Origin of the sequence: Nocardia terpenica, from assembly GCF_013186535.1 — a bacterium.
GTDB lineage: Bacteria > Actinomycetota > Actinomycetes > Mycobacteriales > Mycobacteriaceae > Nocardia > Nocardia terpenica.
In genome coordinates this window covers 1,530,779-1,586,365 of the sequence record NZ_JABMCZ010000003.1, presented here as the reverse complement: position 1 = coordinate 1,586,365, position 55,587 = coordinate 1,530,779, and the positions used below count along the sequence as shown (strand labels likewise).

Here is a 55,587-nt window from a genome sequence, read left to right as displayed (position 1 = left end):
GAGGGCCAGTTCGAAGCCGCCGCCGAGCGCGTAGCCCGACACCTTCGCGAGAATCGGTGTGGGGAAGGAGAATCGCTCGGTAATGCGCGGATAGCCGAGCCTGCCCGCGCTGCCGAACGACGACCGCCCGGCGCCCCTGCCGTCGCGTTCCGCGAGTTCCTTCAGGTCCTGGCCGACCGAGAAGGCCCGTCCCCCACGGCCGCTCAGCACCACCAGCCGGATGCCGTTGTCGGCCTCGACGTCGTCCCAGATCTGCCCGAGTTCGGCGTGCATGCGCAGATTCATGGCGTTGAGCACCTCGGGCCGGGCCAGCTCGACGTGCGCGACATGCCCGTCCCGCCGGTAGGCGACGGTGGTGAACTCGGTCATCGGCTCGCCCCGTCGCTGAAGCGGTGCACCTTCGCCAGGACGTCCGCGCCGTACAGCCGCTCCGCCTGCACGCGGGCGAATTCGGCCAGATAGCAACGGAATACGTCCTGCGGCTCCTCGGCGGCGACCAGCATGCGCTTGTTGGCCACCACCGCGGGCGAGTCGAGCCGGGCGGCGGCGTCCTCGACGGCCTCGTCCATCGAGGCGGGCTCGACCACGGTGTCGATCACGTAGCGGGCGTCGGGCTCGGTGGCCCGAATCCGCCTGCCCCACAGGATGACATCGCGGGAGAGCCGGTGGTGGGCGGCGCGCCCGAGGCGCAGGTTCGCCACGCCCGGGACGATGCCCTCCTGCGCGGCGGGCAGGCTGAGATAGCTGTCGGACGCGGCGATCACGCGATCGAAGACCAACAGCAGCTGCATCCCGCCGCCGATGGCGAAGCTGTCGACCGCCGCGACCCACGGCTTGAGCACCGGTCCCGCGGGCCCGGATGCCGTGCCGCGCAGGATCTTCGCGATGTATCCGGTCTCGCGGCCGAGGATGAAGTCGACGAACGAGATCCGGCCCGCGTGCAGGTCCACCAGGTTGATGCCCGCGCTGAACACCCGCCGCCCGCGGTAGCGGGGATGGTCCATCACCCCGCCGCGGACCACGCCGACGTGCGACTGCTCGTCCAGCAGCACCAGATCCACCGCCGTCTCCATGTCGGCGACGTGCCCGTTGTCCTCGGCGTTGAGGCAGTGGGTATTGGTGATGGTGAGCGTCGCGGTGTGGCCGATCCGGGTCACGGTGACCGCGGGCAGCATCACCGTGCCGGTGGCCTCGAACCGCGCCAGCAGCCCGGCGGCCCGATCGGTCGGCGCGCGCATGGCGTCCAGAAGATGGTTGCCCGCAACGGGATCGGCGAGCATCGCGTGGAAGAACAGGCCCTGGTCGAGCTCCCAGCCCTCCTTGTGCGCCTGCGGCAGGTCCGCGTCGGCGGCGAGCTGGTCGGCGTCGGGCAGCAGCCCGGGGAACCGCAGGGTGGCGGCCTCGGCGAGGGCGGCCAGCCGCAGCGGCCGCCGGAAGTCCTCGGTCGCCGCCCGGTACACCGTGCGCGCGTGCCGTTCCAGGAATCCGCGGCGGCGCTCCCGCAGCGCCCGATGCGCCCGCGCCGCCCGGTCGCGGCTCGCCTCGCTGCGGTCGCGCACCGGCCCCAGCGATCGCAGCAGCATGGCGTGTGCGGCTGCCGCACTGCGCAATTCGATGCGATCGCGGTCCAGGTCGCCGGGGGCGGCGACGGTGGCCGTCCCGGCGGTCACGACGCCGCTCGATCCCGGCGCAGCGCGCGGTCCGAGGCGGCCAGGTGCGCGCCCAGCGCGTCCTCGAATCGCGTTGTCGCCGCGTCCAGCAGCAGGCGGCGGCGGATCGCGAGCTCGGTGCCGACGGCCGAGTCGAACAGCGCCGCTCCGGCGCGCAGGGCGTCGGTCTCGGCGGCCGAATCGGTGACCACCATGTCGACGAGGCCGCGTTCCAGCGCCTGCCGCGCGGACAGGGCCCGGCCCTGGATCACCAGATCGCGGGCGCGGGCGACCCCGACCTCGGCCACCAGCCGGTACACCGCCATGGCGGGCCACACCCCGGCTTCGGTGCTGGCGAACCGGAATTCGGCGGCCACCCGCAGGATGCGGTAGTCGGCGACGAGCAGCAGTTCGGCGGCGGGGCCGTAGGCGTCGCCGTCGACGGCGGCGACGATCGGCAGGGGCACCTGCTCGAGGCGGCGCAGCGCCCCTTCCCACTTGCTCACCTCGCCCACGGTCGCCTCGCCGGGCCACGCGCGATACTCCCCGGATCGCGCGCCCTGGATGCGGAGCACGACGCAGTGCGACCCGTCCGCCGCGTCCTCCGCGCGGCGGGCGACGGCGGTCACCGCGTCGATCAGTTCGGCCCGCAGCGGGCCGTGCGCGGGCACGGCCGCGGCGATGATGTCGGTCCCGGAACCGTCGACGACGGCATGCGGGCGTGAAATGTGTTCGGTATTCATCGAATCAACCTCGTCGGCTTTCTTCGCACGGTGAATTCAGAATTCGAGGAGGGCGGTTTCGATCTGCGAACCGGGCCCCATCGTCATGAAGACGCCGTAATCGCCGGGCCGGGTCGTGCCCTCGGCGAGCAATCGCCGATAGGAGAACAGGAACGATCCGCTCGACATATTTCCGTAGTCGCGCATGACCCCGACGGTGTGCCGGAGATCGTGTGTGGTCAGCCCGAGGTTGACCTTCACCGCGTCGATCACCTTCTTGCCGCCGGAATGCACGACCCAGTGCGCGATGTCCTTGCGCCGCAGGCCGTTTTCCGACAGCAGCCGGTCGACCACGATCTCCACGTGGGCGCCGACCTCGTACGGGACTTCCCGGTCCAGATAGAAATTGAACTTTCCGGCGTCGGAATCCCAGTCGTAGCGCATGGCGTCGACGGCGTGCCGAATCATGTAGCTGCGCTGGGCGATCACCTCCGGAGTCCGGCCCGGCTCGCAGCCCAGGGTGGCGGGCGCGCCCGCCCCGACGGCCAGGGCGGCCGCGCCGTCGCCGAACAGGCTGTTGACCACCGCCGTGCGCATGGTGCCGTCGAAAACATAGGCGGCCGAGCACGCCTCCGAGCAGACCAGCATGGCCAGCTCGCCCGGATGCGCCGTCGACCAGGCGGCCGCCGCGGTCAGGCCGTTGAGCCCGGCGTTGCAGCCCATGCCGACCACGTCCAGCCGGGCGGTGTGCGGCGACATGCCCAGCTCGTTGATCAGCAGCGCGCTGAATCCCGGCGTCAGGAAACCGGTGGTGGTGACGGCGACCAGGTAGGCGATATCGTCGGGCTCCCGGCCGATCTCGCGCAGGCAGGCGCGAATGGCCTCGGCCCCGGTGCGCACGCCGTGGCGGCGATGCTTGGCCAGCAGCTCGCCCTGGGTCTCGCTGCGGAAACCGCCGTCGGCGGCGCGCGGCGGCAGGGTCAGGAATCGGTGTTCGATTCCGCCGTTGAGGAATACGCCCCGAATTTTGGGGTCGGTGATCCCGAGCAGATCGACGAGTTCGCGCTGACGGTATCGCGTCGGCGGGTTGGCGGTGGCCACGCCCAGCAACCGGGATCGCAGCGGCCCGCGCGCGTATTCCGTTGTCCGCGTGCTCGATTCGAGTTCCGGCGCGGAAAGGTGCGGTGAAAGTGTCATGATCGGAATCCGTTTCGTCGCTCGTTCCACGAGACGAAACGCCCCCCGTTCCGTATCCACATGTGGTCTTCCTTTTGAAAATCGCTGATTTCAAACATCGCCGCCCATCGGCGTGACGCGCTCCCCCGAGCAGATTTTCGTTTTCTCGGACGCGAGACTAGCAGCGCCCCCCACCCCCGGCAACCATGATTCACCGGGCCCCGGACCCCCTCATTCGGTCGTACGTCCGGAATGCAATGCGCCGCATGATATGTCACCGAAATGATCGCGCTGGACAGTACCGGTGCCGCCCCCGTAATTCGGGGCATATCTTTTCGCGGCTCGAATGTCGTTTCACCGCACCGCGGTAACTCCGCACGACGGCGAAAACGCCGATGCGATCTTCGTCACAGCATGGTCAGTGCGCGACGGGCTCGACCCAGCGCAGCGCCCAGCGATTGAGCGCGAGCAGCACCTTGCTCAGGGCGGCCCCCTTCTCGGTGAGCCGGTAGTCGACGCGCACCGGCGGGCCCGGATCGACCCGGCGCTCGACCATCCCCTCGACCTCGAGGTCCTTGAGTCGCTGCGACAGCAACTTGTCGGTCATGCCCGGAATCGCGGCCGCGATATCGCTGAACCGCGCCGGGCCGACGACCAGGACCCGCAGCACGGTGGCCGCCCACCGCCGCCCCAGCATCCGCGTGGCCGCGTCGAAGTACGGGCAGTACGGCAGGATCGCGCCGGCATCCGGCTCGCGCTGTGTCATGGCTCACTCTCCGCTAACTTTTCTCTCGATAGTAACTATCTTCTAGATAGTAATCCGTTTCCCGGAAAGGACGAGGATATGACGACCGAGACGACCGCGGCGCCGCCCACCTGGGGCGCCCCGCGCAACAAGACCGTCACCTGGTACGACCCGGTGGCTACCGCCCGGATCGGGGCGACCATGTCCGGGCTGGAGTATCTGCGGGCGGTGGCCGAGGGCGAACTGCCGAACCCGCCCATCGCCGCCACGCTCGGCGGCATGACGGCGTTCACCGTGTCCGAGGGCGAGGTCGCGTTCACCTGCGTGCCGGACGAATCGGTGTACAACCCGATCGGGACGGTGCACGGCGGGGTGGTGTGCACGCTGCTGGACTCGGCGGTCGGCTGCGCGGTGCACACCCTGTTACCGCCGGGCATCGGCTACAGCTCGGTGGAGTTGAAGGTCAGCTATCTGCGGCCGATCCACGCGAGCACCGGGCCGGTCCACGCCCGCGGCTGGGTGACCAAGCCCGGGCGGCGAATCGCCTTCGCGGAGGGCGACATTCGCGACTCCGGGGGCAAACTGCTTGCCACGGCGTCGAGTTCGCTGCTGGTCTTCCCGTACTCCGAGTGAAAAGGCGCTGTTCACCAGAACATTGCCATTGCGTCCATCCTCGGACGATAACAATTCCGACTGGAAGAGGTTGCCGCGCGGGCGGATCTGTGTAAGAGTGCCGTTGCTCCACACTTTCTTGCGGTTTCGGGCAGGCGATCACGGCGGGAAGTGACCGCACCACGCCACGGCGTGGCCCGATGCTGTAGCTTTGCCGGACCCCTTGTGAGAGCTGACAATGACGCGGATCTTCCAGACCCAATCCGAGATCATCATCGCCGCCGCCCCGGACGCCATCTTCGACGCGGCCACCGACCCCTGCCTGTGGCGGCACACCTATCCGGCGTGTGTCGCCGTCGAGCGCGGCACGGCCGGACCGGCGCGGGTCAACGACACCTTCACCGAGGTGGTCGCGGTCGAGCGGGACACGATCCGGGTCGGGTGGCGGGTGGACACCTGCCGCCGCCCGACCCGGTGGATCATCAGCTCCCGCACCGTCATCGCGCCGCCGATCGCCGACTTCGCCGCGACCATGACGGTGAGCTACTGCGTCGCCCCGGCGGAATCGGGCGCGCCGCGGCTGCGCCGCTCCATGCTCACCGCCGTCGCCACCGACGGCCGCATACCCCGCGCCCTGACCGACCTCTTCGGCGAAACGGCTTGCCACGACGCCCATTTGGCCGAGATCAAGCGCCGCCTCGAGCGCGCCTAGTTCGCTGCCGCGGGCACGTTCACCGCGGCGATGTACTCGATCGCCGCGTGCAGGTCCGGCAGCACCCGGTGGGCGAGCCCGCGGGTTTCCGGCGTCGGGGACACCAGGTCCGGGATCAGCAGGCACCGCAGCCCGGCGGCGTGCGCGGCGCGCAGGCCGTTCGGCGAATCCTCCAGCGCCAGCGTGTATTCCGGGTCGGCGCCGAGCGCGGCCATGGCCGTCAGGTACGGCTCGGGGTGCGGCTTGCCGCGCTCGACGTCCTGGCGGGTCACGATCGCGTCGAAGCGGTCGGCGATGCCCGCGGCCCGCAGGTGGTGCTCGGTGCGGGCGCGGCCGGAGGAGGTGGCGATGGCCTTGGGAATCGCGTTGCTCTCCAGCCAGTCCAGCAGCTCGGCCACGCCGGTCTTGGTCACCAGCCGTCCGCCCGCGACGAGTTCGCTCAGGTGCGTCTCGTGCAGGGCGAAGAAGTCCTCGAGCGGGAATTCGGCGCCGAAGGACTCGACGGCCAGTTCGCGGCAGCGATCGGCCGGCATGCCGATCATGGAGCGGCGGAACTCCAGGGTCAGGTCGTAGCCCAGCGCGGTACCGGCGCTGGCCAGGGACTCCAGGGCCAGCCGCTCGGAGTCGAGCAGCAACCCGTCCATGTCGAACACCACCGCGGCCACGGGTTTGACGACAGTCATCCGTTGCTCCTTTCGAATTCCGGCAGCAGGCGTCGTCGCACCGCCGCCCCGACGCCGTCGCGGGCCAGTTCGGCCAGCGCGTCGCCCACCTCGCGATGCACGCGCTCGGGCTCCGGCAGGGTGCCGAAGATGTCGGTGCGGTGCAGGAACGCACCGGCCCGCCGGTGCGGATCCGCGATGGCGGACAACTCGTCCAGCGTATCGGCCTTCGGGTCGACCAGTTCCATGACCGCGCCGGGGGCGCGGCTGGCGTCGAACCAGCGGATCCAGGCCGCGATCAGCAGCGCCGCGCCCGGGGTGGGGCGCCCGGCGCGGATGTTCTCGGCCATGGCGTCGACCACGCGCGGGATCATCTTGTCCGAGCCGTTGCGGCCCACCCGCGTCATGTCGTGGCGGATGGCCGGGTTGCGGAACCGGACCATCAGATCGTCGACGGTGCGGTGCAATTCGGTGTCCGGCAGCGTCAGGGTGGTGCCCTGCTCGCGCAGCATGAACTGGCGGGCGAGCGCGCCCAGCGCCGGATCCGCGCTGGCCTCGGCGATGGTGCCGTGCCCGTCGAGCGCGCCCAGGTAGGCCAGCAGCATGTGGGTTCCGTTGAGCAGCCGCAGTTTTGCCAGCTCGTAGTCGGTCACGTCGGCCACGAACCGGGCGCCGCCCAGCTCCCAGCGCGGGCGCTCGCCCTCGAAATCCTCGATGGTCCAGGTCAGGAACGGCTCGGCCGAGACCGGGCTCAGATCCTCGATGCCGCCCAGCCAGTTGCGTGCCACCGCGGAATCGGCGGCGGTGGCGGGCTGCACGATCCGGTCGACCACGCTGGACGGGAACTGGACGTTGCGGTCGATCCAGTCGGCCAGCCGCTGATCCCGCAGGGACGCGAAATCGATGACGGCCCTGCGCAATTGGCGGCCGTTGGCGGTCATGTTGTCGCAGCTGATCACCACCGGCGGGGCGCCGCCGCGGCGGCGGACCACATCCAGGCCGCCGACAAGCATGCCGATCGAAGTGGACGGCCTGGTGCGGCAGTGCAGATCGTGCTGCACCGGATCGCAGTCGGCATCGAGGCGGCCGGTGGCGGGCGAGATGCAATATCCGCTCGCCGTGACGGTCAGCGTCACGATGCGGACCCCCGGATCGGCGATGCGGCGGGCGACGCCGACGCGGTCCGACGGCGCGTGCACGGCCTCGGTGATGGTACCCACCACCTCGGCGTTCACCTTGCCGCCGTCGTGCAGCAGCGTGGTGTACAGGTTGTCCTGCGCACGCAGCGCGTTCACCACCGACGGGCGGGACATGGCGACGGCGGCGATGCCCCAGCGGGGATCGCGGTCGGCGTCGATGGCGTGCTGGGTCACCAGCGCCTGATGGGCTCGGTGAAACGATCCGCAGCCCAGATGAACGATCCCGGTGGCCAGGCTGCGCGGCAAAAACCGGGGTCGGGCAACCGATTCGGGCAGGCGGGGAAGAATGTCCGCGGAAAGCCGGGGAACAATGCGATTCCGGGGAATTATCGGAGATTCGGCTGCCTGCTCGGCAACCGCGGTGTTCGTTGGCACACGCATGCGCGGGGCCTCCAGGGTGTTCGGGAAAACTGCCGATCAGCGACGACTCCGCGTTGAACCTGTCGCGTTTCAGACGCTAGGTCGGGTTCGGCGATTTTTCGAGCGAGCCCCCGGCGAAACGGTAGCTATTGATGGGTTGACTACGGTCTGACGGTGCTCGTAAACGAGCGGTAAATCCCCAGTTCGACATGCTTCCATTCGGAAAAACGGGGCCGGGAATTCGCCGTCCCGAGTTATTTCCGTGACCTTGCTCACCGACGTCCGATTTCACCCTTTGGCGCGGTTCGGCAAATATGAGGAAGCCTCGGATTCGGCCGGTCAGCCCGCGGAACCGGCGGGCTCGGGTTCGCGGGCAGCGCGAGCGCGGACGGTCCCCACGATCGACCCGGCGATCACCAGCGGGAAGCCGATCGCCATGCCGGCGGTCAGCGGTTCGCCGAGCAGGCTCACGCCGATCAGCAGGGCCACCACCGGGTTGATGTAGGTGATGACCGTGGCCCGGGCCGGGCCGACCTCGCCGATCAGCGCGAAGAACACCAGGAACGCCGTCGCCGTGCAGATCACCGCCAGGCCCAGCACCGACCAGCTCGCGGGCGCGGTGAACCGCTCCGGCCAGCGCCAGGCCGCGAAGGGCGCGTAGATGATCGTGGCGAACACCAGCGACCCGGTGACCACGCCCATCGAGGGCAGGTCGGCCAGCTTGCGGTTGATGATGATCGGGCCGGTGGCGTAGCCGATCACCGTGAGGCCGACCGCGCCCAGCGCGCCGAGATCGGACACATCGATGTCCAGGCCGACCAGCGTGCCGACGCCGATCAGCCCGACGACCAGGCCGAGCACCCGGCGCGCGTCGAACCGGTCGTGCCCGAGCGCGGTCACCAGCACCAGGGCCACCAGCGGGACCGCGGCCAGCAGCAGACCGGTGGTGGAGCTGTTCAGCCTGGTCTCGGCGTGCCCGAGCAGCAGCCACGGCCCGGAGATCTCGACGAGCGTGTAGGCCAGCAGCCACCACCACCGCCGCAGCACCGGCAGCAGGGCCCGGGTGAACAGCGCGACCGGCAACAGCAGCAGCGAGCCGATCGCCGTGCGCCCGAACGCCACCACCACGGGATCGAAGTCGCGCACCGCGATCCGGATCATGGCGTACGGCACCCCCCAGATGACGCCCATCGCCAGAAACAGCACCCAACCCCGCCGCGTCATCTGTCCTCCGAACCCGCACTGCCTGCCACCGAAACAATGACAGACGGGGGCGACATCCCCGCGCCACCGAATTTCGGGGCATGCGCGCGACGACCGGCTATGACCCCGCACACGGTGAGTTATTACCTGTGACACCGCTCACCGAGATAGTTAGCGCAGCTATCTATCTACTACCCTGGGCCTGGTGAACTCGTCCACGACCGAAACGAGGAAGCGGACGATCGGGTTGGTCTGGTCGCAGACATCCGATCGTGTGATCGCCGCGCACGGCCGGATCCCCTGGCGAGTACCGGAGGACCTGGCGCATTTCGATACCGTCACCGGCGGCCACACCGTGGTGATGGGCCGCGGCACCTGGGACGCGCTCGACGAGCAGGCGCGGGCGCTGCCCGGCCGCCGCACCGTCGTCGTCACCCACGATCCGGAGTGGTTCGCGCCGGGCGCCGAGCGCGCGGGCTCGGTCGCCGAGGCCCTGTCGATCACCGACCCCGACGAGGTGTGGGTCATCGGCGGCGCCGAGATCTTCCGCGAGGCAATGGAATTCGCGACGGTGATCGCGACGACCGAGATCGGCCCGCCCACCGACGGCGACGTCTACGCGCCCGAGATCTCCGGCGATTTCGTGATGGCCTTCACCACCGGCGTCAAACAGTCCGACAACGGCGAGAACACCTACCTGTTCCGCAGCTACGCCCGCGTCTGAGCGCCGGACCCCCGGCGCGCCCGGAGCCAGCCGAAGCTCAATTGCACCGCCCGCGACCAGTTCTCGTACTCGTCGGCGCGATACCCCGGATCCATCCGCGGTAACCACTGCGCCGCCACGCGCCAATTGCGGCGCAGCCCTTCCAGATCCGGCCAGTAACCGACCGCCAGCCCGGCCGCGTAGGCGGCGCCGAGGGAGACGGTCTCGGAGACGAACGGCCGCAGCACCGGGATGTCGAGCACGTCGGACACGATCTGCATCAGCAGGTTGTCCGAGGTCATCCCGCCGTCGACGCGCAGCGAGCGGGCCTGCAGGCCGGAGTCCGCGTTCATCGCGTCGACCACGTCGCGGGTCTGCCACGCGGTGGCCTCGAGCACGGCGCGGGCCAGATGCCCCTTGGTGATGTAGGAGGTCAGCCCGACCACCACGCCACGCGCGTCGCTGCGCCAGTGCGGCGCGTACAAGCCGGAGAAGGCCGGAACGATATAGCAGCCGCCGTTGTCTTCCACTGTGCGCGCGAGGGTTTCGATCTCGGGGGCGCTGGCCACCAGGCCGATGTTGTCCCGGATCCACTGCACCAGCGAGCCGGTGACCGCGATCGGCCCCTCCAGCGCGTAGACCGGCTCCCGGTCGATCTGATAGCCGATGGTGGTCAGCAGGCCGTGCTCGGACTGCACCAGCTCACTCCCGGTGTTCATCATGAGGAAGCCGCCGGTGCCGTAGGTGCACTTGGTTTCCCCGCGCGCGAAACAGGTCTGGCCGAACAGCGCGGCGTGCTGATCGCCGAGGGCGGCGGCGATCCGCATCCCCGGCACCACCCGGGTGGTGGCGCCGTAGGAGGCGGTGGAGGGCTGGATGCGGGGCAGCATGGCCGCGGGAATTCCGAAGAACCGCAACAGTTCCCCGTCCCAGGACAGCGTCGCCAGGTTCATCAGCAGCGTGCGGCTGGCATTGGTGACGTCGGTGACGTGCAGGCCGCCGTCGACGCCGCCGGTGAGGTTCCAGATCAGCCAGGTCTCCATGGTGCCGAACAGCACCTCGCCGCGTTCGGCGCGCTCGCGCAGCCCGGGGTTGGCGTCGAGCAGCCAGCGCAGCCGCGGGGCGGCGAAGTAGGTGGCCAGCGGCAGGCCGCACAGCTGCCGGATGCGGTCCGCGCCCGGGGCGGACTCGAACTCGCGCACCAGATCCTCGGTGCGGGTGTCCTGCCAGACGATCGCCCGCCCGATCGGCACGCCGGTGCGCCGGTCCCACACCACGGTGGTCTCGCGCTGATTCGCGATGCCCAGGGCCGCGACCTCGTCCGCGGTGATCCCCGATTCGTTGAGCGCCCGCGGCAGGATCCGTTCCAGATTGCGCCAGATCTCGGCGGCGTCCTGTTCGACCCAGCCGGGCCGCGGGTAGTACTGGTGGTGTTCGCGCTGGGCCACACCGGCCAGGCGGGCCCGCTGATCGAACAGGATGCACCGCGTCGACGTGGTGCCCTGATCGATGGCCAACACGTAGCGTTGCGTCATCCCCGATCGCTTTCTGTCCAGTGGCCGGTCGAAAGCCGCTGCCCGGCACCGAGATCCCGCGATACCGCGCGGGCGGCGTCGCGCACCCGGCCGACCAGCACGGGCCGCGGCCGCAGCTGGGTGTCGCAGAGCCGGTCGAGCGGGCCGGTGATGCCGAGGGCGCCGACGACCAGGCCGCCGTGCGCGCGGATCGGCGCCGCGATCCCGGCCTCGCCGGGCCGGAATTCGCCCGCGTCCCCGGCCCATCCGTGCTGGCGCACCTCGGCCAGGACCCGGCCGAGCACGGCCCGGTCGGTGATGGTGCGGCGGGTCAGCGGGGCCGGTTCGCGGGCGCGCACCCGGGCCGCCAGATCGGTGTCGTAGGCGAGCAGCACCTTGCCCAGCGCCGTCGCGTGCGGCGGCAGCTGCTCGCCCACCGCGAGTTCCTGTTCGCTGTTGTCGGGCCGGAACACGTGGTGGATCACCACCACATGCTCGTCCACCCGGGCCGCGATCCGCACCGATTCCCCGGTTCGCGCGGCGAGCGCGTCGGCCCAGTTGATCGCCCGCGACCGCAGCTCGTTGGTGTCGACGTAGCCCGCGCCCAGGTCCAGCAGCGCGGTGCCGAGCCGGTACTTGCCGGTGGCCGGGTCCTGGTCCACGAAGCCGACCCCGTGCAGCGTCCGCAGGATGCCGTGCACGGTGGGTTTGGGCAGGCCGAGCGCACCGGCGATCTCGGCGACGCCGAGGCGACCCGGGCCGCGGGCGAGCAGCCGCAGCACCGCCGCCGCGCGTTCGATGGATTGGATCGGGCCCGGCATGGGAAACAACCTACCGGCCATTCATTCGACAATGTCGAACTTCGGGCGACCACCCGGCAACACGCTATGACGCACATCACACTACCTTCTCGGACATGGGACAGTAGCGGTGCGCGCGGTCCCGCTCCACTCCGTACGTTCGACAATGTCGAACGCGTCCTATGTCCGGTTGTGCATCCTGCTCGTAACGTCGGCGGGAGGACGACTGGTTCGATGGTCGTCAAAGGTAGACGGAGGCTCAACGGTGAACTTCGGCTCGATCTTCGTGAGCGAGGCATTCGGCACGGGAGTGCTGATCCTGCTCGGCGTCGGCGTGGTCGCTAACGTGTTGCTGGCTAAGACCAAGGGTTTCGACGGCGGCTGGCTCCTGATCAATTTCGGATGGGGCATCGGCGTGATGTCCGGTGTGTATGTCGCCTACAAGACCGGCGGCCACCTCAATCCCGCGGTCACGATCGGCATCTGGACCAGCGGCGCGCACGAGTACGCGCCCGGCATCCCGGTCACATTCGGCAACACGGTGGCCTATATCGGCGGCCAGATGGTCGGCGCGATCCTCGGCGCGGCGATCGCCTTCCTCGCCTATCGGCAGCACTTCGCCGCGGAGAGCGATGCCGGAAAGAAGCTGGGGGTCTTCTCCACCGGCCCCGAGATCCGTTCCTACGGTTGGAATTTCCTGACCGAGGTGGCCGCGACGTTCGTGCTGGTGTTCGTGATCGTGAGCTTCGGCCACACCCCGACCGGGCTGGGCCCGGTCGCCGCGGCGCTGCTGGTGCTCGGCATCGGCGCCTCGCTGGGCGGGCCGACCGGCTATGCCATCAACCCCGCCCGCGACCTGGGTCCGCGCATCGCGCACGCGCTGCTGCCGATGGGCGCCGGTAAGAACTCCGACTGGTCCTATTCCTGGGTGCCCGTGCTCGGTCCGCTGGCCGGCGGCGCGCTGGCCGGTCTGGTCTCCCAGTTCGTCTTCTGAATTACTTTTTCCCCCAATAATTTTCAGAACTCCGAAAGGATGTCCGATGACTCGCTACGTCGGAGCCATCGACCAGGGCACCACCAGCACGCGCTTCATGGTGTTCGACCACAACGGCGCCGAGATCGCCCGCCACCAGCTCGAGCACGAGCAGATCCTGCCGCGCGCGGGCTGGGTGGAGCACAACCCGACCGAGATCTGGGAGCGCACCCGCTCGGTCGTGCAGACCACCCTCACCAAGGCGAATCTGAGCGCCGAGGATCTGGTCGCGGTCGGCGTCACCAACCAGCGCGAGACCACCGTGGTGTGGAACCGCCACACCGGGCGGCCGTACTGCAACGCCATCGTCTGGCAGGACACCCGCACCGACCGCATCGCCGCGGAGCTGGAGCGCGCCGGGCACGGTGAGATCATCCGGCGCAAGGCCGGTCTGCCCCCGGCCACCTACTTCTCCGGCGGCAAGCTGCGCTGGATCCTGGACAACGTGCCCGGTGTCGCCGAGGACGCCGCGCGCGGCGATGCCATCTTCGGTACCACCGACACCTGGCTGCTGTGGAATCTGACCGGCGGGGCGGACGGCGGCGTGCACGTCACCGATCCGACCAACGCCAGCCGCACCATGCTGATGAACCTGGAGACCTGCGACTGGGACGACGAGCTGCTGTCGCTGTTCGGGATTCCGCGCGCGATGCTGCCCACCATCGCACCCTCGTCGAATCCGGGACTGTTCGGCACGACCCGCGTCGACGGACCGTTCGGCGGCGAGGTGCCGCTGGCCGGTGTGCTGGGCGATCAGCAGGCCGCGACGGTCGGCCAGGTGTGCTTCCGGCCCGGCGCGGCCAAGAACACCTACGGCACCGGAAACTTCCTGCTGCTCAACACCGGTACCGAGATCGTGCGCTCACAGCACGGCCTGCTGACCACCGTCGCCTACAAGTTCGGCGACGACGCGCCGGTGTACGCGCTGGAGGGTTCCATCGCGGTGACCGGGTCGGCCGTGCAGTGGCTGCGCGACCAGCTCGGCATCATTTCCGGTGCGGCACAGAGCGAGTCGCTGGCACGGCAGGCTTCCGACAACGGCGGGGTGTACTTCGTGCCCGCGTTCTCGGGATTGTTCGCGCCGTACTGGCGTTCGGATGCGCGCGGGGTGATCGTGGGCCTGTCGCGCTACAGCACCAACGCGCATCTGGCGCGGGCCACCCTCGAATCGATCTGCTACCAGACCCGCGACGTGGTCGAGGCCATGCAGGCCGATTCGGGCGTGAAGCTCGACGTGCTGCGCGTGGACGGCGGGGTGACCGCCAACGAGCTGTGTATGCAGCTGCAGGCCGATTTCCTCGGCGTTCCGGTGTCGCGGCCGGTGGTCTCGGAGACCACCGCGCTCGGCGCCGCCTACGCCGCGGGCCTGGCCGTCGGGTTCTGGGCGAGTACCGATGAACTCGAGGCGAACTGGGCCGAGGACAAGCGCTGGGAGCCGGCTCTGGCCGAGCGGCAGCGCGAGCGCGGCTACGCCCGCTGGAAGAAGGCGGTCGCGCGCACCCTCGACTGGATCGATGAAGACGACGACTGAGTTTCACTGATATCAAGGAGAATTCGCTGTGACCGCACGTCTGGATGCCGCCTACCGGGCGGCTGCACTGAACTCGTTGGGTGACACCGAGATCGATGTTCTGGTCATCGGTGGCGGCGTGGTCGGCGCGGGATCCGCGCTCGACGCCGCCGCCCGCGGCCTGTCGGTAACCCTGGTCGAGGCACGGGATTTCGCGGCCGGCACCTCGAGCCGCTCCAGCAAGCTGATCCACGGCGGGCTGCGCTACCTCGAGCAGCTCGACTTCTGGCTGGTGCGCGAGGCGCTCAAGGAGCGAAAGCTGCTGCTGCGCAAGCTGGCCCCGCATCTGGTGCACCCCATCTCGTTCCTGTTCCCGCTGCAGCACCGCTGGGAGCGCCCCTACATCGGCGCCGGCGTCGCCCTCTACGACACCATGGGCGGCGCGGGCGCGGTGCCGATGCACCGGCACCTGTCCCGCACGCGCGCACTGGAATTGGCGCCCGCGCTGCGTCCGGACGCGATGACCGGCGCCATCCGCCTGTTCGACGGGCAGGTCGACGACGCCCGCCACACCATGACGATCGCCCGCACCGCCGCCCAGCACGGCGCCACCGTGCTGACCCGGACCAAGGTGACCGGGCTGCTGCGCGCGGGACAGCGCGTGATCGGCGCCTACGTCACCGATCTGGAGACCGGCCGCGAGTACACCGTGCGCGCCCGCCGGGTGATCAGCGCGACCGGCGTGTGGACCGACGAGATGAACAAGCTGACCGGCGTCGAATTCCCGTTCCACGTGCGGACTTCCAAGGGCGTGCACATCCTGGTGCCGCGCGAGCGGCTGGACCTGGACACCGGTCTGATGATGCGCACCGAGAAGAGTGTGCTGTTCGTGATCCCGTGGGGGCGGCACTGGATCATCGGCACCACCGACACCGACTGGTCGCTGGACAAGGATCACCCGTCGGCCAGCGCCGCCGATATCCGCTACATCCTCGATCACGTGAACGCGCTGCTGCGCGAGCCGCTCACCGAGGCCGACATCGTCGGCACCTACGCGGGCCTGCGGCCGCTGCTGTCGGGCGCGTCCTCGAGCGACACCACCAAGCTGTCGCGCGAACACGCCGTGGCCGAACCGGTTCCGGGCCTGTTCGTGATCGCGGGCGGTAAGTACACCACCTACCGCGTGATGGCGGCGGACGTGGTGGACGCCGCGGTGCAGGGGCTGGGCCGCGCGGTCGCCCCGTCGGTGACCGAGCACCTGCCGCTGCTGGGCGCGGTCGGCTACCACGAGCTGCTGGCCGATGCGGCCGCGGTGGCCAAGGACGCCGATCTGCCGGTCGCGACGGTGCAGCGCCTGCTGGGCCGCTACGGCTCGGCCATCCACGACCTGTTCGAGCTGATCGCGCGCAACCCGGAGCTGCGGGCCGCGCTGCCGGGCGCGGCGGACACCCTCGCCGCCGAGGTCGTCTACGCGGTCACCCACGAGGGCGCGCTGCACCTCGACGACATCCTGACCCGCCGCACCCGGATGTCCATCGAACTGGCCGACCGCGGCGTGGCGGCGGCCCCGGAGATCGCCCGCCTGATCGCGCCGCATCTGGGCTGGGACGAGGCCACCACCGAGCGCGAGGTCACCCGCTACCGCGACCGTGTGGCGGCCGAGCTGGCCGCCAACGAGGCGCTCGACGACGAGACCGCGAACGCGGCCCGGCTGGTCGCCTCGGCCTGACCCGCCACGGCGTAAATGCGAACGGGGGCAATCTCTTCCGAGGTTGCCCCCGCTCTGTCGTTCATTCGCCGGCGGGGAACTCCAGCCGGAACACCGCACCCCTGCCGGGCACGGATTCGACCGTGACGCGGGCGTGGTGCAGCGCCGCCACCTGGGCGACGATGGCGAGGCCCAGCCCGTGGCCGGGCTTGCCGCGGGCGGTGGTGGCGCGGTAGAAGCGGTCGAAGACGTGCGGGAGGTCGGCGGGGGCGATGCCGGGGCCGTGGTCGCGGACGGTCAGGACGCGGTTGTGCAGGTCGACGCGGACGATCGCGCCGGGCGGGCTGAATTTGGCGGCGTTGTCGAGGAGGTTGGTGACGGCCCGGGACAGGCGGCCGGGCGCCCCGGATACGGTGGTGGCCTCCAGGTTGGTCACGAATGCTGCTGCGGGCCAATGCTTTCGGGCGACGGCCACCCGGTCGGTCACCACCGCGTCCAGGCGCACGTCCTCGAACGGTTCGCCCGTGGCCTGCGGATCGTCGGCCCGGGCCAGCTCGATCAGGTCCGAGACCAGGCCGGACAGCTCCTCGACCGGGACCTTCAGGGCGTCGGAGGTGGCGGCCAGCTGCTCGGGGGTGAGGCGATCGGCGCGGCCCAGCAGATCGAGATTGGTGCGCAGCACGGTGAGCGGCGTGCGCAGCTCGTGGGAGGCGTCGGCGACCAGGCGCTGTTGCGCCGCACGGGAATCGCGCTCGGCCGTGAGCGCCTGGTCGAGCTCGTCGAGCATGGCGTTGAAGCTGCGGGCCAGTCCCGCCAGTTCGGCCGAGCCGGTCACCGCGATGTGGCGGCGCGGATCACGGGTGCCCGCAACCTGTTCGGCGGCGCGGGTCAGGGCGGTGACGGGGGCGAGCGCGCGGCGCGCCACCAGCAGCCCGACGCCGACGGCCAGCGCGGTGCCCGCGATGGCGGCGGCCAGCAGCGCGAAACCCGTTCGCCGGATACCGGTGTCGACCTGATCGGCGCGCTGCCCGACCTGCACCGCGGCGCCCGGCCGCAGCTGGGTGGTGTAGATCCGCATCCGGAGGCCGTCGAGGCTGGCGTCGCTGAAGTAGGAGGCGTGCGATCCCGTTGCCACCGCGCGGGTTTCGGCGTCCACCGGCAGGGTGTCGCGCGGATCGCGCTCGGATTCGATGCGGCCGTCGGTGTCGACCACCTGCACGCAGCTGGGCGCGGCCAGGTAGCGGCAGGGGCCGGAAATCGTTGCCACGTCGGGCTGTACGTCGAACTGGCGGGCTATTCGGGTCGCCTCCCGGCGCAGGCCGGTATCGAGGGCGCTGCTCAGCTGATGCGACACCACGACGTAGGCGGCCAGGCCCATTCCGGCCAGCGCCAGCACCATGGCGGCGATGAAGGCGAGGGCGATCCGGGCGCGCAGCGTGCGCGGCCTCACGACGGCCCGAGCCGGTAGCCGACGCCGCGCACGGTGTGGATCAGCCGTGGCTCGTCGCCGGTTTCCAGTTTGCGGCGCAGGTAGCGGACGTAGACCTCCAGCGAATTCGACGACGGCCCGAGCTCACGGCCCCACACCCGTTCGATCAGCAGTTCGCGCGGCAGGGCCTGGCCGCCGTTGCGCAGCAGGATCTCGAGGAGCGCGAATTCCGTTCGGGTGAGCTCGATCTCGCGATCGCCGCGGTACACCCGGTGGGCGGCGGTGTCCATGGTCAGGTCCGCGCTGGACAGCGGCGCCCCGTCGTCGGGATAGGTGCGGCGCACCAGGGCGCGCACCCGGGCGAGCAGTTCGTCCAGGTCGAACGGCTTGACCAGATAGTCGTCGGCGCCCGCGTCGAGCCCGTCCACCCGGTCGGCGACGGCGTCTCGGGCGGTGAGCATGAGGATGGGGGTGCGGTCGCCGCGGGCACGGAGGTGGCGGCAGGCCGTGAGGCCGTCCATGAACGGCATGAGCACGTCCAGCACCACCACCTCGGGCTGCCAGCGCCCGATCTCGGCCAGCGCGGCGGCCCCGTCGCCGACCGCGCGGGTCTGGTATCCCTCGCTGTCCATGGCGCGCACCAGCGCATCGCGGACCGCGGCTTCGTCGTCGACCACCAATACCCGCACGATCGCCGATGATACGTTTTTCATCCGATTCTCATCGGCGGCCGCAAATCTGTGGCGTATGAGATTTCGCCGCATCGGTCCCGTGGTCGTGGCGCTCGTGGTGTGTCTGGCCGTGGGCGTGTCCGCGATACTGAGCACGCATCGGAGCCGGGCCGCCGCCGTCCGGGTCACGGGCAATCGGGTGGCGATCCCGATCGATGGCGGCACGGCCGAGGTGGACGCCACGACCCTGCGGGTGACCGCGGCCGGATCGGAGCTGTCGGCCCCGGCGGCGACCGCGCTGGGTCCGGCCGGGCCGATCCGGGTCGAGGGCGGGGCGGCGACCTGGAGCTATCCCGACCGGCAGTGGACCGTGACGGCGGCGCAGGTGCGCGGGCGGCTACAAATCGAGGTGCGCAGCCTGCGGGACGGCTCGATGGTGTGGCCGGTGACCGGTGGCGATCCGGCGGCGCGGGCGCTGGAGCTCCCCCGCGGCGAGGGCCTGTCGCTTCCGGTGACCGATCCGTTCTGGAACTCCGCCGATGCCGCGCTGGTGGACAACCCGATGGGGCTGACCTCCGGGCTGACCATGCCGCTGTGGGGTTATCAACTCGGCGATCGGGGCGTGAGCTACCTGGTGCCGACCGATATCGGCGGCACGCTGACGGTGTCGTCCGCGGCGGGCAGGCTGCGGGCGCGGGCGGAACATCGCTTCGACGCCCGGGCGGGCACCCGGCTGTACACGGTGCTGTTCGCGCTCACCGACGCCTCGCCGGTGGCGCCCGCCCGGGACTACCGCCGGTGGCTGCTCGAGCACGGCGCGCTGCGGTCGCTGGCGGACAAGATTCGGGAGAATCCGCGAATCGGGACGCTGCTCGGGGCTTTTCACGCCTATCTGTTCGGCGACGGGCGGTCGGAGCAGGCCGTGCGGCAGCTGCGCGAGTCGGGGGTGAGCCGGATGTGGCTGGGCTACGACTCCGACGACCACCCCATGTCCGCGGCGGCGGTCTCGGCCGCGCACGATGCCGGTTACCTTGTGGGACCGTATGATTCGTACGACAACGCGCAGGATCCGGCCACGGCCGACAATCCGTCCTCGCGCTGGCCGGGCGATGTGTGGCCGCGGGGGTGCGTGCAGCGGCAGGACGGCTCGCCGGAGTCCGGATTCCACGGGCGCGGCTGCTACCTGAGTTCGCAAGTGCTGGCACGGAATCCGGCGCTGTATCGGGATCGGCTGGCGGCCGTGACCGCGAACGGGGCCGACAGCTATTTCCTCGATGTCGATGCGGCGGGCGAATTCTTCGACGACTACAGCCCGGCCCACCCCATGAACCAGGAGCAGGACCGGCGGAACCGGCTCGACCGCATGCGGTGGATCGCGCAGGACCGGCGCCTGGTGCTCGGATCGGAATCGGCCGGGGCGTGGGCGGCTTCGGTGCTGGCGTTCAGTCACGGGTCGCAGACGCCGGTGAGCGGCGCGCTGTGGCCGCTGGAGCGCGACAAGGCCGCCTGGGGCGGGTACGCGCCGCAGGCGGCGCCGAAGATATTCTTCCAGCCGGTGCGGCTCCCGGCGAACCTCGCCCGGGCGATGTTCGATCCTGCGTATCGAATTCCGCTGCTGGAGACGGCATTACACGATTCGATGATCTCGGCGGACCGCTGGGAGCTGTCCTACGGCAAGCTGCCCGAGCAGCAGACCATGCGGGCGCTCACCGCGATCCTGAACAATACGCCGCTGAATTTCGTGCTCGATCGCGCCACCATTGCCGAGCGGGGCGGCGAGATCGCCCGGCTGCAACGGTTCTTCGCGCCGCTGCACCAGGCGGCGGGCACGCTGCCGATGACCGGATTCGAGTGGCTCACCGACGATCATCTGGTGCAGCGCACCGTCTTCGGCGATCATACGCTCACCGTGACGGCGAATTTCGGCTCCCGGCCCTATGGGGATCTGCCCGCGGGGTGCGTGGATGCCACGCTGCCGGGCGACCATGCGCCTCGCCGCCTGTGCCCCGGGGCGGCCCGGTGATCGTGCGTACCCGCCGCGCGACCGGCGCGGATCTGGCGCTGCCGGGCGCGGCGCTGCTGCTCACGCTGCTGCTGCTCGAGCATGACCGGGTGCCCGATATCCTCGGCTTGGGCACCGTACTCGACTGCGCGGCACCCTGGTTGGGCGTCGGGATACCCGTGCTGGTCCTGGCGGCGTTCGCCTGCCGCTCCCGTATCGGTGCCGTCGCGGCCGTGATTCCGCTGCTGGCGTGGGCGTATCTGTTCGGGTCCTGGTGGGCCGGAACGGGTTCGAATGTCGCGGCGGCCGACCGGCTCACGGTGGTGACGCAGAACATGTACGCGGGCAACGACTCACCCTCCGCCGCCGTCCGCTCGCTGGTCGCTACCGGGGCCGATCTCATTGCGCTCCAGGAATGTTCGTCGGGCAACCGGGAGTCGGCCGCCGAAATTATGTCCGTCACGCATCCGTACCACGCCGCCGAGGGCACCGTCGCGCTGTGGAGCCGCTATCCGCTCTCCGGCACCAGCGTCGCCGATGTCGGTGCCGGGTGGCGGCGCGGCCTGCGCACCCATGTCGCCACTCCCACCGGCGATCTGGTCGTCTACGTGGTGCATCTGCCATCGATTCGCCTCGGCGACACCGCCGACCGTAACGGTGGCCTGCGTACCCTGTCTCGCGAACTCGCGTCCGATCCGGCCCGCCGCATTGTCGTTCTCGGCGACTTCAATACCACCGGCACCGACCGCCACTGGGCCGGATTCGCCCCGGGTTATCGGGACATTCGCACCTCGGGAGCGCAATTCACCTGGCCCGCAGCCCTTCCCGTGGTGGGACCCGATCACATCCTGACCCGCGGTCTCGCTCCCGTCTCCTCCGCGACGATCCGCACCCCCGGGGCCGACCATCGCGGGCTCGTGGCGGTTCTCGCGGTGCCCGCTCAGGACAGTCCGGCGCGCAGGGCGGTGATGCGGTCGACGGCGGTGGAGAATGCGGCTCGGTCGAGTCGGCCGTCGGTGTAGGCGGCGGCGAGGGCCGCGGTGGCGTCGTCACCCTGGGTGGTGTCGCGCGCGGAACACAGGATGAGGTCCATGCCCGCGGCCGCCGCGGCAACGGCGCGCTGGCCCGTGGTGCCGAAGGCGTCGAGTGATCCGGCCTCGAGGGCGTCGGTGATGGTGACGCCCTGGAAACCGTTGTGGCCCCGCAGTTCCTGTCCGACGATCGTGGGTGACAGGCCCGCGGGATGGTCCGGGTCGAGCGCGGGATAGGTGGCCCAGGAGACCATGATCAGCTTCACCCCGGCGGTCACGGCCGCCGGGTAGGGCAGCTCGTCGACCGCGCGCAGGGTCGGGAGGCTCACCGGGAGGGTGACCGGGCCCAGGTCGGTGTTCTGACCGGCGGGCGCCTTGCCCAGTCCCGGAAAGTGTTTGGCGGTGGCGGCGACGCCGGTGGTCTGCTGGGCGACGATGAACGACGCGCCCAGCGCGGCGGCCTCGGCGGGGTCGCTGCTGTAGGAGCGCTGCGGGCCGTCGATGAAGTTCCCGGGTGTGTCGAAAACGTCCAGTACCGGAGCGAGATTCACGTTCATCCCCACCCCGCGCAGGTTGTTGCCCGCGCCGACGCCCGCGGCGACCGCCGCGGCCACCGGATCGGGCGCGCTGCCGACCTGTTTCTCCGACAGCGTCGGCTCCCCCGGCAGCCGCCGCACCAGCCCGCCCTCCTGGTCGGTCATCAGCAGCAGCGGCTGGCGAATCGGGCTCTGCGCCTGCGCTTCTCGCAGCTGCGCGACCACCCCGGCGATCTGCTCGGGGTCGGAGATGTTCTCCCCGAAGAAGATCACCCCGGCGGCCCGCCCGCCCCGGATGGCGTCCAGCAGCGACGGCGGCGGCGTCAGTCCCCTGTACGAGTACACCACCCGCTGCCCCGCCAGCTGCTCCGGCGTCCACTCCGCGCGAGCCCGCGGGGCCGTCATCGACACGGCGGCCACCAGCAGCCCGGCCAGGACGACCGCCAATCCTCCACGCCTGTACCGAGATTCGCTCGAACCACCGCTCTGCGGCATAACGGACTCCTTCCCACCCGCTCGAGCCGACGACTCGCGCGACGGTGCGACACGCGGTAGCCCCACCCACCTCAGCATCGCACGCGCCGACCCCCGCCATGGCCGACTCCGCCGAAAAGTCCCGAACCGCATCGCATGTCGGCGCGAGCTAGGGCCGCCAGAGATCGACGGCGAGCAGCGGATTGTCGGCGTCAGCGCTGACGCCGTACTCGCGGCCGAAGGTGCCGAACCAGCCTGCGCTGTATGGTCATTACTATTGTTCGGGTCGACGGGGTGGATGTTGTGGGTGCAGGTGATGAGAAGCCGGAGGCGCAGGACGCCGGTACGGGGCGGGGGGCGTCGCGGGTGGGCGGCGGGTGGACCGTCGGGTTGATCTGTGTGGCGATTGTGGCGGCCGGGGTGCTCGGCGCCTGGTTTGTGCACAAATCGGAGCCGGAGCCGTCTTCCGGCTACGCCTATGTCGAACCGCCGGTGAGCTACCCCGTGGCGATTCCGGGGTGTGCCACGGTCGAACCGCCTCGCAAGGGGGGATTGACCGGCGTGGTCACTCTTCGTTCGTTCTCCTACGACAATCCGGCCTATCCCTGGTTTTCCGGCGCCAAAGCCGGGGCGATGACACAGGCACTGCGGGATGCCCTACCGGGCGGCGTCGAGATCGGCTTCGCCTCGGTAGAGCAATCCTTGGTGTTCCAGCCCATACCGAAGACGGATCCGGGCAAGCCGACCCCGCTCGACGGTCTTACCACTGCGGAAGGAACCGTGATCCGCGGCGATCGTTCGGGTTCGCTACGGGTCACCGTGCGGCAGTCGAGCGACCCCGTTCCACCGTGTGTGGCCGGAGCGCTGGACGAACGTCGACACCTCGCCGACGGCGGTCTCGCCGACACCCGGGACAGCTGGTACGAATTCCACAAGGTGCGTACCCGTACCCGCAGCGTCCGCGCGTACCTGCCCGACGGCACCGTCGTCGATGTCGACGCCAATGACGCCGTGGATCGCGGCCACAGCAGCGCGGTGCCGTTCACCATCGATGAGCTGGTCACCATGGCTACCGCGACACCGGGGCTGCGGGTCACCACGCCGGTTCCGCCCATGACGCCGGAGCCACCCGAATCCTGCCTGTTCGCGACGCTCGAATTCGGCAAGAAGAAGAGCAAGAACCACGACCAGGACACGGCCGCCCGGCTGAACGCGGTACTGGCGCAGGTCCCGCTCGACGGACTCACGCTCGACCGATCACTCGGCAGCCTGCGCCCCGGCGGCAGCGGTGGTGGTGGGCTGTGTGAGGTGGTCCGGGCGACCGGTGCGCAGGGTCGCTCACGTCTGGCGATCACGGTCGGCACGAACGAGCCGGGCGCGGACGACGATTCGGAGTGGCAACACGGACCCACCCGGCAACTGCCGGGTGGGGTATCCGTCCGGGAAAAGGAGTCCACGACCACGGAGACCGAACGGGAAGTGACGGTTACCCACGCCTCGGGTTCGTGGATCCGGATCAGTTCCACCGGCGAGGCCGTAGCGCTGTCGTTCGCCCAACTCGAGGCGATCGCATTGACTCCGGGCCTCGAGGTGGCCTGATTCGCCGAATTCCCGTGCCGGACAGGCGCTCAGGCGATCCGGCGGCTGCGGAAGGTGAGGGCGACCAGGAAGGCGAGCAGTGCGATGCCTGCGGCCGCCGCCAGCGCGCTGGTGATGCCGGAGACCAGGACGTGCTGGGCGGAACCGACCGCCGAGCGGGTGGCCGTGCCGAAGATCGTCATCAGGACGGCCAGGCCCAGGGCCCCGCCGGTCTGCTGCACGGTCTGCAGCGCGCCGCCCGCCGCGCCCGCCTCGCTCGCCTCCACGTTCTGCATGATGATCACGTTGAGGGGCGAGAACGCCAGCCCGATACCGAAGCCCATGAGCACCATGGCCACGAACAGCAGCGGGAAATAGCCGCTGTCGGTGGACAATCGGGTCAGCAGCGTCAGCCCCGCGACCATCGCCAGCGTGCCGGTGACCGTCACCGGCTTGGGCCCCAGGCGCGGCAGCAGCCGGGGAATCAGCCGCACCATGGCGAACATCAGCACGGCGGTCGGCAGGAAGGCGAAACCCGTTGCCAGTGCGCTCATTCCGCGCACCTCCTGTAGGTACAGGGTGAGGAAGAAGAACATCGACATGCCTGCCATCGGGCCCAGGAACATATTGGCGTAGGCGGCGGCGCGATTGCGGTCGGTGAACAGGTGCAGCGGCAACAGGGGCTGATCGGCGCGCAGCTCGATCGCCAGAAAGCCCGCCAGCAGCAGGACTCCCGCGGCCAGCGAGAGCACCGTCGTCTCGGTGCCCCAGCCGTTCGCGCCGGCGCTGATGAAGCCGTACACCAGGCTGGCGACGGCGGCCGTCGCGGTCACCGCGCCCGGCAGATCCAGCCGCGCCGGGCGCCGCTCGGGATTCGGCAGGTACCGCAGCGCCAGCGTGGCCGCCACGACGCCGAACGGCACATTGATCCACAGCACCGAGCGCCAGCTCAGCCACTGGGTGAGCAGCCCGCCGACGATCAGGCCGATCGCGAAACCGGCGCTGGACATGCCGGAGAACAGCGCCAGCACCCGCAACCGGGCCTTGGGGTCGCCGAACGTCGTGGTCAGCAGGGCCAGGGTGTTCGGACCGGCCATGGCGCCGCCGATACCCTGCAGCACCCGCGCGGCGAGCAGCCAGGCCGCCGAGGTGGCGAGGCCACCGGCCAGCGAGGCCAGCGTGAACAGGGCAATGCCCGCGATGAACATCCGCCGCCGACCGAACAGGTCACCGGCACGCCCGCCGAGCAGCAGCAATCCGCCGAACACCAGGGTGTAGGCGTTCATCACCCAGGACAGGCCGGTGGCGCTGAAGTGCAGGTCGGTGCGGATGTGCGGCAGCGCCACATTCATCACCGTGACGTCGAGGATGATCATCAACTGGCAGGTCAGCAGGGTCGTCAGGACGACGCCGGGCCGAAAGGGACGCGAGCCCGTGCCGACCCGCGGTGGTGCGGTAAGCGTGGTGGTAGTCAAGAACGCTCCATCGAATCGGAACCAAACGGAGACACTCTCCGCTTCGATGGGAGCTAGCATATGGAGAAGATCTCCGTTTACGCAAGAGTAATCGGAGAGTCCATCCGTTTTCCAGTGGAGGGTTCGTGGACGCACCGCCTACGGGACGGCCGATGCGCGCCGACGCGCGCCGAAACTACGAGCGCATCATCGAGTGCGCCCGGGAGGCGTTCGCCGAGCACGGCCCGGGCGCGCCGTTGGACGACATCGCGCGCCGCGCCTGCGTCGGCCCCGGCACGCTGTACCGACACTTCCCGCAGCGCGACGCGCTGATCGAGGCGGTGTACCGCGCCAATCTCGAGAAGCTGGCACAGCACGCCTACGATCTCCTCGAAACCCTGCCTCCCGGTGCGGCATTGGAGCAGTGGTTCCGCGCGCAGGTCGACTACGCCATGGACAAGCGAAGTCTCGCGATCACCCTGAAGGCCGTGATCGATCGCGAGTCCGAGACCTTCACGCTGTGCTCGAAGCTGATCGGCGATGCCGTCACCGCGCTGGTCACGGCGGCCCAGGAGGCCGGGGAGATCCGCGCCGACCTGGTGCCGCGCGATGTGCTGCGGATGGGGCACGGCATCGGCGTCGCCTGCGAGACCGCGCCCGACGCCGCCGAACGCCTGATCGCGGTGGCGCTGGCCGGATTACGCGCCCCGGCCGCGGCCGATGGCGAAGGCGGCCACGAGCTGGAGAACCGCGATGGCGAGCAGCGCGCCCAGCGGTAGCGCCCATCCGGCGCCGAGGTGCCGGAACAGGCCGATCGCATACGGGCCGACGGCGGCGACGAGGTAGCCGACGCCCTGGACCGAACTCGACAGTCCCGCAGCCTGTTCCGCCGTGCTCGCCCGCACCGTGAGCACGGTGAGCACCAGCGAGAACACCGACAGGCCGACGCCGAGGACGAGCACCCACAGCAGCGGCGCGGCCCGGGGCGCCACCAGGAGGGCGAGCACGCCGAGCACGGTGCACGCGCTGAAACCCGCCAGCCAGCGCGCCGGGTGAGCCGAGCGTGCCACGAACGGCGGCACGATCAGGCTGATCGGGACGCCCAGGCAGGTCATGAGGCCGAGATAGCCGCCCGCGGACTGCGGGCCGACACCGGCGTCGTCCACGAGGATCGAGGGCAGCCAGCCGATCACCACGAAGGCGACCAGTGCCTGCAGTCCGAAAAACACTGCGAGCCAGATGGTTCGGGTGCGGCGCAGGATGGTGAAGGGGTTGACGGTCGCGCGTTCGGGCAGGGCCGATGGCGACTGCGCGGTCGCTGCCCCCGGAGCCGCCCATAGCGCGAACATCCCGATCGGCGCAAGGAGAGCCCAGAACGTCAGCCCCCACTGCCAGCTGTGCACGGCATTCGACAGCGGGACGATCGCGGCGAATCCCAGTGCGGCCCCGGCCTGTAGGGCCGTGGTGAAGGTGGTGACCAGCACCCCGGTACTACCGGAGGAGCGGACCACCACCGGCAGCAGCGCCGACAGCAGTCCGATGCCGATCGCGGAGACGAAGGTGGCGAGCACGAACAGCGGCAGGCCACCCCACGGCCGCACCGCCAGGCTCACCGCGATGATCGCCAGCGCGGCATACAACCCCGCGCGCACCGAGATTCGCGCCAGCAGCGCCGGTGTCGCCAGACTCACCACGGCGAAGGCGATCACCGGCAGCGCGGTGATGACCCCACCCGCCGCCGAACCCGCACCGAAATGCCGTGTGACCGTGTCGAGTTCGGGGCCGACGGTGGTGATGCCGGGGCGCAGGTTCACCGCGACGGCCGCGGTGGCGACCACCAGCACGACGTTGCGGGCCTTCATGCCCGGCCGGGACCCCGCGGCGGTGGCGTTCGGCATTCGGACCAACTCCCCCTGTCTGTTCCAGGACCGTGGCTCAGCTCCGGTGCAACCACGTATCGAAGAACTGTAGCCTCGCCGATGCCTCGAACTTGATGTCCGACACCGTCGGGGCCACACCGATGGCCTGTGACAGCTCGATGGTCGGGATCCACAGGCCGTTGTCGAGGACCAGGCGCTGGGCGCGGTCGAGGAGCCGCGCGCGGGCCGCCGGGTCGACGGTGCGCAGCTCACCGGCCAGGGCCTCGTCCAGGTCCGGGATCGGGCCGCGGACATTGCCGTTGCGGCCCTCGAGGCCGAAGGTGGTGCGGAGGATGTCGCCGTCGGCGCGGGTGATGTTGTAGTAGAGGGCGTCGTAGTCGTGGCTGTTCTCCCGGGCGGTGTATTCGGCGTCGGGGACCGGGTCCAGCCGCAGGTCGACGCCGACCTTGCGCAGCTGCTGCTGCACCAGCTCCAGGATGGCCTGATTACCCGCGAAGGCGTGGTTGAAGGTCAGGCCGAACGACAGCCGGGCGCCGTCCTTCACCCGGATGCCGTCGCCGCCGGGCACCCAGCCCGCCCGGTCGAGCTGTCGGCGCGCGGCATCGGCGTCGTAGCCCAGACTCGCCGAAAGATCCACGTAGGCAGGTGTTTTCGAGGCAAGTGAGCCGGTGGCGGCCCGGAACTGCGGGCCGAGCACGGTATCCACGAGCTCCCTGCGGTCGATAGCGGGCAGCAGTGCGGCCCGCACCGCCGGATCGCGCAGCGGACCCCGGGTCAGATTCGGCTGAATCCCGAACGGCACACCGGGATTCGAGGTGGTCGCGACCTTGCCGCCCGCGGCCTCGATCTGCGGAATGTCCTGCGGCAGCGCATCACTGACGGCATCCAGCTGGCCCGAGCCGAGGCTGCCCGCCCGCACGCCCGACTCGGGCACCACCCGGAAGTCGATGCGGTCCAGATACGCCTCGCCGTGATGGCCGAAAGCCGCGGAGCCCCAGGCATATCCGGGCCGCTTGGCGAGCGTGACCGAGGCCCCCTGCCGGTACTCGGCGTAGGTGAACGGGCCGCTGCCGATGTCGTCGCCGAGGCAGCGCCGATCGGCCGGTTTCGCGGTGGTCGCATCCGCCAGCAGACCCAGCTGCGGCGTCGAAACGGCCTGCAGGAACTGGGCATTGGGCCGATCGAAGTCCACCCGCGCGGTGAGCGGGTCCAGCACGGTGGTGCCGGTGTACCCGGCCAGGTAGCTGGCCGCCAGCGGCGCCTTCGCCCCGGTGAGGGTGTGCACGATGGCGTCGAAGTTCTTCTGCACCGAGGTCGCGGTGAGCGGGGTGCCGTCGCTGAAGCTCACGCCCGGCCGCAGCCGGAAGGTGAAGGTCTTCGCGTCCGGGCTCACCTGCCAGCTCTGCGCCAGCCACGGCACGATCGCGCCCGTCGCCGGGTCCTGATCGGTCAGCGAATCGACGATCTGCCGTGTGACGTACAGGGTTTGGTTGGTGCCCGCCTGGGCCGGATCCGAACAGGTGGGGGCGATCGAGAGCCCGTAGCGCAGCGTGCCGCCCGGGCGCGGCGGCCCGGCGGCGTCGCCGGAACCGGCATCGGCGCCGCAGGCCGCGAGGGTCAGGGCGGCGGTCACCGCACCGAACAGGGCCACGGATCGTTTCATGCTCACGCCTGCTTCGGCAGACCGGGCGGGTTGATCCGCGATCGCTCGACGGCCTCGCTCTGTAATCCCCAGCGCTCCAGTACCTTTCGATAGGTGCCGTGCTCGATGGTGTATTGCAGCGCGTCGTGCAGCGGGCCGACGAGCCCGTTGTCCTTGCGGGTCAGCACCGCGATCTCGGCCTGCAACGCGTCGCCCGCGCCGGAGAAGGTGGCGACGATCTTCGACTGGCCCGCGGTGGCGACGTGGTAGACGGCCACCGGATTCGGGCCGAGGAAGCCGTCGATGCGGTGCGCGGCCAGCGCCAGGTAGTAGTCGGTGGTCTGCTGGTAGTAGGCGATATCGATCTTCGGCAGGCCCTCGGCCGCGTTCTGCTCGTTCCAGCGCACCAGCAGCTGCTCCTGGTTGGTGCCGCTGCCGACGCCGATTCGCTTACCCGCCAGCGACTTTCGATCGGTGTAGGTCCAGGTCGAATCCTTCGGGACCTCCAGCGCGATGGTGTCGAGCCGGTAGGTGGCGAAGTCGTACTTCTGCTTGCGCTCCTCGGTCACGGTCACATTGGAGATGAACGCGTCCACCGCGCCGGAGTCCACGGACACGAAGTTTTGCGCCCAATCCGCCGCGCGCAGTTCGAGTTTCAGGCCGAGGGTGTCGGCGATCAACGAGGCGAAATCGACGTCGGAGCCGATGGAGGTGCGGTCGTCGCTGGCGTAGAAGCGCAGCGGCGGACTGGCATTCCCGGTGCCGGTGACAATGAGCGTGCCCCGGTCGCGGATGGCCTGCGGCACTTCGGCCGCGATCGCGTCGACCTTCTCGCCGCGCACCCGGCCCGGCTGCTGCGGCGACAGATCGAAGCTCTGCCCGTTCACGGTGCGGACCTCGTCGCCGGGATCGGAACCGCCGCAGGCGCTCGCCAGCAACGCACACGTGAGCAGGGCGGCCGACACCAGGGATCGTCGGCGACGGACGTTGCGGGCGAACAACATCGGGAATCCTTTACATCCGAGAAAGCAGCCTCGGTGACGCTAGGCCGCGGTGTCGGGTTTGTCTGTACTCCGGATCGGCCTGAATCCAATCCTTGTCGACCCGAATCCAATCCTTGCCCCGCCTTCCCAGGGGCAGTTTTACTCACGCTGATCGTGGCCGATTGCAACCGGACCGCGGTGACGGACAATGCGGAGTGCGCCGCCTCGCGGCCGCCGGACGCACCCGCCCGCACCACGGAGTCCAGGAGCAGAGCTTGACCACATCGCTGCCGATGAATCTGAAGCACGCCAAGGATATTCATCCCGCGCTGGACGTGCCGCTGTTACACGAGGTGGTCCGCGCCGAGCGAACGCTGTGGTCCCCCACCGAACTCCACGAACTGACCGGCGCGGTGGCGGCGGAGCTGGCGACGCCGCTGCTGGACATCGTGCGCTTCGACACCCGCCAGCGGTGGTGGACCCGGATCGCGCTGACCATGGGCGTGGAGGTGTGGCTGCTGTCGTGGGCGCCCGGCCAGGGCACCGAACCGCACGACCACGGCGGCGCCTGCGGCGCGTTCACCGTCTCCATCGGCGAACTCGACGAGCAGTACACGCACGCCGGCGGCCCCCTCCGCACCGCCCACTGGAAAACCGGCGACACCGTCGCCTTCGGCCCCGAACGCGCCCACCAACTCACCAACAACACCACCCACCCCGCCGCCTCCGTCCACGCCTACTCCCCACCCCTGCGCCCGGTCCGCGAATACCGCGCCCTCACCGATTTCGCGGGCGTATGAGCACGCCGCATATCGGTACGGTGGCGACATGACCGCGGTAGACGAGCTCTTGGCCGGTGCACGCTCGCGACTGGTGCGGGTCGGCCCCGAGCGGGCCGCGGAGTTGCAGGCCGAGGGGGCGGTGGTGGTCGATATTCGACCACAGGCCGATCGGGTCGCCGAGGGAGAGATCCCGGGATCGGTGATCATGGAGCGCATCGTGCTGGAATGGCGGCTGGATCCGGCCGGAGACCATCGGCTGACCGGACTCACCGCCGACACCACGGTCATCATCGTCTGCAACGAGGGCTACGCCTCGAGCCTCGCCGCCGCCGACGCCCAACGCCTCGGCCTACCCCACGCCACAGACCTCATCGGCGGCTTCCGCGCCTGGAAATCCGCGGGACTACCCGTCGCCGCGGGCGGGTCTCCGGCGGTGCCATAGCCAGCCATTCCCGTCATCCCGGCGTCGCCCTCCTCGTCATCCCGGCGTGCTCTCGGCCGGGAACCCGAATTACCGCGTGCCGCATTGATTGCCGCGCTACCGTCGTTCATGATCACATCGGCACCACGTGGTCTCATGCTCGATCCGATGACAGCGCTCGTGGCGATGTGGTCGCGAGCCCGGGTAGAGAGGCTGGCTATGAGGGATATCCGCGTTCTCGGCAGGATGGCCCGGACCGCGATCTGTGTCGGCATCGCCTCGGCCGGTCTGGTGCTGGCGGCGCCCGCCCAGGCCGATCCGCTGTGGCCCGGCGGGCCCGAACTTCCCGGCATCCCCGCCGCCGTTCCGAGTCCGATTCCGGCCGGTGCGCCCTGCTCCGCCGCGGCCCGGGCCTGCCTGCGGCTGTCGACCAACGAGGGCTGGCTCATGGATCACGGCCGGGTGGTCTTCGGTCCCACGCCCATCTCGCACGGCCGCCCCGGCTACGAGACGCCGCCCGGCGTCTTCCACGCGGACTTCAAGAAGGAATATCACTGGAGCACGATGCACAACGCGGAGATGCGCTACGCGATCTTCTTCAACGGCGACATCGCCACCCACATCGGGCCCATCGAGGAGAAGTCGCACGGCTGCATCCGGATGACGCCGGAGGGCGCGAAGGCGTTCTACGACTACGTCAATCCCGGCGATGTGTTCGAGGTCGTGCCCTGACGGTCGAAGATCGTTCTCCGGTCGGCCTGCGGGCCGAATTTCGTTCGGTACCGTGAACAGGTGCGAAAGACCGACAACTCCGTGCCGCTCGACGAGGTCGACCGAATCCTGCTCGACGAGCTGGCCCGCGACGGGCGGATGACCAACAATGCGCTGGCCGCCGCGGCGGGCATCGCGCCGTCCACCTGCCTGGGGCGGGTGCGAGCGCTGGTCGAGCGCGGCGTCATCCGCGGCTTCCACGCCGATATCGATCCGACGGCGCTCGGGCGCAGCCTGCAGGCGATGATCTCGGTGCGCGTGCAGGCCAATGCCCGGCCGCATCTGGCCGAATTCGGCGAGCAGTTGGCCGCCCTGGACGAGGTCCTCAATGTGTACTTCATCGCGGGGGCCGACGACTATCTGATTCATGTCGCCACCGCCGACACCGAGGAGCTACGGCTGTTCGTTCTGGAACATCTCAGCGCCCACCCCGCGGTCGCCCGAACGGAGACGATCCTGATCTTCGAACACGTACGACCTGGGACTCGGTCGTTACGTTGATCCCCCACCGCTCGCTAACGCTCGCGGTGGGGGAAAACAAGTAGCGCGCCGAGCGGAGGACAGAAAGGCGCCAAGCGGTGGGGACAGCAAGGCACCCAGCAGTGGGAGACAACAACGCACCCAACAGTGGGAGACAACAACCCACCCAACAGTGGGAGACAACAACCCACCCAACGGTGAGAGACAACAACCCACCCAACGGTGAGAGACAACAACCCACCCAACGGTGAGAGACAACAACCCACCCAACGGTGAGAGACAACAACCCACCCAACGGTGAGAGACAACAACCCACCCAACGGTGAGAGACAACAACCCACCCAACAGTGGGAGACAACAACGCACCCAGCGAGGGGACAGCGGCGCGACCAGCGAGGGGACAGCGAGGCGCCGAGCCGGTGGGCGGCCCGATCGGCCAGGAGAATCACCTGTCCAGCCGGATCGGGAGATGCAATGCACCAAGGCGGTGGGGGGCACGGAAGGTACCAGGTCGGCTGGGAAGGTGTGCGGCGCACTGAGCGACGGAAATTATCGTGATCAGGCACGCAAACTTGATGCCATGAGGCGGAAGGCTCTGCGGCGGCGGATTGTTCGGCGCTACCGAGGTGGGTGAGGCCCGGGCCGTATCGGCCCGGGCCTGCTCGGGTCAGGCGGCGGTCAGGGATTGGGCGGTGTAGCCGTGGGCGGCGGCTACGGATTCGTTGAGGAGGATGCCGCGGTGGGTGCTGAGGCCGGCGGCCAGGCCGGGGTCGGCGTCTACGGCGGCGCGCCAGCCGCGGTCGGCCAGGGCGACCACGTAGGGCATGGTCGCGTTGGTGAGGGCCACGGTGGAGGTGTTCGGGACCGCGCCGGGCATGTTGGCGACGCAGTAGAAGACCGAGTTGTGGACGCGGTAGGTGGGGTCGGCGTGGGTGGTGGGGTGCGAGTCCTCGAAGCAGCCGCCCTGGTCGATGGCGATGTCGACCAGCACCGAACCCGGCTTCATCTGGGCGACAAGGGAATTGGAGACCAGCTTGGGGGCCTTGGCGCCCGGCACCAGCACCGCGCCGATCACGAGGTCGGCCTCGCGGACCGCGTTCTCGACCTCCTGCGCGTTGGAGATGATGGTGCGCACCTGGCCCTTGTACTGCGCGTCGATCTCGCGCAGCGGGGCGATGTTCAGGTCCAGCACGGTGACATCGGCGTGCATGCCGACCGCGATGGCGGCGGCATTGCGGCCCGCCACGCCCGCGCCGATGACCACGACATTGGCCGGACGGGTGCCCGGCACGCCGCCCATCAGCACGCCGCGGCCGCCGCCGCTGCGCATCAGGTGGTAGGAGCCCGCCTGCGGCGCCAGCCGGCCCGCGACCTCGCTCATCGGCGCCAGCAGCGGTAGCGAGCCGTCCCGGCCGGTCACGGTCTCGTAGGCGATCGAGGTGGTGCCCGAGCTCAGCAGCGCGTCGGTGCATTCCTTGGAGGCCGCCAGGTGCAGATAGGTGAACAGCACCTGGCCCTCGCGCAGGCGCGAGTACTCCTCCGCCACCGGCTCCTTCACCTTGAGCACCATGTCCGCGACGCCCCACACCTCATCGGCCGTCGGCAGCACCCGCGCGCCGACGAGGGTGTAGGCATCGTCCTCGAACGCCGACCCCACGCCGGCCCCCGCCTCGATGTACACCTCGTGCCCGCGAGCCACCAGCTCCCGCACACCCGCCGGGGTGCACGCGACTCGGTACTCGTGATTCTTGACCTCGCGGGGGATCCCGATCTTCACCTGAACTCCTGTGTGTGTCCACTCTGACTGGTCGTCGGGATCGCCATGGCCTGGCTCACCCCTTTGCCAGTGAGTATGAAGATCATGCGTGATCAGGTCCAGTTAGGTGAAGATAATTCTTCTAGGGCGCCAGTAGCCATCCAATCGTTCGAATTGTGTCCCGACAGCGGGACAGTCCCCGAAGCATCTTCGGCCGCCTCGATCGACCCGTCAGAACATGCGCGGCTGCCCGTTGGACGCGTGCAGCCCGCCGTCGACCGGGATGTGCACGCCGTTCACGAAGCGGGCGTCGGCGCTGGCCAGGAACACGATCACATCGGCGACCTCGGCCGGTTCGGCGGGACGTCCCATGGGGATCCGCTGCCGGAACGCGGCGGTCATCTCCTCGTTGTCGACAACGGGCGCGGCCATCGGGGTGCGCGTGAGACTCGGATGCACGGCATTGACCCGCACGCCCTCGCCACCGTGGTCGAGGGCCATGGCATTGGTCAGGTTGACCAGCGCCCCCTTGGCGGCGTTGTAGGCGGCCAGCCCCCAGTCCCCGCCGAGCCCGGACGCCGAGCCGACATTGACGATGCTGCCGCCGACGGCGCGCAGATGCGCGAGCGCGGCCCGCGAGGCGAAGAAGACGCCATCGATGTCGATCGCGAAGACCCGGCGCCAGCCCGCGGTGCCGACCTGCTCGACCGTCCCGGGCAGGCCGATGCCCGCATTGTTGACCAGCACGTCCAGCCGCCCGAATTCCTGTGCCGCGCCCTCGATCACCGCGGTGATCGCGGATTCGTCGGAGACGTCGGCGACCCGGGGGACGATGGTCGTCCCGGCGGGCGCGGCGGCGACCGCTTCCTTCAGCTTGTCCTCGGTGCGCCCGACGGCGACCACCGTCGCTCCCTCGCGCGCGAAGCGATAGGCGGTGGCGGCCCCGATCCCCGACCCCGCCCCGGTGACGATGACAACCTTGTCGGCGAACCGTTTCCCGTCCACGGCAACTCCTCGTGCGTAAGCGATGGCGTACCACGACGCTACGCGGAGTCACCTTGCCTCGCAGCACATTACGAGGCCGACCCGGGCACTCAGTATCGAAAGCGTTCCAGCAGCGGGATTCTCAGAACCGAGTCGAGCGCGAACAATCCCGGCCCGAACAGCGCGATGAGCAGGAATCCCGCCGAGAACGCGGAGGCGGCCAGACCACCGTTGGCGTAGGCGTTCCACCACTGGGACGGATGGTCGGCGACGTGAACGAACAGGTAGGCGTAGGCCATGTGCCCCGCACCGATCAACCCGGCAAACAGCGTGAACGCCCCGGCGAGAATCGCGACGGCCACCACGATCTCGATCGCCCCGCCCCACCAGTACGGCCAACTGAACACATCCGCCTTCGTCGCATTGGGATGCCCGAACACCGCCGAGGTCCCCGACAGCCCGAAACTCACCCCCAGCACGACCCGAGTCAACAGCAGCGCGGCCCGCCGCACCCCGGCGATATCGAACGTCGTTGCGGGCATGACCTTTTCATCTCCTTCATGCGGCAAACACACATGGACCCAGCGACAGCAAATGACCAGCAAGATCGCCAGTCACACTACCTTCCAGCAATCACCAGCCCAAGACGGGGCCGAAGTAAAGTTTGAGCAATACCAAGTTACCGATCAGTTCACCCATTGTGCGCATGTCATCCACCGATGAAAGTGACCGTCTCACCGAGCGGCACGCGAGCAATACGCGGGCCCCGCGCCCCAAGTTCCTCGAACCCTATCGACATGCCACAGAACAGAATTGCGTCATCCGGCGGCGACACCTCCCGGGCCACAGTCCGGTGATACACCGACCACGCCATCTGCGGGCAACTGTCCAGCCCCTCGGCGCGCAACAACAACATGACGGTCTGCAGGTACATACCCAGATCCGCCCATTGCGGTGACCCCATCACCCGATCGACATAGCAGAACAGCGCGACGGTGGCCCCGAAGCAGTCCCAGTTCGCGGCAACCTGCGCGGCCCGGGCGCGGGTGTCCGCACGGTCGATGCCGCAGCTGAGCTCGCCGAAAGGCACAGGGGTACAGCGTGATTCGTCGCGCCGACCGGTATGCCATTGCCGACGATCGGCCGGATGAGGTTCACGGTGCGCGGGCCGGTGAGGTTGCCGCGTTCGGGCGGGGCGCTCGGTTCACGATCGACGGCGACAGGATCGCCGAGTATCGGCTCGTCGCCGATCCCGGAGAGCTCGAACGGCTCGAGTTGGCGGTGCTTGCTTGATCGGCCGGGCCGCGGCTACGAGGTTCGGGCGCAGCCGCTGCCCGTGTCCAGGCCGGTGCCGATGACGTCGACGCGGGTGTAGCTGCGGGTGTTGAAGCCGTCGGGTTCGGTTTGGACGGCGGTGATGTTCTGGCCGCCCGTTCGCTGCGGCATCCAGGTGGTGGTGACCGTGCCGTTGTCGGGATGGAAGTCGCCCCAGCCGGGGATCTGCATTTGATCGTTGAAGAATGCGACCGCGCCGGGCTCGTGTGGCGGGTGGGTGACGGTGGCGACGACGGTGTAGGAACAGCCGATCAGCAGGCCGTCGGGACCGGGGATCACGGTCACACCGACCACGTCGGCGTCGGCCGCGGGGGCGTTCAGCAGGGCGGTCGCCGCCGCCAATGCGATTGCGGGGGAAGCGATTCGAAACAGGTGCGCGATCATGGACGTTCCTCCTTCCGGTCGGTGCGCCCGCCGTCGGGCGCGCCACGGGGTCGAGAACGGACCTAGCGGTTCGATTGTAGGGATTATCGCGTACCGAGCGGGCATCGGTCGTGCGTATCGTGGGTCTCGAGCCGTATGCGGGGAAAGGAGCGCGAGGTGGCAGGCGCGCTCGGTGTGGGCAGCGTGTTCGCCGGATACCGGATCGAGCGGTTGCTGGGGGCTGGGGGCACCGGAGAGGTGTATCTCGCCCGCGACCGCGGCCTGCCGCGCGGTGTGGCACTGAAGCTGCTCGCCCGCCCCGCCGGGAGCCTCATGCGCTGGAACACCGGGAACTATGACGAGGCCGCCGACATGTATCGGCAGGCTCTCGCCCTGTATCGGGCGATCGGCAACCGCCTCGGCGAGGCCAATGCCCTCGACAACCTCGGCTGCGTGTGCATGAGCACCGGGGATCACGCGCAGGCCGCCGATTTGCAGGGGCAGGCCCTGACTCTGTTCCGGGACGTCGGCGATCGCCGCGGCGAAGCCCAAGCCCTCACCACCCTCGCCTACGTGCACCGGAAAACCGGAGCCTACGAACAGTCCGCCGATCTGCTCGAGGAGGCACTCGCCCTGTGCCGGGACATCGGCAACCGCCGGGGCGAAGCGCATGCTCTGACCGCTCTCGGTTACGCATGCTCTGACCGCTCTCGGTTACGCGGCCCGGGAAACCGGGGACCACGAACGGGCGGCCGATCTGCTCCAGCAGGCCCTCACCCTCGACCGGGACATCGGCAACCGCCACGATCGGGCCGACACCCTCGGCAACCTCGGCACGCTGCACGAGCGGACCGGGGACTACGAGCGGGCCGCCGATCTGCACCGGCAGGCCCTGACCCTGTATCGGAGCATCGGTCATCGCCTCGGCCAAGCCGAGGAACTCGACGGCATCGGGCGGGTCCTGCTCGCCACCGGCGAACCGGGCGCGGCGCTGACGAGCTTCACCGAGGCGCTCGGGTTCGCGCGCGATCGGAAATCACCTCGAACAGGCTCGCGCGCTCGACGGTGTCGCCCGCTGCCGGGCCGGGGTCGGCGATACTCCCGCGGCGCTGACGGATCTGCGTGCCGCGCTCGCGATCTACCGCCGCCTCGGCGTACCCGAAACCCATTCTGCCGCCGCATATCTCGGCGAACTCGAGGCACTCACACCGGGCGCTGCGAGATCGAGTACAGATCGCGAGCAGGCCCGGTGAGGTGCTGCCCCGTGGGCCAGACGGCGCGCAGCGGGCGATGCAGGTCGAGCCCCGTGACGTGCGGCGAGATCAAGGTCCCCTCGGAGAGTTCGGAGGCGACGGCCAGGGAGCTCAGGACCGCGGGCGCAATGCCTTGGGCCACCGCGGTTTTGATGGCCGTGGTGGAGGAGAGCTCCAGCACCGTGGCGGGCTGCCAGTCGGGATAATGACGGCGCATGGCCTGCTCGAAGGAGATTCGGGTGCCGGAGCTGGGTTCGCGGTGGATCAGCGGGGTGGTGGCCAGGTCGGTCATGGTGATCCGGCGGCGGCGGGCCCACGGATGCCCGGGGGCCACCACGACGACCAGTTCGTCGCGGGCCACCTCGTGACCCTCCAGACCCGTTGGCAGCAGCGGGCTTTCGATGAACCCGATACCCGCCTGACCGTCGAGGACGGTGCGGGCCACCTCGGCGGAGTTGCCCGACTCCAGCGCTATCGAGGTGCCGGGGGCGCGGCCGCGCAGGGACATCAGCCATTTGGGGAACAGGTATTCGGCGACGGTCTGGCTGGCCGCGACCACCAGGCGTGAATCGCGTTGGGCGCGAAGGGTATCGATACCCGCGTCCAGGCGGGCGGCGGCGGAGACGACCTCGCGCGCCCATTCGGCGATCAGCCTGCCCGCCGCGGTGGGGCGGGAACCGAGCGTGGTGCGCTCCAGCACCGGGACGCCGACCAGTTTCTCCAGATAGCGGATGCGGGAGCTGGCCGAGGGCTGGCTGATGCCGTGCGCCTGCGCGGCCCGGCCCAGGCTGCCCAGTTCGATAACCGAAAGCAGCAGGTCGAGCGCGGAGAGGTCCGGCACCCTCGGCGACAATGGCATAGAACCATTCTATGGATTCATCGATGCGGGGCCGCTACCGGGCTGGGTTCGCCGGAACGAAGCTGAGGACATGGCAACCACGACCCTTCGCCCCGCCGAGAGAACCGACCGCCGACTGCTGCGCGATCTCGATCGGCCGGGCGATGCGCTGCGCCACCTCGGGCCGAACTGGTTCGCGGTGGTCATGGGCACGGGCATCGTCGCCAACGCCGCCGCGACCCTTCCGCTGCAATTCCCCGGGCTGCGTGCCGCCGCGACCGCCGTGTGGGGGCTCGCCGCGCTGCTCCTCGCGGGCCTGTCGGCCGCGTGGGTCGCGCATTGGCGGCGCTTCCCGGATAATGCCCGCGCACACGGCGCCCATCCGGTCATGTCGCAGTTCTACGGCGCGCCGCCGATGGCGCTGCTGACCGTGGGCGCGGGCACCCTCGTGCTGGGACGCGATGTCGTCGGGTTGCCCGCCGCGCTCGCCGTGGACTGGGTGCTGTGGTCGGCCGGGACCGTGCTGGGCCTGGTGAGCGCGCTGGTCGTGCCGTACCGGATGATCATCCGGCATCGGCTGGAGCCCGATGCCGCGTTCGGCGGCTGGCTGATGCCGGTGGTGCCGCCGATGGTGTCGGCTGCCACCGGCGCGCTGCTGGTGCCGCACACCCCCGAGGGCCAGCCGCGGCTCACGCTCATGCTGGGCTGCTACGCCCTGTTCGGGATCAGCCTGATCGCCGCGCTGGTGACCATCACCCTGATCTGGTCGCGGCTGCTGCACTACGGCCCGCCCGCCGCCGGGGCGGTGGCGACCGTGTGGATCGTGCTCGGCCCGCTGGGCCAATCCGTCACCGCCGCGGGGCAACTCGCCTCGGCCGCGCCCGCCGCGCTCCCCCATCTGTACGCCGCCGGGCTGGACGTGTTCGCGGTCGTCTACGGCGTGGTGGTGTGGGGGTTCGCCATGCTGTGGCTGGCACTGGCGCTCGCCATCACGGTTCGCACCCGCCGGACCATGCCCTTCAACCTGACCTGGTGGGGATTCACCTTCCCGCTCGGGACCTGTGTCACCGGGAGCACGGTGCTGTACGGGCGGACCGGGGCGATGGTGTTCGGTATCGCCGCGGTGGGGTTGTACGTGCTGCTGGTGGGGGCCTGGGCGGTGGTCGCCGCCCGAACCGCGCGCGGGGTGCGCAGCGGTGGGCTGCTGAAGCCCGCCTGACGAAGATCACAGCATCTCGGTAGCTATTCATCCGATGATCCCATCTAGGATGCGACTTGTGTCCAAGATGTATTCATCCGCCGAGCGGGCCTATCTCGAGGTGAAGGAACGGATTCTCAGCGGGGGGCTGAGTGGTGGGGAGTTGATCAGCGAGGGGGAGGTCGCGGGGGAACTCGGGATGTCGCGGACGCCGGTGCGGGAGGCGTTTCTGCGGCTGGAGACCGAGGGCTGGATGAAGCTGTACCCGAAGCGGGGGGCGCTGGTGACGCCGGTGCCCCCGCACGAGACCGAGCATGTGGCGCAGGCGCGGTACGTGGTGGAGACGGCGGCGGTGCGCACCCTCGCGAGTGCGGATCGGACCGTGTTGATCGCGGAGCTGGAGGCATCGCTCGCGCGGCAGCGGGAGCTGGCGGAGTCCGCGGATCTCGAGCGATTCGCGGTGGTGGACACCGACTTTCACCGCGCGTACGTGGTGGCCGCGGGCAATCCGCTGCTGACCGGTTTCTACGATTCGCTCCGCGAGCGGCAGCGCCGAATGAACAGCGTTGCCCTGCACCGGCGTTCGATCGACATCGAGCGAATCATCGCCCAGCACGAGCGATTGACCCGCCTGATCGAGGCCGGGGACGCCGACGGCTTCGCCACCACGCTCGCCGACCACTTCTCGGGCGTGCACGAACTAGAGCTGCGGGGGTTGTGATGGGCGACAGGCGAAGCGCGCCGACGAACGAGCGGCCGGGCGCGCAGCACGGCGCGGTGCTGACCGACGAGCCCGACGCGGTGCCGACCGCAGCGGCACCGACCACACGACCGGATGGCCGCGCCGGAGGAGCCTGGCGGGGCGTGGCCGCGGCCATGTTCGCCATTGCCTGGGGCGGAAACGAATTCACGCCGCTGCTGGTGATGTACAAGGAGCGGGGACTGTCGGTGACGACGGTCGATCTGCTGTTGTTCGACTATGTGCTCGGCATCGTGCCCGCGCTGTTGATCGGTGGGCCGCTGTCGGATCGGTACGGGCGGCGGCGATTGCTGCGGCCCGCGCCGCTGGTCGGGGCGGCCGGATCGCTGTTGCTGGCCTGTGGATCCGGATCGGTGGCGCTGCTGTCGGCCGGGCGGGTGCTGTGCGGAATCGCGCTGGGACTGGCCATGGCGGTGGGCAGCAGCTGGCTGAAGGAGCTGTCACAGCCGCCGTACGGGCCCGGATCGGCGGCCGGGACGGGAGCGCGGCGCTCGGCGATGAGCCTCACCGCGGGCTTCGCGCTGGGCGCGGGCCTGGCCGGGGTGCTGGCGCAGTGGGCGCCGTGGCCGAATTCGCTGGCCTACCTGATCAATGTCGCGCTGTGCCTGGTCGCGGCCGTCTGGGTGAGCCGGGCGCCGGAAACGCTGGCGCCCCAGCGGAATCCGAACCGGCTGCTGGCGGACCTGAAGGTTCCTGCGGCCGGGCATCGCCGGTTCCTGGGTGTGGCGGTGCCGGTGGCGGTGTGGCTGTTCGCCTCGGCGGCAACGGCATACGCGGTGCTGCCCGCGCTGCTGGCGTCGACGGTGCGCGGCGCGCCGATCGCGTTCTCGGCGCTGATCACCGTGATCACGCTGGGATGCGGATTCGCCATCCAGTCGGTCGCGCGGCGCATCGACCGCCCCGGCACCGCCCGGGCCGCCGTGGTGGCGCTCGGGCTGGTCGCCGCCGGAATGGCCACGGCCACCTGGGCTTCCGCCTCGCTGGCCCTGTGGACGACGGTGGTCACCGCGGTGGTGCTCGGCGCGGGCTACGGCATCGGGCTGGTGGCCGGTCTCCAGGAGATCGAGCGCATCGCGCGGCCCGACGACCTGGCCGGGCTGACGGCGGTGTTCTATTCGGTGAGCTACCTGGGCTTCGGGCTGCCCGCGCTGCTGGCATTCCTGCACCAGGCCGCGGGATTCGGGTACCCGGGCATGTATGTGGGAATCACGCTGCTGGTGCTGGCCTGCCTGGCGCTGGTGGGGCGCAATTACCGGGATTCCGGCCGAATGACGAGGGCCTAGAACTTCATTACGTACTCGATGAAGCCGCGATTCTCGGCGAGCGTGTCGTACAGGCGGCGGGCCGTCGCATTGGTCTCCTGGGTGTGCCAGTACACCCGCGAACACTCCTGCGCCCGAGCCCATTCCGCGACCGCCTCGATCAGCGCCCGGCCCACGCCGCGCCCCCGCACCTCGGGCGCGGTGTACAGGTCCTGCAGGTAGCACACATCGGGTTCGGTCGTGCTGGCATGCACCAGGAAGTGGGTGAAACCGACCAGCTCACCATCCAGCCGCGCCCCGAACGCATGCATCCGCGTCCCCGCCCGAAACTCCCGCCACGCCCGATCGGCGATCTCGGGCGTCAGCTCCTCCCCATAGAATTCGTTGTACCCACGAAACAGCTTCTCCCACACCGGATAATCCTCGGCACGCAGGGTATCGACTTCGATCACCCCGCCACCGTACCCGCATCGCCACCACTCAGGCGCGGCGCAGGGTGGTGGTCACCGCCACCGGACGCACCAGGGTGTCGCGGACCACCGACCGCTGCTGCACGGCCTCGATCAGGTTCTCGAGCTCGGCGACGGTGGCGCCGGGCGCGTCCAAAGTCACCGAGACCCTGATGTGGCCGATACCGGGGCGGACGGCCGGGTCGAGCCCGAGGAAGCCGGAGAGGTCGACATCGCCCTCCAGGTCCAGATGCACCGCGCGCAGCGAAATACCCCGCAGGGCCGCGTTGGCGGCGATCGTGACCGTGTAGCACCCGGCGAGCGCCTGCAGCACCCATTCGGTGGGCGATACCGCCATATCGGTGCCGAGCACCTGCGTGGGCTCGTCGCTGTTCATCACGAATCGGCCGGAGCGGGCGGTATCGGTGTCGCCGCCGTGTGTCAGCGCGCCGACCCGGGACGTAAGGCGGAACCCGCCGCCCCAGTCACCATCCACCCGAAAGGTGAAGCGCCCCCGCACCGGCGAAGTTCTGATGGCCTCGGCGGTGGACCGCAGGGCCTCGGCATCAACGGTGGATCGAGTCATCGTGAACCTCCTGATCGGTGAAACGTGCTGTTCTGCAGGACGACACGGCCGCGAGTCCTGTCGGCCAGCGAGCGATACGCGTCCCCACTCCGCCCGAGACCCCGAAAACGGCGATGGTCTCCCCCGGTGTCAGCCGAGCGGTCTCGACCGCTCCGAGCCACCCGATCACGAAATTGACGCCCACCACGGACGCTTCGGCGAAGCCGAGCCGCTCCGGTTTACGCACCAGCGCCGCGGCCGGGACCACCAGCAATTCCGCATGCGAACCGTCCCTGGTGAATCCGATGTCGCCGCCGGTCCCCCACACCTCGGCGTCGAGCCAGTCGGCGGGCCCGTCCACGACGATCCCGGCGAAGTCCCGGCCCGGAATGCGTGGCAGCACGGTGCCTTCCATCCGGCCCGCGATGTTCTTCACATCCGACGGATTCACCGATGCCGCCATTACCGCGACAACTGCCTCGTCCGGCCCCGCGACCGGGTCGGCTCGCTCCACGACGCGAAGTACATCGGGATCTCCGAATCGATCGAAGAACAGTGCGCGCATGGGTGTTCACCACCAGCACGGGTCCGCGGGCAACCCACCGACCACGCGCACCCAGTGCCCGGGCGGTGTGCGGGCGGCCTGGGCGGCCAGCAATCGCAGCGCGTCGGTCAGCGATTCCACTCCGTCCCAGCGCAATTCGAGCAGATACTGGAGTCCGCCGCGGATCACGTGGGTGTGTGAATCGTTGAGCCGTTCGACCTCGCGCTCGTCACCGATCCCGACGATGCGACCATCGGCCACGGCCAGCGCCGAGGCAGCGTGCCGGGCCGCGTCGAGGGTGGTGATGCGCGCATTGCGCATGAGCAGCTCGGCCGACTCCGGATGCGCGGACATCACCAATTCTCCCTGGTGTACCACTGCAATTCGGCCTCCCGAAGGGTGTTGCGGGGGACGACGATGCGGGCGTCGGCGTCGACATCGACCCGCAGGACCGCGAGCATGAGCGCCAGCCCGGCGTAGCGCCCGGCCAGCATGATCAACTCGACGGTGCCTTCGTCGCCCAGCATCTCGTGCACCTGCGCGAAGGTCGCATCCGAAACGTCTGCGGCGGTGAACATCTCGGTGACCAATTGCAGGACGGCCGTTTCGGTGCCGCTGAATTCGCCCGCGCCCACATCGTTTTCGGAGGCCAGTGCCGCGATCTCCGCGTCGCCGATACCGACCCGCGGTGCCAGCGACAGGTGCTGGGCCAGCTCGTAGGGCGCATCCAGCAGGTACGCACAGCGCAGGATCACCAGCTCGCGCAGCCGGGGGGCGAAGGTGTCGCTGGTGAGATGCTGGCGACCGGCGATCATCCAGCCGGTGAACACCTTTCGCGCATTGGCCAGCATCCGATAGACATTGAGATCGCCCCGCTCGTGGATCAACGCGCGCGCGGCCTCGGGCAGTGTCTCGGGGTCGGCATAGGGAATACGTGCCACGATCGTCTCCATTCGTCTCGACGCTCAGGCGTCGTCGGTCGGCCGGAATCGGGCGGAGGCGTCGATCTCCACCTCCGCGGCATTGAGGACCAGGGCGAGGCCGGAATACAGGTGCACCCACAGGAGCAGCTCCACGGTCGCCTCGTCGCCGAGAACGCTCCGCACGGCCGCGAAGGTCTTCGCCGCGACATGTTTGGTCTCGAGCAGCTCGGTGACCAGCCGCAGGACCGCGAGCTCGATGACGTCGAATCCGGCCTTCCCGAGGTCACCACCCGTCCGCACCGCGGCGAGCAGCCGCTCGGGAATACGCAGCCGCCGCGCCGCATCCTCGTGCTGCGCGACCACGTATCCGGACTGCTGCAGGTGCGCGACCCGCAGGATCACCAGCTCCCGCAGTTGCGGTGCGATGCCGTCGGCGTCGACCAGGGCGTCGACCCAGCCCGCCCAGCCGCGAAAGATGTCGTCGGCGTTGGACAGCAGCCGGAAGACATTGAGCTCGCCACGGCGAGTGATGAATTCGCGGCTCTCGTCGGACAGGGTCCGGACATCCCGGTAGGGGATCCGCGCCATGGCGATCACCCGTTCCGGGAATCCGGGCAGGGCACGAGCGTGCACGTCCGATCCACCGTCTGGAACGGCACATCGACGACGGTCCCGTCCGGCGCGACTCCCGGTTCGTGTCGCACGAAATCCACCACCAGCGACCGCTTCGCACCGAATACCGGATCGGTGGTGAGATGCGAGTCGTCGCCGCGGAACAGCATGGTGATCAGCGGGTCGTATCCCGGTGCCTGCAACCGGAAGTGGATGTGTTCGGGCCGGATCGGGGATCGCCCGCTCACCCGCATGATCTCGCCGACCGGGCCGTCGGTGGGAACCGGATAATACTTCGGGGCGATGGAGCGGTACCGGAATCGGCCGTCGGCCGCCGTGGTCAGCAGTGCCCGCATCGCGGGTTGATCGTGCAGCTTCTCCGGCATCTGCACGTCGTAAAACCCGTCGCCGTCGCTGTGCCAGGTATCGACGTGCACGCCCGCGACCGGGTCCCCTCCGGATCGACCACCCCGCCCGAGATGTCGGCGCCGTTGGGCACCGTCGGCCGGTCTTCGATGAAAAACGGCCCCAGCAAGGTACTTTCGGTCGCGAACGGCCCCGGTGATGGTTTCCTCGGTGAGATCGATGGACATGACGCGGTTCCTTTCCGATCGTGGAAGCAGCCGGTCACGCGGCGCGCGACTGCTCGGCCTCGCGGTAGGCGCACGGGATGTTGACACCGAAGTGCAGCCATTCGAACAGCGGATAACCGGCGTCGAATTCGCGCATCGTCACCGTCTTCCGGGTCTGCTCGAGGCTCATCCCGGCGGCCACCGCCCGGCGGACCCGCTCGACGAGTTGCTCGGTGTACTCGACGAAGAACCGCATGCCCTCCTTGTCGGTCACCCGGCCGTGGCCGGGGACGATCCGGGTATCGGCGGGCAGCCACTCGAAGATCCGGCGCAGCGTCGCGGCGGGACGCTCGGCCACCCCGTCCAGAAGCCAAGGGATGGCAGGCTTCTCGGCGATGAAGGCATTACCCGCGTAGATCACCTTCGCCTCGGGGTCGTGGTACCACACGTCGCCCGGGGTTTGACCCTGGCCGAGATCCAGTGCCTCGACGAGCTTTCCGCCGCCGAGATTGACGGTGAGCTTCCCGCCCGGCGGCACCAGCAGATCCGGGGGCCGGTACCGCACCTGCTCGATCCCCTTCTCCAGGTCGAACCAGCCGATCTGGGCCTGCTTGCGCGGCTCGATGCCGGTCTGCTCGATGGCGCGGAAGGCGTTCTCGTGCTGAATGATTCGCGCCGACCTCGGCATCCGGTAGTTGCCGAAGAAGTGATCGCCGTGGTCGGAGGTGATGCCGACGAAGCGAATCGGCTTGTCGGTGGCCGCCGCCACCAGGCTCAGCAGCTGGTCGGCCAGGCCGGGGGTCATCATCGACTCGACGACCAGGACCGCGTCCGCGCCGACGAGGAACCCGCCGGAGGTCGGTTGCGGAATGCCCTGTGTCGTCTGTTCTTCCGCGGTGTCGGCCACGACCGCGTAGGCCCCCGATCCCAGACCCCGGGAGATCAATCGCACCGCGTCCGCATCCCAGATCGGAACCGGCCACGGCACATTTCTGTCGACTGTGTAACTGGTCATCGCACCTCATCCTTTTCGGATTGGCATACTGACAGCTATCTGACTAGTCAGAGAATGACTGTACAGATACTGAGGAGTGTGTCAAGTGATAGCCTTCACACATGGAAGCGCCCGAACTGCTCAGCGACCCCCGGATCACGCTCATGGGCCTGTTTGTCGAGGCGTATACCGATCTCATGCGTGAGGTGTCCGCCCAGGAGCGGGCGCACGGGCTCTCGGTCGCGGAGTTCGATGTCGTGCTGCGGCTGGGCCGGTCCCCGGGCCAGCAACTGCGGATCACCGATCTCTACACCCAGACGGGACTGACCTCGGGCGGCATGACCCGGCTGATCGATCGCCTCGACGCCCAGGGGCTGGTGGCCCGGGCCACCGATCCCGGCGATCGCCGCGTGGTGTTCGCCCGCCTCACCGAGGCGGGGGCCGCGAAGGCCGCCGAGATCATCCCGGGCCATCTGAACATCTTGCAGCGCAGGCTGATCGATCCGCTGTCGGCCAACGAGCGCGCGGTCCTGGAACGAGCGCTGCGCAAGATCCGCGACGCGGCCTCGCGCACGACCGCGAGGTGAGCCGTGGGCGGTCGTACGCTGAAGTCATGACCGATCCCGGGAATCCGCCCGCCGCCGATGTCGAGCGGCTGGTGGAGTTTGTCGCGGGGCGGCGGGTGGTGGTGCTGACCGGGGCGGGGATGTCGACCGACAGCGGGATCCCGGATTATCGAGGCCCGGATTCGCCGCCGCGGAACCCGATGACGTATCAGCAATTCGTGGGGGATGCGGTGTTCCGGCAGCGGTATTGGGCGCGCAACCATGTGGGGTGGCGGCGGATGGACGGGGCGCGGCCCAATGCGGGGCATCGGGCGCTGGCGCGGCTGGAGCGGGCGGGGGTGGTGCGCGGGCTGATCACGCAGAATGTCGACCTGCTGCACACGAAGGCGGGGCATCGGCGGGTGATCGACCTGCACGGCACCTATGCGCGGGTGCGCTGCCTGGGCTGTTCGGCGCTCATCTCGCGCATGACGCTGGCCGATCGGCTCGAGGCCGCCAATCCGGGCTTCGCCGAGTCCGTCACCACCGACGGGCTGGAGGTCGCGCCGGACGCGGACGCGGTGGTGGCCGACACCTCCGGGTTCCGCATGGTCGACTGCGAGCGCTGCGGCGGCATGCTCAAACCCGACATCGTGTACTTCGGCGAGAACGTGCCCCGGCAGCGGGTGACCGCCGCGTTCGAGATGGTCGACGAGGCCGAGGTGCTGCTGGTGGCGGGGTCGTCGCTGACGGTGATGTCGGGGCTGCGGTTCGTGCGCCGGGCCGCGAAATCCGCCCGGCCGGTGCTCATCGTCAATCGCGGCCGCACACGCGGCGACGAGTTCGCGGCGGTGACCATGGCGACCGGGTGCTCGGAAACGCTGACGCGGCTGGCGGATTCGCTGTGCCCGGTGCCGGTGGCCGGATGATTCCGGCCAAAAGCACGCCGGAAACAGGAGACCGCACGCCAGAAACAAGAGACCGCACGCCAGAAACAAGAGACCGCACGCCAGAAACAAGAGACCGCACGCCAGAAACAAGAGACCGCACGCCAGAACAGGAGACCGCACGCCGGAAATGGGAGCGGGCGCACTGGAAGGACGGCGGGACGCTCAGACCTCGTTCCGGCGGACGACGAATCCTTCGACGCCGTCCAGCAGGCGGTCCAGGCCGAATTCGTAGCCGACCGGGTCGGTGATGGCGCCCGAGACGATCACCCGGCTCAGCACCGGGAAGCGGGCGTCGTCGGCCATGCGCTGCAGGAAGTCGGCGAACGCCGGAATCCAGCGGTCCTCGGTGACGCCGGTCAGCCGCTCGGCCGCGTCGGCGTCGACCGCGCTGCGGGCCGCGCCCAGGGCATAGGCATTGACCGACAGCACCACCTCGGCCATCTCCCGCTCGGACAGGCCGATGCCGTCGATGGCCGACAGCGCCGTCTCGAACCAGGCGATCTCGTGCGGGCCGCGCATGCGCCGCTCGGTCGCCAGCGACAGCGCCCACGGATGCCGGCGGAACACCTCGATGGTGTCGTCGACCCAGTGCCGCAGGCGAACTCGCCAATGCCCCGGGACGGACCGCGGCGGCGGGCCGATCGCCCGGTCCAGCATGGCGGCGATCAGCTCCGGCTTGCCGGAGACGTGCCGGTACAGCGACATGGTGCCGGAGCCGACTCGCTCGGCCACCCGCGCCATGGACACCGCGCCCAGGCCCTCGGCGTCGGCGATCTCGATGGCGGCCCGCACGATCGCCTCGACGCTCAGCTCGGGCCGGGGGCCGCGCGTCGGCCGATCGCGGTGGCGCCATAGCCGTGCCACATGATCGGGGTCGAATTCGACGCGATCGGGGCCGCGTCCGACCATGACGTGCCTTTCTCCCGCAGCAAACTGCGTATATGATACCCAACAGAGTACATCATACGCAGTAACGGAGCGTGCGCGGTGAGCCGAAACCCCCTGGGCGACAGTCGGTCCGGCCATTATCTCGGTGCGCACGCCACCGACCTGCAGGCCACCCCGGCCACCGATCGGGTCTCCGGCATGATCAGCCAGCGCTCGCTGTTCACCTATCGCGGCGTGGTCGAGTTCGAGGGCGACGCGCTGGTGCTGCGCGACTGGTGGGGCGACCGGGATCTGATGCTGCGCCGCTCCTACATCCTCACGGTGCGCCGCGAATTCACCGAGCTGTACGGGAAATTCGTCGGCGGGCTGTTCGACTCGGGCAAGCCGCTGATCATCGACACCACCCTGGTCGGCGAGATCTATCTGCTGATCGATCGCCGAGAGTTCCTGGACACCACCGCGAATGCCGCCTGGGAGCGCCTGATCGAGGACTGGCGCGCCCCCGGGCCCCGGCCCACCGGACTGGCCGGGGCCCCGGAGCCCGCTCCCCGTCGCGCGTGGGAACAGGCCCGGCGGCAACGCAATTCCTGGCCCTTCGGCCGCGGGCGACGCCTGTGATCTTCGTCAACTCCCGAGGTCGGCGAGGATCTCCCGGGCGGCGCGGGCGCCGGATTCGGCGCCGCCGTTCATGAAGCCCTGCGAATCGGCGGAGGTGTGCTCCCCGGCCAGGTGGATATTGCCCTGCCGGGTGCCCTCGTAGCCCGCGAACCGATGGCAGTAGCCGACGGGGAAGGCGCTGTAGGCCCCGTACGCGTCGGGGTTGAGATGCCAGGCCGAGAGGGTGGCCTTGCCGTTCCACAGCGGCGCGACGCCGGGGACCACCCGCTCGAACTGCGGGAGCACGCCCGCGACCGCGGCCCGGACCGCCGGATCGGCGGCGGTCAGGAATGGCGCGGGCGGTTCGTATTTCAGCGCGCCGAGGCCGCCGCCGTACTGGATGGCGATGCCCTCGGCGCCGGGCTGGCCCGCGGTGGCGTCCCAGATCTGCTGATAGCCGACGTCGGTGAAGCTCATGCCGCTCGACACCCCGGGCCAGGGTCCGACGCCGACCCACGGCCGCGCGGTGAACTGCATGTTCAGCTTGGTGCACGAGCCCATCACCAGCGACTCGATCACCCCGCACATGCGCGGATCGAATCCTGCCGCGCGGTAATCGATCTGCTTGAGCACCCCGAGCGGCACGGTGAGGATGGTGTGATCGGCCTGCACGGTGCGCCGCGCGCCGCCCTCGTCGAAGGTCAGGGTCTGGGTGCCGTCGGCGGCGCGCGCCACCGCCTCCAGTCGCCACCCGTGCCGCACCGTGTCGCGGGGCAGCGCGGCCGAGATCGCCTCGGGCAGGCGCTGATTGCCGCCGACGATCTCGAACCGCTCGTCGGAGGCGCCCCACTGCCGCGGATCGTTCGGGTCGGCCTGATCTCCCATGAGGTACACCAGGTTCAGCGCGGTCTGGGCGATGGCGGGCAGCCCGTATTCCACCGCGTAGGCGTCGTCGAGGAAACGCGCCAGCCAGCTGCCGTATCCGCCGGGCACCCGGGTGGCGATCCATTCGGTGAGCGGCATATTGCTCAGCGTGATGCCCCCGGGCGTGGCCTTGTCCCAGGTCGGCGCGTCCGGACCGGCCTGGGCCAGATCGCGCTGCACAGCCTGGTACACCGGCTGGAAGTCGGCGACGAACTTCTCCTCGGGCACGTAGCCGCCCTCGAAGTACAGCACGTCGTGGCCCTTCGCGGTGGCGTCGTTGCGGTGATCGGTGAGCGGCAGCCCGAAGCGGCCGCACAGGTCGCGGATGACCGTGTGATCGGTATCGATTGCCTCACCGCCCCATTCGCTGACCTGACCGCCGTCCCAGTAGTCGCGCTCGGAGTACATGCGGCCGCCGATGCGGTCGCTCGCCTCGTAGACGGTGGCGGGGATACCGGCGTCGGCGAGGGTGAGCGCGGCATTGAGCCCGGCGATCCCCGCGCCCACGATGGCGATGCGCGGCGCGTCGGCGGCCCGGGCGGGCGCCGGTCGGCGTGCGGCCGCACCCAGCACGAGGGCCGTACCGCCCAGGGCAGCACCGAGTTTGAGGAAGTTACGTCGACTGAACGTGGCGAGCGCACCGGCGGCGCGCGCCTCGCGGAATTCGAGGACCGGCACCCCCAGTCGTTCGGCGGCGGTGTAATCGGCGACGGTCCGGCGTACCAGCCGGAACATCTGAGTTCGTGGCACAGGAGGCTCCCCCACTCGCGAATGTCGATGAGTACGATGGCGATCCGCAGACCGGCGGTCCCGGTCGCGGGAACCTCGCGAGGTCGTCGAGCACCCAGGTGCGGGCGGCGGTGACGGTCGATGCGGCCATGGTGCCTCCCGGTCGGCGACGAGGTAGCCCAGTCTAAGGGCGATCCGCCGATCGCGGGTGATCTTGGGCCACTCGGTGGGACGGCCGCCGGTCGTCGAATCCGGCACTGCCCCAGGCGGAGTCCGGCCGCGGGCAGTTGTGCACGATCCGCGCCGCCGCCCGCCGCTCGTCGCCGACGTGCAGGTTGCCGTGCGCCGGATGGCAGCGAGTGGCGAACGCCCACACCAGTTCTCGCAGATCGGTGATGTCGATATCGTCCTCGACCACCAGCAGCTTGGGCAGGTCCATGCCGCTCCTCGTCGCGAACACCGCGCGCCCGATGTGCTCGCACATGCGCCGCGCCGGGGTGCCCCGCCAGCGCGGACCGTGACGCCACCGGGCATCCAGGCCCACCGCCATCCAGCGCGCCCCCGATTCGGGCGGCACCCACACCCCGGTGACCGGGAAACCCGCGCCGGTGAGGTCGTGCAGGGTCTGCGCGGCGTGCGGGATGCCCCAGCCCAGATGGTCGACCTCGCGGTGCGGGACCGCCGCCGTGGTCACGAACGCGTTGTCGCGGTGGGCGATCGCGGTCACGGTGAGCAGCGGGGCGGCGGGATCCACCAGGCCCTCGACGACGATCTCCGCGCTGGCGGGCACCTGCAGGTCGACGGTCCGGCAGGCGACGACCTCGATACCGGTCCCGAAGTAGGCGCCCGCGATCTCCGCCTCGTCGATCCCGGCGGGGGCGGGCAGTCCGCCCGCGAGCAGGGGCAGCGCGGGTTCGACGCCGAGGGCGATCGCGAGGGGCATCGGCTCACCGAGTTCCCGCCACTCCCGGTGGATCATGCCCAGATGCTGGTCGGCGCCGAAGGTTCCGGTGAGCTGGTTGCGGCCGCGCGGCAGCATGGCTGTCGATCGACCAGTTGGTCCAGCCGCCGTCGGGTGTGCGAACGATGGTGAGGCCGTAGGCGTTCGGGGCGGGCAGCGCGGTCAGGTCGATGTCGCCGCCGAGCCGGATGTTCTGCTGGAACGGCGCTTTCGGCACCGGAACCGGCGGAATCGGGTCGCGGTCGAGGGCGGCGGCGATCGCCGCGACCAGCGTGCCGCCGTGACTGTCCGGCGGCAGGCCCAGCGCGATCGCGGCCCGGGCCAGCGGGCGATCGACGCGGCACAGTTCGCCGAGCCGGTCCAATTCCTCGATGTAGGAACGCATATCGGGTAGTCGCCGCACCATGCCTCCTCCAGTGGCCCCCCGGTTCGCACATGGTGACCCGCGAAACCGCGCCGAACAACGGCGGGTCGTCACATCGAGGTCGATTCGTGCTCGACGACGGCAGGGGTCAGTGGCCCAGGAACCCGAGGGCGGCGACGTACATGACGCCGGTGAACAGCGGCCAGAACAGCAGCTTCGGCAGCAGGTTCTCGCGCCAGCCGACCAGCCGCCGCAGCCCGCCGGTGATCAGGAGGGTGGCGTTCAGCGCGACCAGCAGCGTCAGCAGATACAGTGCGAAATACCAGCATTCGATGTACGCGATGCCGGTCGATCCGGTCTCGGTGCGCGCCGCGTTGTCGTTGACGGCCACGACCAGCACGGTGGACACCGCGAAACCGATGATGGCGAACGCGGTGAAGCCGGAGATGGTGCGGCGATCCGGGTCGGTGGTGATGACGAACAGCGACAGGAACAGCAGCAGCGCCAGCAGCAGCACCGGCACGATGCGGCCGATCAGCGGGCCCGCCAGGTTACGGTCCACGCCGAGGTTGAAATACAGGTCGGCCCCGCGGAATCCGGCGATATTGGCCGACAGCCCGGAGTCCCGGTGCAGCATGCTGAACGCCGTGTAGTCGGGTTGCCAATCGCCGAGCACGAACGAGGGGTCCAGGCCCTGCAACCGGCCCGGCCGCCACGCCGGATAGCCGAGGAAATCGGGCACCAGCTGAATCGGATTCTGCACGTCGGCCGATCGCATCCGCAGCCACACGTCCTGGTGGTCGAGCGGATAGTTGCGGTAGTCGAAGGTCTGGCGCAGCGTCACGTTGAACGCGTACGACTCGATCGTGTAGTTGAACACCTTGAAGACGGTGGTCGGCTTGGCCGCCGCGCGCTGCTCCTCGGCCTCCGGGAAGATCACCCCGTGCCCGACGTCGTCGGGCAGCCCCGGTATCCGCCGCTGCCAGAGGTATCCGGCGACCTTCACGTTGTAGGCGTTGACGAATTCGATGGAGTTCAGCATCACGCCGGTCGGGATGCGAACCACGGGATGGCCGTCGGGGAAGTACTGGGCGACCACCGGGTCGACCTCGCGCTCCCTGGTCACCACCGTCCCCACCACGGTATCGGCGACATCGTGCCGCCCGGCGCCGTGCCACTCGACCACGATTCCGGCGGTGAACAGCAGCGACAGCCCCAGAGACACCGCCCACAGCAGCCCGTGCCGCAGCCCGTCCGGCGGCAGTGGCGCATGGAGGAATCTCGGCACGATCGTAAGGGTAACTATTTATTAGCTAACTAATTGTGATTGCGACTCCGGCGCCCGCGGTGTGTCCTCGCGCCCGCAACCCTGGTCGTCGGCCACGACCAGCGTGATGGCGCTCATCTCGGGATCTCCACCTCCACCGTCCAGCCGTCCCCGGCCGGGCCCGCCCGCAGGGTGCCGCCGAGCAGGGCCACCCGCTCGCGCATGCCGACCAGGCCGGTGCCGGTGCCGTCGGCGAGCTCCGGTCGGCGGGTGCCCGTCGCGGCGGTGTTGGTGACCGTCAGCGCAGTGCGATCACCGGAAAAGGCCAGGCGCACAGTCACCGTCGCGCCCGGGGCGTACTTGGCGACATTGGTCAGCGCCTCCTGGGCGGCGCGGACCAGGGCATGGGTCGCCTCCGCGCCGAGCGGCTCCGGCGTGCCGGTGAGCTCGAACGCCGCGGTGCTGCCCTCGGCCATGCGGCGCAGCGTCTCCGGCAGCGGCAGCGTGTCCTCGCGCAGCGCCTGCACCGCGCGCCGGGTCTCGCCGATGCTGTCCACGGCGAGGGCGCGGGCCCGGCGGACGGCCGCGGCGGCCTCCGCCTCGCGACCGCTCTCGTGCAGCCCGTCGGCCATGTCCAGCTGCATCGCGATGCCGGACAGCGAATGCCCGAGCACGTCGTGGATCTCGCGCGCGATGCGGCCGCGCTCGACCAGGGCGGCCGCGCGGGCCTCGGATTCGGCGGCGCGCTGGGCCTGTTCGGCCGCGCGGCGGGCGCTGCGGACCGCGTTCAGGCGGTCGCGGTTCGACATTCCGATGTAGACGGGCAATCCGGCGGTCAGCGCCACCCACCACGACCACTGCTCGAATCCCGGCGCCTGCCGGGCGGCCAGCCATGTCGCCGCGGCCGCGACCACACTGCCCGCCGCGGCGACCGCCATGGCGGTGCGGCGCGAGGCCAGTCGCCAGCCGACGGCCGCGGCGGCGGTGTAGGCGAACAGCGCCCCCGTCGTCTGGTGCACCAGCGGCAGCAGCAGGGCGCCGAGCAGCATGTCGACCGTCATGCCCGCCGCCAGCTGCGGCTGGGTGAGCCGGGTCCACGGAAACAGCTCGGCCACGGCGACGATCGACGCCAGCACGAACAGCGGCAGCGCCAGCCGCGGATGCAGGATCCCGCCGCCCGGCCACCGCACGGCGGTACCGCCGATCGCCACCGCTATCAGAAAGGGGCGTACCAGCCCGTCCCGCATCACCCGACGATCATTGCGCAGCGGGCGGTGCCCCACCACCGGTCTCGCCATGATTGCCGATATCACGGCTGATCGAAACGCGCTATTCGGCCCGCGATCATGTCATTGCGCCACCGGCATTCGGCGGCACATTATCGACCGCGCCATTCCGCGCGGCACGACGGATCCGATCATGAGTTTCGCGAGTTACGAGGTCCCGGTGTGGAATTGAGCGAGTCCGGGTGATATCGTCTGCCCGGACACGCGATTCACGGGGGATATATCT

The 55,587-nt window shown here is 69.7% G+C and carries 57 protein-coding genes and 4 pseudogenes (1 of these 61 running past the window's edge); 24 read left to right on the top strand and 37 right to left on the bottom strand.

The genetic code is table 11. The features are described 5' to 3' along the window. From dpgD to HPY32_RS28915, 5 genes are all read right to left on the bottom strand, one after another. Nucleotides 1-369: the start of an enoyl-CoA-hydratase DpgD gene (gene dpgD, locus HPY32_RS28935; protein WP_067577508.1), read on the bottom strand. 432 nt of this gene lie to the left of the window's left edge; the window shows 369 of its 801 coding nt (coding positions 1-369); its start codon is at nt 367-369; its stop codon lies beyond the left edge, outside the window. Next, nucleotides 366-1,670: a (3,5-dihydroxyphenyl)acetyl-CoA 1,2-dioxygenase DpgC gene (gene dpgC, locus HPY32_RS28930; RefSeq protein WP_231951280.1), complete on the bottom strand. Its 1,305-nt coding sequence runs from the start codon at nt 1,668-1,670 to the stop codon at nt 366-368. Before dpgC ends, dpgD begins: the two co-directional genes overlap by 4 nt. Beyond that, entirely contained in the window at nt 1,667-2,392 is a 726-nt protein-coding gene (dpgB, locus tag HPY32_RS28925) for an enoyl-CoA-hydratase DpgB (protein WP_082870495.1), read from the bottom strand. The genes dpgC and dpgB overlap by 4 nt, the downstream gene beginning before the upstream one ends. A gap of 36 nt (nt 2,393-2,428) precedes the next feature. Continuing rightward, the gene (gene dpgA, locus HPY32_RS28920) at nt 2,429-3,568 is read right to left on the bottom strand and encodes a 3,5-dihydroxyphenylacetyl-CoA synthase DpgA (RefSeq protein ID WP_067584227.1); all 1,140 of its coding nucleotides are present in this window, start codon (nt 3,566-3,568) and stop codon (nt 2,429-2,431) included. Between the two features lie 397 nt (nt 3,569-3,965). Beyond that, on the bottom strand, nt 3,966-4,313 hold the full coding sequence (locus HPY32_RS28915; RefSeq protein WP_067577506.1) for a winged helix-turn-helix transcriptional regulator: 348 nt from the start codon (nt 4,311-4,313) through the stop codon (nt 3,966-3,968). 78 nt (nt 4,314-4,391) lie between these two features. On the opposite strand from HPY32_RS28915, the gene HPY32_RS28910 reads away from it, so the two are divergent. Further along, nucleotides 4,392-4,925, top strand: a complete 534-nt coding sequence (locus tag HPY32_RS28910; RefSeq protein WP_067577504.1) for a PaaI family thioesterase — start codon at nt 4,392-4,394, stop codon at nt 4,923-4,925. A 217-nt stretch (nt 4,926-5,142) separates the two neighbouring features. Then, complete coding sequence (locus HPY32_RS28905; protein ID WP_067577502.1) at nt 5,143-5,616, top strand: SRPBCC family protein; 474 nt, start codon at nt 5,143-5,145, stop codon at nt 5,614-5,616. Here the strand turns inward: HPY32_RS28905 and HPY32_RS28900 are convergent. The 3 genes from HPY32_RS28900 to HPY32_RS28890 form a co-directional block, all read right to left on the bottom strand. Continuing rightward, nucleotides 5,613-6,299 carry an HAD family hydrolase gene (locus tag HPY32_RS28900; protein WP_067577500.1) on the bottom strand — a complete coding sequence of 229 codons (687 nt, stop codon included), beginning with the start codon at nt 6,297-6,299 and terminating at the stop codon, nt 5,613-5,615. The two genes, HPY32_RS28905 and HPY32_RS28900, sit on opposite strands and share 4 nt — an antisense overlap. After that, entirely contained in the window at nt 6,296-7,858 is a 1,563-nt protein-coding gene (locus HPY32_RS28895) for a mannitol dehydrogenase family protein (protein WP_082870494.1), read from the bottom strand. Before HPY32_RS28895 ends, HPY32_RS28900 begins: the two co-directional genes overlap by 4 nt. Nucleotides 7,859-8,176: 318 nt before the next feature. After that, nucleotides 8,177-9,061, bottom strand: a complete 885-nt coding sequence (locus tag HPY32_RS28890) for a DMT family transporter (protein ID WP_067577498.1) — start codon at nt 9,059-9,061, stop codon at nt 8,177-8,179. Nucleotides 9,062-9,245: 184 nt separating this feature from the next. On the opposite strand from HPY32_RS28890, the gene HPY32_RS28885 reads away from it, so the two are divergent. Next, nucleotides 9,246-9,764 (top strand): dihydrofolate reductase, encoded by a 519-nt coding sequence (locus tag HPY32_RS28885; RefSeq protein WP_067577495.1) that lies wholly within the window; start codon nt 9,246-9,248, stop codon nt 9,762-9,764. Here HPY32_RS28885 and glpK (HPY32_RS28880) read toward each other — a convergent pair. Continuing rightward, nucleotides 9,749-11,278 (bottom strand): glycerol kinase GlpK, encoded by a 1,530-nt coding sequence (gene glpK / locus HPY32_RS28880; protein ID WP_067577493.1) that lies wholly within the window; start codon nt 11,276-11,278, stop codon nt 9,749-9,751. The two genes, HPY32_RS28885 and glpK (HPY32_RS28880), sit on opposite strands and share 16 nt — an antisense overlap. Next, nucleotides 11,275-12,078 (bottom strand): IclR family transcriptional regulator, encoded by an 804-nt coding sequence (locus tag HPY32_RS28875; protein ID WP_067577491.1) that lies wholly within the window; start codon nt 12,076-12,078, stop codon nt 11,275-11,277. Before HPY32_RS28875 ends, glpK (HPY32_RS28880) begins: the two co-directional genes overlap by 4 nt. 244 nt (nt 12,079-12,322) lie before the next feature. Here HPY32_RS28875 and HPY32_RS28870 point away from each other — a divergent pair, with 244 nt between their 5' ends. The 3 genes from HPY32_RS28870 to HPY32_RS28860 are packed head-to-tail and all read left to right on the top strand — an operon-like array spanning nt 12,323 to nt 16,329. Continuing rightward, nucleotides 12,323-13,051, top strand: coding sequence for an MIP/aquaporin family protein (locus HPY32_RS28870; RefSeq protein ID WP_067577489.1), 729 nt, complete (start codon nt 12,323-12,325; stop codon nt 13,049-13,051). A gap of 46 nt (nt 13,052-13,097) precedes the next feature. Further along, nucleotides 13,098-14,621 carry a glycerol kinase GlpK gene (glpK, locus tag HPY32_RS28865; protein WP_067577487.1) on the top strand — a complete coding sequence of 508 codons (1,524 nt, stop codon included), beginning with the start codon at nt 13,098-13,100 and terminating at the stop codon, nt 14,619-14,621. 28 nt (nt 14,622-14,649) lie between these two features. After that, complete coding sequence (locus HPY32_RS28860) at nt 14,650-16,329, top strand: glycerol-3-phosphate dehydrogenase/oxidase (protein ID WP_067577485.1); 1,680 nt, start codon at nt 14,650-14,652, stop codon at nt 16,327-16,329. A gap of 61 nt (nt 16,330-16,390) precedes the next feature. Here HPY32_RS28860 and HPY32_RS28855 read toward each other — a convergent pair whose 3' ends face one another. Both HPY32_RS28855 and HPY32_RS28850 read right to left on the bottom strand, forming a co-directional pair. Beyond that, complete coding sequence (locus tag HPY32_RS28855; RefSeq protein ID WP_231951278.1) at nt 16,391-17,758, bottom strand: HAMP domain-containing sensor histidine kinase; 1,368 nt, start codon at nt 17,756-17,758, stop codon at nt 16,391-16,393. Continuing rightward, nucleotides 17,755-18,426 (bottom strand): response regulator transcription factor, encoded by a 672-nt coding sequence (locus HPY32_RS28850; protein ID WP_067577483.1) that lies wholly within the window; start codon nt 18,424-18,426, stop codon nt 17,755-17,757. Before HPY32_RS28850 ends, HPY32_RS28855 begins: the two co-directional genes overlap by 4 nt. Nucleotides 18,427-18,484: 58 nt before the next feature. Here HPY32_RS28850 and HPY32_RS28845 point away from each other — a divergent pair, with 58 nt between their 5' ends. Further along, a complete protein-coding gene (locus HPY32_RS28845; protein WP_067584217.1) occupies nt 18,485-20,431 on the top strand; it encodes a glycoside hydrolase in 1,947 nt (648 codons plus the stop codon). Then, nucleotides 20,428-21,432, top strand: a complete 1,005-nt coding sequence (locus HPY32_RS28840; protein WP_156673800.1) for an endonuclease/exonuclease/phosphatase family protein — start codon at nt 20,428-20,430, stop codon at nt 21,430-21,432. Before HPY32_RS28845 ends, HPY32_RS28840 begins: the two co-directional genes overlap by 4 nt. Here the strand turns inward: HPY32_RS28840 and HPY32_RS28835 are convergent. Beyond that, on the bottom strand, nt 21,351-22,472 hold the full coding sequence (locus HPY32_RS28835) for a glycoside hydrolase family 3 N-terminal domain-containing protein (protein WP_067577480.1): 1,122 nt from the start codon (nt 22,470-22,472) through the stop codon (nt 21,351-21,353). The genes HPY32_RS28840 and HPY32_RS28835 overlap by 82 nt on opposite strands. A 282-nt stretch (nt 22,473-22,754) precedes the next feature. Between HPY32_RS28835 and HPY32_RS28830 the strand changes: the two genes are divergently transcribed. Further along, on the top strand, nt 22,755-24,050 hold the full coding sequence (locus HPY32_RS28830; protein ID WP_231951277.1) for a hypothetical protein: 1,296 nt from the start codon (nt 22,755-22,757) through the stop codon (nt 24,048-24,050). A 29-nt stretch (nt 24,051-24,079) separates the two neighbouring features. Here the strand turns inward: HPY32_RS28830 and HPY32_RS28825 are convergent, their stop codons facing one another. Beyond that, nucleotides 24,080-25,504: an MFS transporter gene (locus HPY32_RS28825; RefSeq protein ID WP_231951276.1), complete on the bottom strand. Its 1,425-nt coding sequence runs from the start codon at nt 25,502-25,504 to the stop codon at nt 24,080-24,082. Nucleotides 25,505-25,629: 125 nt separating this feature from the next. Here HPY32_RS28825 and HPY32_RS28820 point away from each other — a divergent pair, with 125 nt between their 5' ends. Continuing rightward, nucleotides 25,630-26,262 (top strand): TetR/AcrR family transcriptional regulator, encoded by a 633-nt coding sequence (locus HPY32_RS28820; protein ID WP_231951275.1) that lies wholly within the window; start codon nt 25,630-25,632, stop codon nt 26,260-26,262. Here the strand turns inward: HPY32_RS28820 and HPY32_RS28815 are convergent. The 3 genes from HPY32_RS28815 to HPY32_RS28805 are packed head-to-tail and all read right to left on the bottom strand — an operon-like array spanning nt 26,182 to nt 30,009. Next, on the bottom strand, nt 26,182-27,381 hold the full coding sequence (locus HPY32_RS28815; RefSeq protein WP_082870490.1) for an MFS transporter: 1,200 nt from the start codon (nt 27,379-27,381) through the stop codon (nt 26,182-26,184). The two genes, HPY32_RS28820 and HPY32_RS28815, sit on opposite strands and share 81 nt — an antisense overlap. 37 nt (nt 27,382-27,418) lie before the next feature. Continuing rightward, a complete protein-coding gene (locus HPY32_RS28810) occupies nt 27,419-29,026 on the bottom strand; it encodes an ABC transporter substrate-binding protein (protein ID WP_082870489.1) in 1,608 nt (535 codons plus the stop codon). Between the two features lie 2 nt (nt 29,027-29,028). Then, a complete protein-coding gene (locus HPY32_RS28805) occupies nt 29,029-30,009 on the bottom strand; it encodes an ABC transporter substrate-binding protein (protein ID WP_067577472.1) in 981 nt (326 codons plus the stop codon). A 254-nt stretch (nt 30,010-30,263) separates the two neighbouring features. Between HPY32_RS28805 and HPY32_RS28800 the strand changes: the two genes are divergently transcribed. The 4 genes from HPY32_RS28800 (at nt 30,264) to HPY32_RS28785 (ending at nt 32,463) form a co-directional block, all read left to right on the top strand. Then, entirely contained in the window at nt 30,264-30,788 is a 525-nt protein-coding gene (locus tag HPY32_RS28800; protein WP_067584212.1) for a cysteine dioxygenase, read from the top strand. Between the two features lie 28 nt (nt 30,789-30,816). Further along, nucleotides 30,817-31,212 carry a rhodanese-like domain-containing protein gene (locus tag HPY32_RS28795; RefSeq protein ID WP_067577469.1) on the top strand — a complete coding sequence of 132 codons (396 nt, stop codon included), beginning with the start codon at nt 30,817-30,819 and terminating at the stop codon, nt 31,210-31,212. 198 nt (nt 31,213-31,410) lie between these two features. Continuing rightward, a complete protein-coding gene (locus HPY32_RS28790) occupies nt 31,411-31,923 on the top strand; it encodes a L,D-transpeptidase (protein WP_231951274.1) in 513 nt (170 codons plus the stop codon). A 60-nt stretch (nt 31,924-31,983) separates the two neighbouring features. Beyond that, nucleotides 31,984-32,463, top strand: coding sequence for an Lrp/AsnC family transcriptional regulator (locus HPY32_RS28785; RefSeq protein ID WP_067577467.1), 480 nt, complete (start codon nt 31,984-31,986; stop codon nt 32,461-32,463). A 646-nt stretch (nt 32,464-33,109) separates the two neighbouring features. Here the strand turns inward: HPY32_RS28785 and ald are convergent. The 4 genes and pseudogenes from ald to HPY32_RS28765 form a co-directional block, all read right to left on the bottom strand. Continuing rightward, on the bottom strand, nt 33,110-34,219 hold the full coding sequence (gene ald, locus HPY32_RS28780; RefSeq protein WP_067577465.1) for an alanine dehydrogenase: 1,110 nt from the start codon (nt 34,217-34,219) through the stop codon (nt 33,110-33,112). A 210-nt stretch (nt 34,220-34,429) separates the two neighbouring features. Next, nucleotides 34,430-35,203 (bottom strand): meso-2,3-butanediol dehydrogenase, encoded by a 774-nt coding sequence (gene budC, locus HPY32_RS28775; RefSeq protein ID WP_067577463.1) that lies wholly within the window; start codon nt 35,201-35,203, stop codon nt 34,430-34,432. A gap of 89 nt (nt 35,204-35,292) precedes the next feature. Then, entirely contained in the window at nt 35,293-35,724 is a 432-nt protein-coding gene (locus HPY32_RS28770; protein ID WP_067577460.1) for a DoxX family protein, read from the bottom strand. A 167-nt stretch (nt 35,725-35,891) separates the two neighbouring features. Further along, a pseudogene (locus tag HPY32_RS28765) lies at nt 35,892-36,248 on the bottom strand (nitroreductase family protein); the annotation flags it as partial. Nucleotides 36,249-36,283: 35 nt separating this feature from the next. Between HPY32_RS28765 and HPY32_RS28760 the strand changes: the two are divergent. Beyond that, complete coding sequence (locus HPY32_RS28760; RefSeq protein ID WP_067577458.1) at nt 36,284-36,475, top strand: hypothetical protein; 192 nt, start codon at nt 36,284-36,286, stop codon at nt 36,473-36,475. 15 nt (nt 36,476-36,490) lie between these two features. On the opposite strand, the gene HPY32_RS28755 is transcribed toward HPY32_RS28760, so the two are convergent. Next, nucleotides 36,491-36,901 (bottom strand): hypothetical protein, encoded by a 411-nt coding sequence (locus HPY32_RS28755; protein WP_067577456.1) that lies wholly within the window; start codon nt 36,899-36,901, stop codon nt 36,491-36,493. A gap of 135 nt (nt 36,902-37,036) precedes the next feature. Between HPY32_RS28755 and HPY32_RS44930 the strand changes: the two are divergent. From HPY32_RS44930 to HPY32_RS46615, 3 pseudogenes are all read left to right on the top strand, one after another. Further along, nucleotides 37,037-37,192, top strand: a pseudogene (locus HPY32_RS44930) (hypothetical protein); the annotation flags it as partial. A 21-nt stretch (nt 37,193-37,213) separates the two neighbouring features. Next, nucleotides 37,214-37,525: pseudogene (locus HPY32_RS46620) on the top strand (tetratricopeptide repeat protein); the annotation flags it as partial. 55 nt (nt 37,526-37,580) lie between these two features. Further along, nucleotides 37,581-37,895 (top strand): annotated as a pseudogene (locus HPY32_RS46615) (tetratricopeptide repeat protein); the annotation flags it as partial. A 188-nt stretch (nt 37,896-38,083) separates the two neighbouring features. Here HPY32_RS46615 and HPY32_RS28745 read toward each other — a convergent pair. Next, nucleotides 38,084-38,992, bottom strand: a complete 909-nt coding sequence (locus HPY32_RS28745; protein WP_067577454.1) for a LysR family transcriptional regulator — start codon at nt 38,990-38,992, stop codon at nt 38,084-38,086. Nucleotides 38,993-39,062: 70 nt separating this feature from the next. Between HPY32_RS28745 and HPY32_RS28740 the strand changes: the two genes are divergently transcribed. The 3 genes from HPY32_RS28740 (at nt 39,063) to HPY32_RS28730 (ending at nt 42,212) form a co-directional block, all read left to right on the top strand. Beyond that, the gene (locus tag HPY32_RS28740; protein ID WP_067577452.1) at nt 39,063-40,190 is read left to right on the top strand and encodes a TDT family transporter; all 1,128 of its coding nucleotides are present in this window, start codon (nt 39,063-39,065) and stop codon (nt 40,188-40,190) included. Nucleotides 40,191-40,257: 67 nt separating this feature from the next. Then, nucleotides 40,258-40,890: a GntR family transcriptional regulator gene (locus HPY32_RS28735; RefSeq protein WP_067577450.1), complete on the top strand. Its 633-nt coding sequence runs from the start codon at nt 40,258-40,260 to the stop codon at nt 40,888-40,890. Further along, nucleotides 40,890-42,212 carry an MFS transporter gene (locus HPY32_RS28730; RefSeq protein ID WP_082870485.1) on the top strand — a complete coding sequence of 441 codons (1,323 nt, stop codon included), beginning with the start codon at nt 40,890-40,892 and terminating at the stop codon, nt 42,210-42,212. The genes HPY32_RS28735 and HPY32_RS28730 overlap by 1 nt, the downstream gene beginning before the upstream one ends. Here the strand turns inward: HPY32_RS28730 and HPY32_RS28725 are convergent. Genes HPY32_RS28725 through HPY32_RS28690 form a run of 8 tightly spaced genes read right to left on the bottom strand, consistent with a single transcriptional unit; the run spans nt 42,209 to nt 46,871 of the window. Next, nucleotides 42,209-42,643 carry a GNAT family N-acetyltransferase gene (locus HPY32_RS28725; protein WP_067577448.1) on the bottom strand — a complete coding sequence of 145 codons (435 nt, stop codon included), beginning with the start codon at nt 42,641-42,643 and terminating at the stop codon, nt 42,209-42,211. The genes HPY32_RS28730 and HPY32_RS28725 overlap by 4 nt on opposite strands. 28 nt (nt 42,644-42,671) lie before the next feature. Continuing rightward, on the bottom strand, nt 42,672-43,226 hold the full coding sequence (locus tag HPY32_RS28720; RefSeq protein ID WP_067577446.1) for an OsmC family protein: 555 nt from the start codon (nt 43,224-43,226) through the stop codon (nt 42,672-42,674). After that, the gene (locus tag HPY32_RS28715) at nt 43,207-43,770 is read right to left on the bottom strand and encodes a quinone oxidoreductase family protein (RefSeq protein WP_067577444.1); all 564 of its coding nucleotides are present in this window, start codon (nt 43,768-43,770) and stop codon (nt 43,207-43,209) included. The genes HPY32_RS28720 and HPY32_RS28715 overlap by 20 nt, the downstream gene beginning before the upstream one ends. Nucleotides 43,771-43,776: 6 nt before the next feature. Then, nucleotides 43,777-44,103, bottom strand: a complete 327-nt coding sequence (locus HPY32_RS28710; protein WP_067577442.1) for an amidohydrolase family protein — start codon at nt 44,101-44,103, stop codon at nt 43,777-43,779. Further along, nucleotides 44,103-44,690 (bottom strand): carboxymuconolactone decarboxylase family protein, encoded by a 588-nt coding sequence (locus HPY32_RS28705; RefSeq protein ID WP_067584204.1) that lies wholly within the window; start codon nt 44,688-44,690, stop codon nt 44,103-44,105. Before HPY32_RS28705 ends, HPY32_RS28710 begins: the two co-directional genes overlap by 1 nt. 24 nt (nt 44,691-44,714) lie before the next feature. Further along, the gene (locus HPY32_RS28700; protein WP_082870484.1) at nt 44,715-45,305 is read right to left on the bottom strand and encodes a carboxymuconolactone decarboxylase family protein; all 591 of its coding nucleotides are present in this window, start codon (nt 45,303-45,305) and stop codon (nt 44,715-44,717) included. Then, entirely contained in the window at nt 45,266-45,877 is a 612-nt protein-coding gene (locus HPY32_RS28695; RefSeq protein ID WP_082870483.1) for a dioxygenase family protein, read from the bottom strand. Before HPY32_RS28695 ends, HPY32_RS28700 begins: the two co-directional genes overlap by 40 nt. 34 nt (nt 45,878-45,911) lie before the next feature. Beyond that, nucleotides 45,912-46,871 (bottom strand): MBL fold metallo-hydrolase, encoded by a 960-nt coding sequence (locus tag HPY32_RS28690; RefSeq protein ID WP_067577438.1) that lies wholly within the window; start codon nt 46,869-46,871, stop codon nt 45,912-45,914. A 101-nt stretch (nt 46,872-46,972) separates the two neighbouring features. On the opposite strand from HPY32_RS28690, the gene HPY32_RS28685 reads away from it, so the two are divergent. Beyond that, complete coding sequence (locus HPY32_RS28685) at nt 46,973-47,437, top strand: MarR family winged helix-turn-helix transcriptional regulator (protein WP_067577436.1); 465 nt, start codon at nt 46,973-46,975, stop codon at nt 47,435-47,437. Between the two features lie 26 nt (nt 47,438-47,463). After that, nucleotides 47,464-48,324: an NAD-dependent protein deacetylase gene (locus tag HPY32_RS28680; protein ID WP_067577433.1), complete on the top strand. Its 861-nt coding sequence runs from the start codon at nt 47,464-47,466 to the stop codon at nt 48,322-48,324. A gap of 183 nt (nt 48,325-48,507) precedes the next feature. On the opposite strand, the gene HPY32_RS28675 is transcribed toward HPY32_RS28680, so the two are convergent. Beyond that, nucleotides 48,508-49,254, bottom strand: a complete 747-nt coding sequence (locus tag HPY32_RS28675; protein ID WP_067577431.1) for a TetR/AcrR family transcriptional regulator — start codon at nt 49,252-49,254, stop codon at nt 48,508-48,510. A 78-nt stretch (nt 49,255-49,332) separates the two neighbouring features. Between HPY32_RS28675 and HPY32_RS28670 the strand changes: the two genes are divergently transcribed. Then, nucleotides 49,333-49,851: a hypothetical protein gene (locus HPY32_RS28670; RefSeq protein WP_067577429.1), complete on the top strand. Its 519-nt coding sequence runs from the start codon at nt 49,333-49,335 to the stop codon at nt 49,849-49,851. 6 nt (nt 49,852-49,857) lie between these two features. Here HPY32_RS28670 and HPY32_RS28665 read toward each other — a convergent pair whose 3' ends face one another. The 5 genes from HPY32_RS28665 to HPY32_RS28645 form a co-directional block, all read right to left on the bottom strand. Beyond that, nucleotides 49,858-51,504: a flavin monoamine oxidase family protein gene (locus HPY32_RS28665; protein ID WP_269456464.1), complete on the bottom strand. Its 1,647-nt coding sequence runs from the start codon at nt 51,502-51,504 to the stop codon at nt 49,858-49,860. Between the two features lie 163 nt (nt 51,505-51,667). Continuing rightward, entirely contained in the window at nt 51,668-52,522 is an 855-nt protein-coding gene (locus HPY32_RS28660; RefSeq protein ID WP_082870481.1) for a UbiD family decarboxylase, read from the bottom strand. After that, nucleotides 52,431-52,850: a UbiD family decarboxylase gene (locus tag HPY32_RS28655; RefSeq protein WP_067577423.1), complete on the bottom strand. Its 420-nt coding sequence runs from the start codon at nt 52,848-52,850 to the stop codon at nt 52,431-52,433. The genes HPY32_RS28660 and HPY32_RS28655 overlap by 92 nt, the downstream gene beginning before the upstream one ends. Before the next feature lie 106 nt (nt 52,851-52,956). Next, nucleotides 52,957-54,096 (bottom strand): hypothetical protein, encoded by a 1,140-nt coding sequence (locus tag HPY32_RS28650; protein WP_067577421.1) that lies wholly within the window; start codon nt 54,094-54,096, stop codon nt 52,957-52,959. Between the two features lie 113 nt (nt 54,097-54,209). Next, nucleotides 54,210-55,373, bottom strand: a complete 1,164-nt coding sequence (locus HPY32_RS28645) for a sensor histidine kinase (protein WP_067577418.1) — start codon at nt 55,371-55,373, stop codon at nt 54,210-54,212. Nucleotides 55,374-55,587 lie beyond the last annotated feature (214 nt).

Excerpts from the sequence above, each read along its gene's own strand:
- dpgB (WP_082870495.1), bottom strand. The coding sequence starts at position 2,392 with ATGAATACCGAACACATTTCACGCCCGCATGCCGTCGTCGACGGTTCC.
- dpgA (WP_067584227.1), bottom strand. The coding sequence starts at position 3,568 with ATGACACTTTCACCGCACCTTTCCGCGCCGGAACTCGAATCGAGCACG.
- HPY32_RS28915 (WP_067577506.1), bottom strand. The coding sequence starts at position 4,313 with ATGACACAGCGCGAGCCGGATGCCGGCGCGATCCTGCCGTACTGCCCG.
- HPY32_RS28910 (WP_067577504.1), top strand. The coding sequence starts at position 4,392 with ATGACGACCGAGACGACCGCGGCGCCGCCCACCTGGGGCGCCCCGCGC.
- HPY32_RS28905 (WP_067577502.1), top strand. The coding sequence starts at position 5,143 with ATGACGCGGATCTTCCAGACCCAATCCGAGATCATCATCGCCGCCGCC.
- HPY32_RS28900 (WP_067577500.1), bottom strand. The coding sequence starts at position 6,299 with ATGACTGTCGTCAAACCCGTGGCCGCGGTGGTGTTCGACATGGACGGG.
- HPY32_RS28895 (WP_082870494.1), bottom strand. The coding sequence starts at position 7,858 with ATGCGTGTGCCAACGAACACCGCGGTTGCCGAGCAGGCAGCCGAATCT.
- HPY32_RS28890 (WP_067577498.1), bottom strand. The coding sequence starts at position 9,061 with ATGACGCGGCGGGGTTGGGTGCTGTTTCTGGCGATGGGCGTCATCTGG.
- glpK (WP_067577493.1), bottom strand. The coding sequence starts at position 11,278 with ATGACGCAACGCTACGTGTTGGCCATCGATCAGGGCACCACGTCGACG.
- HPY32_RS28875 (WP_067577491.1), bottom strand. The coding sequence starts at position 12,078 with ATGCCGGGCCCGATCCAATCCATCGAACGCGCGGCGGCGGTGCTGCGG.
- glpK (WP_067577487.1), top strand. The coding sequence starts at position 13,098 with ATGACTCGCTACGTCGGAGCCATCGACCAGGGCACCACCAGCACGCGC.
- HPY32_RS28845 (WP_067584217.1), top strand. The coding sequence starts at position 18,485 with ATGAGATTTCGCCGCATCGGTCCCGTGGTCGTGGCGCTCGTGGTGTGT.
- HPY32_RS28835 (WP_067577480.1), bottom strand. The coding sequence starts at position 22,472 with ATGCCGCAGAGCGGTGGTTCGAGCGAATCTCGGTACAGGCGTGGAGGA.
- HPY32_RS28815 (WP_082870490.1), bottom strand. The coding sequence starts at position 27,381 with ATGCCGAACGCCACCGCCGCGGGGTCCCGGCCGGGCATGAAGGCCCGC.
- HPY32_RS28810 (WP_082870489.1), bottom strand. The coding sequence starts at position 29,026 with ATGAAACGATCCGTGGCCCTGTTCGGTGCGGTGACCGCCGCCCTGACC.
- HPY32_RS28805 (WP_067577472.1), bottom strand. The coding sequence starts at position 30,009 with ATGTTGTTCGCCCGCAACGTCCGTCGCCGACGATCCCTGGTGTCGGCC.
- HPY32_RS28795 (WP_067577469.1), top strand. The coding sequence starts at position 30,817 with ATGACCGCGGTAGACGAGCTCTTGGCCGGTGCACGCTCGCGACTGGTG.
- HPY32_RS28790 (WP_231951274.1), top strand. The coding sequence starts at position 31,411 with ATGAGGGATATCCGCGTTCTCGGCAGGATGGCCCGGACCGCGATCTGT.
- HPY32_RS28770 (WP_067577460.1), bottom strand. The coding sequence starts at position 35,724 with ATGCCCGCAACGACGTTCGATATCGCCGGGGTGCGGCGGGCCGCGCTG.
- HPY32_RS28755 (WP_067577456.1), bottom strand. The coding sequence starts at position 36,901 with ATGATCGCGCACCTGTTTCGAATCGCTTCCCCCGCAATCGCATTGGCG.
- HPY32_RS28745 (WP_067577454.1), bottom strand. The coding sequence starts at position 38,992 with ATGCCATTGTCGCCGAGGGTGCCGGACCTCTCCGCGCTCGACCTGCTG.
- HPY32_RS28740 (WP_067577452.1), top strand. The coding sequence starts at position 39,063 with ATGGCAACCACGACCCTTCGCCCCGCCGAGAGAACCGACCGCCGACTG.
- HPY32_RS28735 (WP_067577450.1), top strand. The coding sequence starts at position 40,258 with ATGTATTCATCCGCCGAGCGGGCCTATCTCGAGGTGAAGGAACGGATT.
- HPY32_RS28730 (WP_082870485.1), top strand. The coding sequence starts at position 40,890 with ATGGGCGACAGGCGAAGCGCGCCGACGAACGAGCGGCCGGGCGCGCAG.
- HPY32_RS28720 (WP_067577446.1), bottom strand. The coding sequence starts at position 43,226 with ATGACTCGATCCACCGTTGATGCCGAGGCCCTGCGGTCCACCGCCGAG.
- HPY32_RS28715 (WP_067577444.1), bottom strand. The coding sequence starts at position 43,770 with ATGCGCGCACTGTTCTTCGATCGATTCGGAGATCCCGATGTACTTCGC.
- HPY32_RS28710 (WP_067577442.1), bottom strand. The coding sequence starts at position 44,103 with ATGTCCGCGCATCCGGAGTCGGCCGAGCTGCTCATGCGCAATGCGCGC.
- HPY32_RS28695 (WP_082870483.1), bottom strand. The coding sequence starts at position 45,877 with ATGTCCATCGATCTCACCGAGGAAACCATCACCGGGGCCGTTCGCGAC.
- HPY32_RS28690 (WP_067577438.1), bottom strand. The coding sequence starts at position 46,871 with ATGACCAGTTACACAGTCGACAGAAATGTGCCGTGGCCGGTTCCGATC.
- HPY32_RS28685 (WP_067577436.1), top strand. The coding sequence starts at position 46,973 with ATGGAAGCGCCCGAACTGCTCAGCGACCCCCGGATCACGCTCATGGGC.
- HPY32_RS28680 (WP_067577433.1), top strand. The coding sequence starts at position 47,464 with ATGACCGATCCCGGGAATCCGCCCGCCGCCGATGTCGAGCGGCTGGTG.
- HPY32_RS28675 (WP_067577431.1), bottom strand. The coding sequence starts at position 49,254 with ATGGTCGGACGCGGCCCCGATCGCGTCGAATTCGACCCCGATCATGTG.
- HPY32_RS28660 (WP_082870481.1), bottom strand. The coding sequence starts at position 52,522 with ATGCTGCCGCGCGGCCGCAACCAGCTCACCGGAACCTTCGGCGCCGAC.
- HPY32_RS28655 (WP_067577423.1), bottom strand. The coding sequence starts at position 52,850 with ATGGTGCGGCGACTACCCGATATGCGTTCCTACATCGAGGAATTGGAC.
- HPY32_RS28645 (WP_067577418.1), bottom strand. The coding sequence starts at position 55,373 with ATGGCGAGACCGGTGGTGGGGCACCGCCCGCTGCGCAATGATCGTCGG.